At 68.8% G+C, this 55,233-nt stretch carries 52 protein-coding genes, 3 tRNA genes and 1 other RNA gene (1 of these 56 only partly in view); 12 read left to right on the forward strand and 44 right to left on the reverse strand.

The window, feature by feature from the left end:
* Window positions 1–106: 106 nt before the first annotated feature.
* Both aroC and prmB read right to left on the reverse strand, forming a co-directional pair.
* Entirely contained in the window at window positions 107–1,192 is a 1,086-nt protein-coding gene (gene aroC, locus HPA02_RS06350; protein ID WP_146802250.1) for a chorismate synthase, read from the reverse strand.
* A 21-nt stretch (window positions 1,193–1,213) separates the two neighbouring features.
* Entirely contained in the window at window positions 1,214–2,167 is a 954-nt protein-coding gene (gene prmB / locus HPA02_RS06355) for a 50S ribosomal protein L3 N(5)-glutamine methyltransferase (protein ID WP_146802251.1), read from the reverse strand.
* A 123-nt stretch (window positions 2,168–2,290) separates the two neighbouring features.
* Here prmB and HPA02_RS06360 point away from each other — a divergent pair, with 123 nt between their 5' ends.
* Window positions 2,291–2,872, forward strand: coding sequence for a Smr/MutS family protein (locus HPA02_RS06360; protein WP_146802252.1), 582 nt, complete (start codon window positions 2,291–2,293; stop codon window positions 2,870–2,872).
* A 28-nt stretch (window positions 2,873–2,900) separates the two neighbouring features.
* Here the strand turns inward: HPA02_RS06360 and HPA02_RS06365 are convergent, their stop codons facing one another.
* The 3 genes from HPA02_RS06365 to HPA02_RS06375 form a co-directional block, all read right to left on the reverse strand.
* Entirely contained in the window at window positions 2,901–4,085 is a 1,185-nt protein-coding gene (locus HPA02_RS06365) for a patatin-like phospholipase family protein (protein ID WP_146802253.1), read from the reverse strand.
* Window positions 4,086–4,161: 76 nt separating this feature from the next.
* The gene (locus HPA02_RS06370) at window positions 4,162–5,061 is read right to left on the reverse strand and encodes an alpha/beta fold hydrolase (protein ID WP_146802254.1); all 900 of its coding nucleotides are present in this window, start codon (window positions 5,059–5,061) and stop codon (window positions 4,162–4,164) included.
* Window positions 5,037–5,867 (reverse strand): alpha/beta fold hydrolase, encoded by an 831-nt coding sequence (locus tag HPA02_RS06375; RefSeq protein WP_146802255.1) that lies wholly within the window; start codon window positions 5,865–5,867, stop codon window positions 5,037–5,039. Before HPA02_RS06375 ends, HPA02_RS06370 begins: the two co-directional genes overlap by 25 nt.
* A 213-nt stretch (window positions 5,868–6,080) precedes the next feature.
* On the opposite strand from HPA02_RS06375, the gene HPA02_RS06380 reads away from it, so the two are divergent.
* Complete coding sequence (locus HPA02_RS06380; RefSeq protein WP_146802256.1) at window positions 6,081–7,028, forward strand: AEC family transporter; 948 nt, start codon at window positions 6,081–6,083, stop codon at window positions 7,026–7,028.
* On the opposite strand, the gene HPA02_RS06385 is transcribed toward HPA02_RS06380, so the two are convergent.
* The 10 genes from HPA02_RS06385 to HPA02_RS06430 form a co-directional block, all read right to left on the reverse strand.
* Window positions 7,021–7,335, reverse strand: coding sequence for an antibiotic biosynthesis monooxygenase family protein (locus tag HPA02_RS06385; protein WP_146802257.1), 315 nt, complete (start codon window positions 7,333–7,335; stop codon window positions 7,021–7,023). The genes HPA02_RS06380 and HPA02_RS06385 overlap by 8 nt on opposite strands.
* A 58-nt stretch (window positions 7,336–7,393) precedes the next feature.
* Window positions 7,394–7,870, reverse strand: coding sequence for a phosphohistidine phosphatase SixA (gene sixA, locus HPA02_RS06390; RefSeq protein ID WP_146802258.1), 477 nt, complete (start codon window positions 7,868–7,870; stop codon window positions 7,394–7,396).
* Window positions 7,863–8,927 (reverse strand): NAD(P)H-dependent glycerol-3-phosphate dehydrogenase, encoded by a 1,065-nt coding sequence (locus tag HPA02_RS06395; RefSeq protein WP_146802259.1) that lies wholly within the window; start codon window positions 8,925–8,927, stop codon window positions 7,863–7,865. The genes sixA and HPA02_RS06395 overlap by 8 nt, the downstream gene beginning before the upstream one ends.
* Window positions 8,928–9,029: 102 nt before the next feature.
* Window positions 9,030–10,472, reverse strand: coding sequence for an NAD(P)(+) transhydrogenase (Re/Si-specific) subunit beta (locus HPA02_RS06400; protein WP_146802260.1), 1,443 nt, complete (start codon window positions 10,470–10,472; stop codon window positions 9,030–9,032).
* Between the two features lie 16 nt (window positions 10,473–10,488).
* The gene (locus HPA02_RS06405; RefSeq protein ID WP_146802261.1) at window positions 10,489–12,060 is read right to left on the reverse strand and encodes a Re/Si-specific NAD(P)(+) transhydrogenase subunit alpha; all 1,572 of its coding nucleotides are present in this window, start codon (window positions 12,058–12,060) and stop codon (window positions 10,489–10,491) included.
* Window positions 12,061–12,417: 357 nt separating this feature from the next.
* Window positions 12,418–13,008: a cysteine hydrolase family protein gene (locus HPA02_RS06410; protein WP_186809942.1), complete on the reverse strand. Its 591-nt coding sequence runs from the start codon at window positions 13,006–13,008 to the stop codon at window positions 12,418–12,420.
* A 321-nt stretch (window positions 13,009–13,329) separates the two neighbouring features.
* Window positions 13,330–15,234: a molecular chaperone HtpG gene (gene htpG / locus HPA02_RS06415; RefSeq protein WP_146802263.1), complete on the reverse strand. Its 1,905-nt coding sequence runs from the start codon at window positions 15,232–15,234 to the stop codon at window positions 13,330–13,332.
* Window positions 15,235–15,337: 103 nt separating this feature from the next.
* Window positions 15,338–15,790 (reverse strand): PaaI family thioesterase, encoded by a 453-nt coding sequence (locus HPA02_RS06420; protein ID WP_146802264.1) that lies wholly within the window; start codon window positions 15,788–15,790, stop codon window positions 15,338–15,340.
* Window positions 15,787–16,284 (reverse strand): PaaI family thioesterase, encoded by a 498-nt coding sequence (locus tag HPA02_RS06425; protein ID WP_146802265.1) that lies wholly within the window; start codon window positions 16,282–16,284, stop codon window positions 15,787–15,789. The genes HPA02_RS06420 and HPA02_RS06425 overlap by 4 nt, the downstream gene beginning before the upstream one ends.
* 93 nt (window positions 16,285–16,377) lie before the next feature.
* Window positions 16,378–16,683: a DUF1232 domain-containing protein gene (locus tag HPA02_RS06430; protein WP_146802266.1), complete on the reverse strand. Its 306-nt coding sequence runs from the start codon at window positions 16,681–16,683 to the stop codon at window positions 16,378–16,380.
* Window positions 16,684–16,845: 162 nt separating this feature from the next.
* Here HPA02_RS06430 and HPA02_RS06435 point away from each other — a divergent pair, with 162 nt between their 5' ends.
* Entirely contained in the window at window positions 16,846–18,816 is a 1,971-nt protein-coding gene (locus tag HPA02_RS06435) for a transglycosylase SLT domain-containing protein (RefSeq protein WP_146802267.1), read from the forward strand.
* 320 nt (window positions 18,817–19,136) lie between these two features.
* Here HPA02_RS06435 and HPA02_RS06440 read toward each other — a convergent pair whose 3' ends face one another.
* Together HPA02_RS06440 and HPA02_RS06445 are read right to left on the reverse strand one after the other, a co-directional pair.
* The gene (locus HPA02_RS06440; protein WP_146802268.1) at window positions 19,137–19,781 is read right to left on the reverse strand and encodes a LysE family translocator; all 645 of its coding nucleotides are present in this window, start codon (window positions 19,779–19,781) and stop codon (window positions 19,137–19,139) included.
* Window positions 19,782–19,784: 3 nt separating this feature from the next.
* On the reverse strand, window positions 19,785–20,624 hold the full coding sequence (locus tag HPA02_RS06445) for an isopenicillin N synthase family dioxygenase (protein ID WP_146802269.1): 840 nt from the start codon (window positions 20,622–20,624) through the stop codon (window positions 19,785–19,787).
* Window positions 20,625–20,865: 241 nt separating this feature from the next.
* Between HPA02_RS06445 and HPA02_RS06450 the strand changes: the two genes are divergently transcribed.
* The gene (locus tag HPA02_RS06450; protein ID WP_146802270.1) at window positions 20,866–21,072 is read left to right on the forward strand and encodes a cold-shock protein; all 207 of its coding nucleotides are present in this window, start codon (window positions 20,866–20,868) and stop codon (window positions 21,070–21,072) included.
* Window positions 21,073–21,176: 104 nt separating this feature from the next.
* Here the strand turns inward: HPA02_RS06450 and HPA02_RS06455 are convergent, their stop codons facing one another.
* From HPA02_RS06455 to HPA02_RS06470, 4 genes are all read right to left on the reverse strand, one after another.
* Complete coding sequence (locus HPA02_RS06455; protein WP_146802271.1) at window positions 21,177–21,734, reverse strand: hypothetical protein; 558 nt, start codon at window positions 21,732–21,734, stop codon at window positions 21,177–21,179.
* Window positions 21,735–21,840: 106 nt separating this feature from the next.
* Complete coding sequence (locus HPA02_RS06460) at window positions 21,841–22,536, reverse strand: MgtC/SapB family protein (protein WP_146802272.1); 696 nt, start codon at window positions 22,534–22,536, stop codon at window positions 21,841–21,843.
* 136 nt (window positions 22,537–22,672) lie between these two features.
* Window positions 22,673–25,309, reverse strand: coding sequence for an aminopeptidase N (pepN, locus tag HPA02_RS06465; RefSeq protein ID WP_146802273.1), 2,637 nt, complete (start codon window positions 25,307–25,309; stop codon window positions 22,673–22,675).
* Between the two features lie 221 nt (window positions 25,310–25,530).
* The gene (locus HPA02_RS06470; RefSeq protein ID WP_146802274.1) at window positions 25,531–25,968 is read right to left on the reverse strand and encodes a YbaN family protein; all 438 of its coding nucleotides are present in this window, start codon (window positions 25,966–25,968) and stop codon (window positions 25,531–25,533) included.
* Window positions 25,969–26,116: 148 nt separating this feature from the next.
* On the opposite strand from HPA02_RS06470, the gene HPA02_RS06475 reads away from it, so the two are divergent.
* The 6 genes from HPA02_RS06475 (at window position 26,117) to HPA02_RS06495 (ending at window position 31,222) form a co-directional block, all read left to right on the forward strand.
* Entirely contained in the window at window positions 26,117–27,076 is a 960-nt protein-coding gene (locus tag HPA02_RS06475) for a metal ABC transporter solute-binding protein, Zn/Mn family (RefSeq protein WP_146802275.1), read from the forward strand.
* Window positions 27,073–27,858, forward strand: a complete 786-nt coding sequence (locus tag HPA02_RS06480; protein WP_146802276.1) for a metal ABC transporter ATP-binding protein — start codon at window positions 27,073–27,075, stop codon at window positions 27,856–27,858. The genes HPA02_RS06475 and HPA02_RS06480 overlap by 4 nt, the downstream gene beginning before the upstream one ends.
* 45 nt (window positions 27,859–27,903) lie before the next feature.
* Window positions 27,904–28,071, forward strand: coding sequence for a hypothetical protein (locus HPA02_RS18205; protein WP_186809943.1), 168 nt, complete (start codon window positions 27,904–27,906; stop codon window positions 28,069–28,071).
* A complete protein-coding gene (locus HPA02_RS06485; RefSeq protein ID WP_146802277.1) occupies window positions 28,040–29,248 on the forward strand; it encodes a metal ABC transporter permease in 1,209 nt (402 codons plus the stop codon). Before HPA02_RS18205 ends, HPA02_RS06485 begins: the two co-directional genes overlap by 32 nt.
* Before the next feature lie 141 nt (window positions 29,249–29,389).
* Window positions 29,390–30,310 (forward strand): metal ABC transporter permease, encoded by a 921-nt coding sequence (locus tag HPA02_RS06490; RefSeq protein ID WP_146802278.1) that lies wholly within the window; start codon window positions 29,390–29,392, stop codon window positions 30,308–30,310.
* 105 nt (window positions 30,311–30,415) lie between these two features.
* A complete protein-coding gene (locus HPA02_RS06495) occupies window positions 30,416–31,222 on the forward strand; it encodes a DODA-type extradiol aromatic ring-opening family dioxygenase (RefSeq protein WP_146802279.1) in 807 nt (268 codons plus the stop codon).
* 37 nt (window positions 31,223–31,259) lie between these two features.
* On the opposite strand, the gene HPA02_RS06500 is transcribed toward HPA02_RS06495, so the two are convergent.
* The 3 genes from HPA02_RS06500 to HPA02_RS06510 all read right to left on the reverse strand — a co-directional run bounded on the left by HPA02_RS06500 (window position 31,260) and on the right by HPA02_RS06510 (window position 32,917).
* The gene (locus HPA02_RS06500) at window positions 31,260–31,787 is read right to left on the reverse strand and encodes an Hsp20/alpha crystallin family protein (protein ID WP_146802280.1); all 528 of its coding nucleotides are present in this window, start codon (window positions 31,785–31,787) and stop codon (window positions 31,260–31,262) included.
* A gap of 122 nt (window positions 31,788–31,909) precedes the next feature.
* On the reverse strand, window positions 31,910–32,395 hold the full coding sequence (locus HPA02_RS06505) for a YajQ family cyclic di-GMP-binding protein (protein WP_146802281.1): 486 nt from the start codon (window positions 32,393–32,395) through the stop codon (window positions 31,910–31,912).
* A gap of 30 nt (window positions 32,396–32,425) precedes the next feature.
* The gene (locus HPA02_RS06510; protein ID WP_146802282.1) at window positions 32,426–32,917 is read right to left on the reverse strand and encodes a GNAT family N-acetyltransferase; all 492 of its coding nucleotides are present in this window, start codon (window positions 32,915–32,917) and stop codon (window positions 32,426–32,428) included.
* Between the two features lie 157 nt (window positions 32,918–33,074).
* Here HPA02_RS06510 and HPA02_RS06515 point away from each other — a divergent pair, with 157 nt between their 5' ends.
* Window positions 33,075–34,559, forward strand: a complete 1,485-nt coding sequence (locus tag HPA02_RS06515) for a RimK family ATP-grasp domain-containing protein (RefSeq protein ID WP_146802283.1) — start codon at window positions 33,075–33,077, stop codon at window positions 34,557–34,559.
* Between the two features lie 52 nt (window positions 34,560–34,611).
* Here the strand turns inward: HPA02_RS06515 and HPA02_RS06520 are convergent.
* The 20 genes from HPA02_RS06520 to rsmI form a co-directional block, all read right to left on the reverse strand.
* A tRNA-Asn gene (locus HPA02_RS06520) sits at window positions 34,612–34,687 on the reverse strand.
* Window positions 34,688–34,720: 33 nt separating this feature from the next.
* Window positions 34,721–34,796, reverse strand: a tRNA-Asn gene (locus tag HPA02_RS06525).
* Between the two features lie 31 nt (window positions 34,797–34,827).
* Window positions 34,828–34,903 (reverse strand) — tRNA-Asn (locus HPA02_RS06530).
* Between the two features lie 125 nt (window positions 34,904–35,028).
* Complete coding sequence (lpxC, locus tag HPA02_RS06535; protein ID WP_146802284.1) at window positions 35,029–35,940, reverse strand: UDP-3-O-acyl-N-acetylglucosamine deacetylase; 912 nt, start codon at window positions 35,938–35,940, stop codon at window positions 35,029–35,031.
* Window positions 35,941–36,052: 112 nt separating this feature from the next.
* Window positions 36,053–37,225, reverse strand: coding sequence for a cell division protein FtsZ (gene ftsZ / locus HPA02_RS06540; RefSeq protein ID WP_146802285.1), 1,173 nt, complete (start codon window positions 37,223–37,225; stop codon window positions 36,053–36,055).
* Window positions 37,226–37,257: 32 nt separating this feature from the next.
* Window positions 37,258–38,547, reverse strand: coding sequence for a cell division protein FtsA (gene ftsA / locus HPA02_RS06545; protein ID WP_146802286.1), 1,290 nt, complete (start codon window positions 38,545–38,547; stop codon window positions 37,258–37,260).
* 186 nt (window positions 38,548–38,733) lie between these two features.
* A complete protein-coding gene (locus HPA02_RS06550; protein ID WP_146802287.1) occupies window positions 38,734–39,456 on the reverse strand; it encodes a cell division protein FtsQ/DivIB in 723 nt (240 codons plus the stop codon).
* 12 nt (window positions 39,457–39,468) lie between these two features.
* The gene (locus HPA02_RS06555) at window positions 39,469–40,395 is read right to left on the reverse strand and encodes a D-alanine--D-alanine ligase (protein WP_146802288.1); all 927 of its coding nucleotides are present in this window, start codon (window positions 40,393–40,395) and stop codon (window positions 39,469–39,471) included.
* Window positions 40,392–41,804, reverse strand: a complete 1,413-nt coding sequence (gene murC, locus HPA02_RS06560) for a UDP-N-acetylmuramate--L-alanine ligase (RefSeq protein ID WP_146802351.1) — start codon at window positions 41,802–41,804, stop codon at window positions 40,392–40,394. The genes HPA02_RS06555 and murC overlap by 4 nt, the downstream gene beginning before the upstream one ends.
* 28 nt (window positions 41,805–41,832) lie before the next feature.
* Window positions 41,833–42,891 (reverse strand): undecaprenyldiphospho-muramoylpentapeptide beta-N-acetylglucosaminyltransferase, encoded by a 1,059-nt coding sequence (gene murG, locus HPA02_RS06565; RefSeq protein WP_244945874.1) that lies wholly within the window; start codon window positions 42,889–42,891, stop codon window positions 41,833–41,835.
* A 102-nt stretch (window positions 42,892–42,993) separates the two neighbouring features.
* On the reverse strand, window positions 42,994–44,202 hold the full coding sequence (ftsW, locus tag HPA02_RS06570; RefSeq protein ID WP_146802290.1) for a putative lipid II flippase FtsW: 1,209 nt from the start codon (window positions 44,200–44,202) through the stop codon (window positions 42,994–42,996).
* A complete protein-coding gene (gene murD, locus HPA02_RS06575) occupies window positions 44,199–45,587 on the reverse strand; it encodes a UDP-N-acetylmuramoyl-L-alanine--D-glutamate ligase (RefSeq protein ID WP_146802291.1) in 1,389 nt (462 codons plus the stop codon). Before murD ends, ftsW begins: the two co-directional genes overlap by 4 nt.
* 31 nt (window positions 45,588–45,618) lie before the next feature.
* Window positions 45,619–46,701 carry a phospho-N-acetylmuramoyl-pentapeptide-transferase gene (gene mraY / locus HPA02_RS06580; RefSeq protein ID WP_146802292.1) on the reverse strand — a complete coding sequence of 361 codons (1,083 nt, stop codon included), beginning with the start codon at window positions 46,699–46,701 and terminating at the stop codon, window positions 45,619–45,621.
* Window positions 46,702–46,706: 5 nt separating this feature from the next.
* Entirely contained in the window at window positions 46,707–48,098 is a 1,392-nt protein-coding gene (locus tag HPA02_RS06585; protein ID WP_146802293.1) for a UDP-N-acetylmuramoyl-tripeptide--D-alanyl-D-alanine ligase, read from the reverse strand.
* Window positions 48,095–49,594 (reverse strand): UDP-N-acetylmuramoyl-L-alanyl-D-glutamate--2,6-diaminopimelate ligase, encoded by a 1,500-nt coding sequence (locus HPA02_RS06590; RefSeq protein ID WP_146802294.1) that lies wholly within the window; start codon window positions 49,592–49,594, stop codon window positions 48,095–48,097. Before HPA02_RS06590 ends, HPA02_RS06585 begins: the two co-directional genes overlap by 4 nt.
* 26 nt (window positions 49,595–49,620) lie before the next feature.
* The gene (locus HPA02_RS06595; protein ID WP_146802295.1) at window positions 49,621–51,327 is read right to left on the reverse strand and encodes a peptidoglycan D,D-transpeptidase FtsI family protein; all 1,707 of its coding nucleotides are present in this window, start codon (window positions 51,325–51,327) and stop codon (window positions 49,621–49,623) included.
* The gene (gene ftsL, locus HPA02_RS06600) at window positions 51,324–51,638 is read right to left on the reverse strand and encodes a cell division protein FtsL (RefSeq protein ID WP_146802296.1); all 315 of its coding nucleotides are present in this window, start codon (window positions 51,636–51,638) and stop codon (window positions 51,324–51,326) included. Before ftsL ends, HPA02_RS06595 begins: the two co-directional genes overlap by 4 nt.
* Before the next feature lie 6 nt (window positions 51,639–51,644).
* On the reverse strand, window positions 51,645–52,595 hold the full coding sequence (gene rsmH, locus HPA02_RS06605; RefSeq protein ID WP_146802297.1) for a 16S rRNA (cytosine(1402)-N(4))-methyltransferase RsmH: 951 nt from the start codon (window positions 52,593–52,595) through the stop codon (window positions 51,645–51,647).
* 52 nt (window positions 52,596–52,647) lie between these two features.
* Window positions 52,648–53,002, reverse strand: an RNA gene (gene rnpB, locus HPA02_RS06610) — RNase P RNA component class A.
* 232 nt (window positions 53,003–53,234) lie between these two features.
* Window positions 53,235–54,089: a 16S rRNA (cytidine(1402)-2'-O)-methyltransferase gene (rsmI, locus tag HPA02_RS06615; protein WP_146802298.1), complete on the reverse strand. Its 855-nt coding sequence runs from the start codon at window positions 54,087–54,089 to the stop codon at window positions 53,235–53,237.
* Window positions 54,090–54,135: 46 nt separating this feature from the next.
* Between rsmI and HPA02_RS06620 the strand changes: the two genes are divergently transcribed.
* Window positions 54,136–55,233, forward strand: the 5' portion of a protein-coding gene (locus HPA02_RS06620) for a penicillin-binding protein activator (RefSeq protein ID WP_146802299.1). It continues 654 nt past the right edge of the window; 1,098 of the gene's 1,752 nt are visible here — the first part of the coding sequence; its start codon is at window positions 54,136–54,138; its stop codon lies off the right edge, out of view.

A 55,233-nucleotide genomic window follows, 5' to 3' on the forward strand; every position in this document is an offset into this window, starting at 1 on the left:
CCCTGGGCGCTCGACTTTTTCGTCCATGAAAAAGACGCTCCGCTCCATCCTGCCCCCAGCGCCCCTTGCCCATTCGCACCTCTCCCCTTGATGAGAAAGGTGGGGGTTAACGCAGCACCGGAGTCTCGACGCGGACCTCGGCATTCTGGGCGCGATGGCGCAGCAGGTGATCCATCAGGGTCAGCGCCATCATCGCCTCGGCGATGGGGGTGGCGCGAATGCCCACGCAGGGGTCGTGGCGGCCCTTGGTGACCACCTCTACCGGGTCGCCGTGGACATCGATGGAGCGCCCCGGGGTGGTGATGCTGGAGGTCGGCTTCAGCGCCAGATGGGCAATCAGCGGCTGCCCCGAGGAGATACCGCCCAGCACGCCGCCGGCATGGTTGGAGAGGAAGCCCTCCGGGGTCATCTCGTCGCGGTGCTCGCTGCCCCGCTGACTGACCGCGGCGAAGCCGTCGCCGATCTCCACCCCCTTGACCGCATTGATGCTCATCAGGCCGTGGGCCAGCTCCGCATCCAGGCGATCGAAGACCGGCTCGCCGAGCCCCGGCGGCAGTCCCTCGGCGACCACGCTGATCTTCGCCCCCACCGAGTCCTGGTCGCGGCGCAGTTGATCCATATAGGCCTCGAGCTCGGGTACCCGCTCCGGGTCGGGGCAGAAGAAGGCATTCTCCGCCACCGCCTCCCAGCTCTTGAAGTCGATGGTGATGGGGCCGAGCTGGCTCATGTAGCCGCGCACGCTGATGCCCTGGGCGGCCAGGTACTGCTTGGCGATGGCCCCGGCGGCCACCCGCATGGCGGTCTCCCGAGCGCTGGAGCGACCGCCGCCGCGGTAGTCGCGGCGACCGTACTTGTGGTGGTAGCTGTAGTCGGCGTGGGCCGGGCGGAACTGGTCCTTGATATTGGAGTAGTCCTTGGAACGCTGATCGGTATTCTCGATCAGCAGGCCGATCGAGGTGCCGGTGGTGACGCCCTCGAAGACCCCGGAGAGGATCCTCACCCGGTCGGGCTCGCGACGCTGGGTGGTGTGCCGCGAGGTGCCCGGGCGGCGGCGGTCCAGGTCGCGCTGCAGGTCCGCCTCGCTCAGTGGCAGCCCCGGCGGGCAGCCGTCGACGATGGCGCCCAGCGCCGGGCCATGGCTCTCGCCGAAGGTGGTCACGGTGAACAGCTTACCGAAGGTATTGCCGGACATGGGCTCTCCTCGCGATGACGGTCAGGCGAAGGACGCCGCATGGGCGTCGAGTTGTTGGGCGGTAAGGGCGAAGACCCCGTGGCCTCCGCGCTCGAATTCGAGCCACAGGAAGGGCACCTCGGGGAAGGCCGCCTCCAGGTGCCGATCGGAGTTGCCCACCTCGACGATCAACACCCCCTCGTCGCTGAGATGAGCGCGGGCCTCGCGCAGGATGCGTCGCACGATATCCAGGCCATCCGCGCCAGCGCCCAGGGCCAGGGCCGGCTCGTGGCGGAACTCGGCGGGCATGCTGGCCAGGTCCCGGGCATCCACATAGGGCGGATTGGAGACGATCAGGTCATAGCGGCAGCCGACCAGGTGGGCGAAGAGGTCGGACTCCACCGCGCGCACCCGGTCCCCCACGTCGTGGCGGCTGATGTTCTGGCGGGCCACCGCCAGGGCCTCGGCGCTGATATCCGCCAGGTCCACCTCGCTGGTGGGCAGATGCAGGGCGGTGGCGATGCCGATGCAGCCGGAGCCGGTGCACAGGTCGAGCACCCGGGCCGGGGGCAGGTCGCCGAACCAGGCGGCGAAGCCATCCTCGATCAGTTCGGCGATCGGCGAACGGGGAATCAGCACCCGCTCGTCCACGTCGAAGGGGTAGCCGGCGAAGAAGGCCTCGCCGAGCAGGTAGGGCAAGGGGCGCCGGTCGCCGATGCGCGAGCGCACCAGGGCCACGATGCGCGCCCGCTCCATGGGCAGCAGGCGCGCCTCGAGCACCGCCGGATCCACGTCCCAAGGCAGATGCAGGGCGCCCAGGGTCAGCGCCACCGCCTCGTCCCAGGGCGAGGCGGTGCCATGGCCGAAATGCAGGCCATGGGCATGAAACTCGCTGGCGGCCCAGCGCAGGCAGTCGCGCAGGCTGACCAGCCCCTCGGTGAGGGCCTCGTCGGAGAGGCTCAGGGTGGAATGGGCGGCGGGGCGTTGAGCGGCCACACGGACTCCTGTCTCGGCGAAATCGGTTGGGCGGAAGATTGTACCCGCAGCGCCGTCCGGTTCACAGTCACTGCCGAGTCGCTATACTGGGCGCCTGGTCAGCCATCCCCAACGAGAGTCCCCATGAGTCGACGCCAGGGTGAACCGCCCGAGGAGGAGATCTCCCTATTCCGCCAGGCCCTGGAAGAGGCCGGCGTGCGCCGCCTGCAAGCCAACCGGGCCGACCCCGGTCGCCCCCGGCGCCAGGCCGAGAGCCTCGCCGAGCGCCGCGCCGCAGCCACCGCCGCCGATCCCAGTCAGGCCACCAGCCGCACCTCCGACGGCCGAGTGGAGCCGGTGCGCCCCTCGGAGTACCTCGATTTCGCCCTCCCCGACCTGCCCTACCGCACCCAGGCCCAGCTCAAGCGCGGGCGCATCAGTTGGGAGGCGGGCCTCGATCTGCACGGCTACACCCTGGAGGAGGCGCGCCGCGAGCTGGAGAGCTTCCTCCACGACGCCCTGGCCCGGCGCAGCCGCTGCGTACTGGTGGTCCACGGCAAGGCCCGCAGCCAGAACGCCCTGGAGGACTACCCGGTGATCAAGAGTCATGTGAATGCCTGGTTGCGGGAGTGGCCCAGCGTACTGGCCTTCTGCTCCGCCATCGAAGCGGACGGCGGCACCGGGGCGGTGTATATCCTGTTGCGGCGCCGCGGCGAGGCGCTCTAGGTCTCAAGCCCAAGCGCCGGGACAAGACCTAGGAAGAGGCCATCCCCCGGTTCTCTCCAGAGGGGGCGTCCCGCGAGGCCTCCCCCGCCTCGGCGTCGGACGCCTCGGGCCCCGCGTCTTCCTGGCCGCTCGTCGGGACCGCGTCGGCTATTGGCGCGTCTCCCGCCACTCCTCCCGCCACCATGGGCGCCGCCTCGCCGGTCGGGGCGATGGTGGCCACCTTGGGCCCCACATGCACCGCCATCTGTATGCCTTCCGGGGCGGTCTCGTAGCTGTCCAGGGCCTGGTCGGCCAGGTGGCGGCCCAGGCGAATCAGCGCCTCGGCGCGATGAAACTCGTGAGCGCCGCAGACGGTCTTGGGAATCTCGATCAGCACGTCCGGCGGGTAGCCCGCCACCTTGTACTTGGCCAGCGTCGCCTGGGTGATATCGAAGGAGGCCAGGACCATCTCCAGGCGCCCCCAGGCACGCTGTCGGGCGGCCTTGGGCCCGCCGTTGTCGCTCTCGTCCTCGGTGGAGGAAAACCAGCGCTGGGTGCGTCGGCGCACCTCCTCGAACCAGCCGGCGATCCTTCCCTCGTCGTCGCGGGCGGCCTCCTCGGCGGCCTCCTCCGGGGGCAACAGGCCCTCCAGGCTCACCGGATGAGGGCTGTGGGCGGTGACGTTGACCGCCATCACCAGATCGGCCTGGGCGGAAATGGTGGGCATGATCGGCAGCGGGTTGAGCAGGCCGCCATCCACCAGCACCTGCTCGCCGAGATGCACCGGCGTGATCACCCCGGGCACGGCGATGGAGGCGCGAATCGCCTGCAGCAAGGGGCCGGACTGGAACCACACCTCCCGCTGGCGCACCAGGTCGGTGGCCACCGTGGTGACCGGCATCGCCAGGTCCTCGATCAGGGTCTCGCCGATCAGGCTCTCCAGCTTGGCCATCACCTTGTTGGCGCGCATGGCCCCCATGGGGCTCCAGCTCACGTCCACCAGGCGCAGCACATCCATGTAGTCGAGCTTGCCCACCCAATCGCGGTAGGCATCCAGCTGGCCGGCGGCATAGACCCCGGCGACCAGGGCCCCCATGGAGCAGCCCGACAGGGCCACGATCTCGTAGCCGCGCGCCTCCAGGGCCTCGATCACGCCGATATGCGCATAGCCCCGCGCCCCGCCGCTGCCCAACACCAGGGCCACTCGCTTCCCGGTGCTCGTCGCCTCGCTCATGGTGCCTCCTCAACGTTCTGCGCCCCGCCGCTGCCCAGCACCAGGGCCACACGTTTTCCCGAACCTACCGCCTCGCTCATGGTGCCTCCTGAACTCGCTGTGATTCGTCTGGTGTCGCCCACCAGGCCAGGATCGCCGTGGCCACCGCGGCCACCGCATCCGGCTCCAGGTGCAGGTGGTGCCCGCCGGGTAGCACTCGCCGCTCGAGGCCTCGCAGCGCCTGGCGGGCCTGCTCGGCATGGGCGCGCCGGCCGAGGATCCCCGCCTCGCCCTCCACCAGCAGGGTCGGCGCCTCGATACTGTTAAGCATGGCGCGGCTCTGCTCCGGAGACAATCGCACCAAGGAAGGACGCAACAGGCGCCCATCGGTGCGCAGCCGCACCCGGCCGTCCGCGGTAGGCTCCAGGTTACGCGCCACCAGGGGCTCGGCGGTCGCGGCATCGATGGGGGTCACGCCCCCCGCCACCCGGGCCGCCAGGGCGGTGGCCGCATCCGGATAGCGCGGCGATGGCGACGAGGGGCGGCGATGGCCGAGCAGGCCCTTGCGGAGCTGCTGGGCGGCCTCCTCCGCCGGGGTGGTGAGGCTGCCGATGCCATCGATCAGCATCAAGCGCTCGACCCGCTCCGGCACCGCCGCGGCCATCAGGCAGGCCACCCCGGCGCCCATCGAGTGGCCCAGCAGCGGCGCCGCCGCCAGACCCAGCTCGTCCAGGGCATCGAGCACCGCATGGCAGTTGTCCCAGAGCGCATAGTCGGTGCCCTCGGGACGCGGTGCCGACACCCCGTGGCCGGGCAGGTCCAAAGCCACCAGGCGGATATGACGCGCCGCCACCAACCGAGGCGCCAGCCGCGAGAAGCTGGCGGCGTTATCCAGCCAGCCGTGCAAGGCCAGCCAGGTGGGCGCCTCGGGATCGCCCCAGGCCAGGGCCGCCAGGCGGCCACCGGCCAGGGTCAGGGATTGGGGCTCGTCGCGCATCGCGGCGTCTCCTCTAGCAGTTCCGGCAGGGTGGATAGCAGCGCCCGTCGGGTCTCGTCCGGATGCTCCATGGGGAACATATGGGTGCCGGGCACGGCGGTCACCCGTATGCCGTGGCGGCGCAGGCGTCGGCGCCGCCGCGGGGTGATCAGGTCGGAGTCGCGACCATAGAGCATGGCCAGGGGCACCCCGAGGCGGCGCGGCAATCGGCTCAGGTGATCCGGCAAATGGCGAAAGATCTCCGTCTCGATCTCGGGGTCGAAGGCGAGCCGCGCCCGGCCGTCGTCGAGCAGATGGGTGGCGCCCTCCACATAGTCGCGCAGCGCCGCGTCGGTGAAACGCGAGAACAGTGGACGCCGCCGCAGGGCGCGATGCATGGCCTCGCGCCCGGGCCACTCGGCGCGCCGCCCCCGGGTGCGCCCGGCCGGGGTCAGGCGATCCATCATCCCCAACCGCTTGGCGGCCTTCATCACCCAGGCATCGACGCCAAGCATCAGCGGCGAGTCGAGCACCACCACGCAGCGGAAGCGCTCCGGGGCCGCCTCGGCGGCCATGGCCATCAGCACCCCACCCATGGAGTGCCCCACGCCGATCACCGGCGACTCCCGGGCGGCCAGCCGCTCCAGCAGCTCGTCGCGCAGCGCCAGCCAGTTGGGGCCCACCGGGTAGTCCGGGTGGTGGCCCAAGCGATCGAGGGCCTCGACGCGAAAGTGCGCCTCCAGCGGCGCCAGCAGGCTACGATAGCTGGCCCCGGTGAAGCCGTTGGCATGGGCGAAGAGCAGGGTGTCGCGGGCAGGAAGCGGCATAACATGGGTGTCCCAACGTGGCGATAGCAGACTAACGGGTTTACCATCGGATGAATAGGCGACGCGCCTTGATCAAACACTTGTTCTAACCCATTTGACGCCGATCCGCCAGGGAGCCCCCGTGACTCGACCCCGCGATACCCGCCTGCGTAACCGCCTGTTCTTCGCCACCGTGCTCGCCGCCGTCGTCATCGGCCTGTGGTTGGCGCGCTGATGGAGCTCGGCGCCCTCTTCTTCCAGACCCTCGAGATCACCCTGCCGGTCTTCGCCATGGTCTTTATCGGTATCGCCCTGAAGCGGCTGGGCTGGATCGATCAGGGGTTTATCAATACCGCCTCGACGCTGGTGTTCAAGGCGACCCTACCGACCCTGATCTTCCTGAGCATCATTCGTGCCGACCTGGATGCCACTTTCAATCCCGCCCTGCTCGGGTATTTCGCCCTGGCGACCCTGGTTAGCTTCGTCCTGATCTGGGGCTGGGCGGCCCTGCGGGTGCCTCGGGCCGAGCGCGGCAGCTATATCCAGGGCGCCTTTCGCGGCAACTGCGGCATCGTCGGCCTGGCACTGGCCGCCGGCATGTACGGCGACTATGGCCTCTCGGCGGGGGGGCTGCTGCTGGGGGTGGTGATTCTCAGCTACAACAGCCTCTCGGTGGTGGCGCTGGCCACTTACCAGAGTGGGCCGCGCACCGATTGGCGGAGCATCTTCGCCAGCATCGTCAAGAATCCGCTGATCCTCGGGGTGGTGGCGGCGCTCCCCGTCGCCCTGCTCGAGCTGCGCCTGCCCGGCTGGCTGATGACCTCGGGGGACTACTTCGCCTCGCTCTCGCTGCCCCTGGCGCTGATCTGCGTGGGGGCCACCCTGTCACTCGGCGCCCTCCTCGACTCCGGGCGCCTGGCCACCGGCGCCAGCCTGACCAAGATGGTGACCCTGCCGGCGCTGGCCACCGGCGGCGCCTGGCTAGCGGGCTTTCAGGGACGCGAGCTGGGGGTACTCTTCCTGTTCTTCGCCAGTCCCACGGCGGCGGCGGCCTTCGTGATGGCCAAGGCAATGGGCGGTAATGCGGTGCTCACGGCCAATATCATTGCCCTGACCACATTGATGGCCAGTATCACCATCACCCTGGGCGCCTTTGGCCTAAGGGCCGTGGGCCTTATCTAGGCCCCTCACTGCGGATAATCACCTCGAACTGCTCCAGGCCCCCGCCCTCGGCGGTGGCTTCCGCGGGCAGCGGGTTGGCGTGGGCGCGCTTGAAGTCGCCACTGCCCACCCAGGCGCGGAAGGCCGCCTGGCTCTCCCACTCGGTCTCCACCACATAGGGGGCCTGGTTGCCCAGGGGGCGCAGCACCCGCATGGCGATAAAGCCGGGCTGCTGGTCGATCTCGCCGGCACGGCGCCGGAAGCGTTCCTCGAACTCCGCCTCGAAGCCGGGATTCACGAAGACGCGGTTATTGACGATAAAGCTCATGGGATCTCCTTGGGGGTCGCGGCCGGGGCGGCGCTACTCCGACCGGCCAGTGCTGCGATCAAACGGCCAGATCGGCGGGGGTCACGAAGCCGCGCAGCCGGGCGCAGCCCGCCGCCCAGGCCTCTGCCTCGAGTTCCGCCAGACCGGCGGTGGGGAAACCCAGGCCCACGCCGCCGGGGCCCTCCACCAGCAGGCCGGTGAGGGCACCGACCAACGGCATATGACTGACCAGCACCAGGGGCCGCTCCTCGGCCTGGAACAGCAGCCAGTCGGCCACCGCCCGGGGATCGTCGTCCGGGGTGATACCGTCATGGGTCTCGAGGGCGACGCCCAGCGCCGCGGCGATCGGCTCGGCGCTCTGCCGGGCACGGCGATAGGGGCTGGCCACCAGCCGACAGGGGCCGATCCCGCGAGCCTTGAGCCACTCCGCCATGGCGGCCACCTCACGCCGGCCCCGGGGGGTCAGCTCACGGGCGCTGTCCGGGCTACCGGGCCCCGCCTCGCCGTGGCGCATGATCCATAGTCGCTCACTCATGGCCGGGCTCCAGGCGACGGGCCTGCTGGACGTCCTCCCGGGAGAGGATGAATTCCACATCGCTGCTCTGCTCGCCCTGCATCAGCATCCTGGCCATCTGGCGCGCCGGCACGCCCTCGAAGAGCACCTGATAGAGCCCCTCGGCCAGCGGCATATAGACGCCGTCCTCGCGGGCCTTGTCGCGCACCAAGCGCACGGTGTTGACCCCTTCGGCCACCTGGCCGAGGGCCGCCACCGCCTCGTCGAGCCCCTTGCCCTGGCCTAGCGCCTGGCCGACCCGATAGTTGCGCGACAGGGTTGAGGAGCAGGTAACGATCAAATCGCCCACCCCGGCCAGGCCCAGGAAGGTCATGGGGTTGGCGCCCTGATCCACGGCGAAGCGGCTCATCTCGGCCAGGGCCCGGGTCATCAGCATGCTGCGGGTGTTCTCGCCCATGCCCAGCGCCGCCGCCATGCCGGCGGCGATGGCGTAGATGTTCTTCAGCGCCCCGCCCAGTTCGACCCCATAGCGGTCGTTGCTGGCGTAGACCCGGAAGTAGTCGCAGCCGAGCGCAGTCTGCACCCGGGCCCGGGTCAGCGGATCGTCGCTGGCGATCACCGTGGCGGTCAGCTGCTTGTCGGCCACCTCGGAGGCCAGGTTGGGGCCGGAGAGCACACCGATATGGGCGAAGCCGGTCTCCTCCTCGAGGATCTGGCTCATCAGCTTGAAGCCCTCTTCCTGGATGCCCTTGGTGGTGCTGACCAGGATCTGCTCGGCATGCAGGTGGGGACGCGCCTGGCGCACCACCTCGCGGAAGGCCTTGGAAGGGATCGCCACCAGCACCAGCTCGGCGCCCGCCAGCACCTCGGCCATATCCCCCGAGGCGACCACCGCCGGATTGATGGCGTAGTCGGGCAGGTAGCGTCCGTTGCGATGCTCGGCATTGATCTGGGCGACCAGCGCCGGATCGCGCAGCCACTGGCGCACTCGGGCGCCGTTATCCGCGGCGATACTGGCCAGGGCAGTGCCGAAGCTACCGCCACCGAGTACCGCGACCGTCATCTGTTCCTCTGCCATAAGGGGCCCCGCAAGACTGAGTGAGGTCTCGATTGTAGCGAAAAAGACGCCCGAACCGGCAGCCGGTTCGGGCGTCTTCATGCTCTGGTCACCAGATGACGATCAGTCGATCAGCGACAGCAGGCTGTCGATGCTCTCCCGAGCATCACCGTAGAACATCCGGGTGTTGTCCTTGAAGAACAGCGGGTTCTCGATGCCGGAGTAGCCGGTGCCCTGGCCGCGCTTGCTGACGAACACCTGCTTCGCCTTCCACACCTCCAGCACCGGCATGCCGGCGATGGGGCTGTTGGGATCCTCCTGGGCGGCCGGGTTGACGATGTCGTTGGAGCCGATGACGATCACCGCGTCGGTGGAGGCGAAGTCGTCATTGATCTCGTCCATCTCCATGACGATGTCGTAGGGCACCTTGGCCTCGGCCAGCAGCACGTTCATATGCCCCGGCAGGCGCCCGGCCACCGGGTGAATGGCGAAGCGCACCTCCTTGCCGGCGGCGCGCAGCTTGCGCACCAGCTCGCTGACCGCGTTCTGGGCCTGGGCCACCGCCATGCCGTAGCCCGGCACAATGATCACGCTGTCGGCGTCGTTGAGGGCGCTGGCCACGCCCGCGGCATCGGTGGCCACCTGCTCGCCCTCGATCTCCGCCGCCGGCCCCTGGGTACCGCCGAAGCCGCCCAGGATGACGCTGACGAAGTTGCGGTTCATCGCCTTGCACATGATGTAGGAGAGGATGGCACCACTCGAGCCCACCAGGGCGCCGGTGACGATCAAGAGGTCATTGGAGAGGGTGAAGCCGATGGCCGCCGCCGCCCAGCCGGAATAGCTGTTGAGCATGGAGACCACCACCGGCATATCGGCCCCGCCGATACCCATGATCAGGTGCCAACCGATAAAGAACGACAGCGCCGCCAGCACCAGCAGGGTCCAGAAGCCGGCGCCGCTCAGGTAGGCCACCGCCAGCACCAGGCACAGCGCCACGGCGCCGGCATTCAGGGCATGCCCGCCGGGCAGCTTCTTGGGCTTGCCGTCGACCTTGCCGGCCAGCTTGCCGAAGGCGATCACCGAGCCGGTGAAGGTCACCGCGCCGATGAAGATGGCGAAGACCACCTCGACCTGCAGGAAGGTCAGCTCGGCAGGGGTCTTGGTGGCCACCAGACCGGCGAAGGCCGAGAAGGCCTCGGTGGACTCCCCGGCGGCCTGGGCGGCCAGTACCCGGCGACGCTCCAGGTCGGCGCCCCAGGCGACGAAGACCGCCGCCAGGCCGACGAAGGAGTGCAGCGCCGCTACCAGTTGGGGCATCTCGGTCATGCCCACCCGCTTGGCCACCACCACGCCGATGGCGCCGCCGATGACGATCATCGGGATCATCAGCCAGTAGTGGCCGATGCCCGGGCCGAAGGCGGTGAAGAACACCGCCAGGGCCATGCCGACAATGCCATACCACACCGCCCGCTTGGCCTTCTCCTGGTTGCTCAAGCCCCCCAGGGAGAGGATGAACAACACACTCGCCGCGATCGAGGCGGCAGATACGAATCCTTGACTCAACATCTCTTCTCTCCGCGCCTCAGGATTTCTGGAACATGGCCAGCATGCGACGGGTGACCTGGAAGCCACCGACGATATTGATGCTGGCGATCAACACCGAGATGGCCGCCATAAAGACCACCAAGCCATTCCCCGAGCCGATCTGCAGCACGGCACCGAGGATGATGATCCCCGAGATGGCATTGGTCACCGCCATCAGCGGCGTATGCAGCGAATGGCTGACGTTCCAGATCACCTGGAAGCCCACGAAGCAAGCCAGCACGAAGACGATAAAGTGCTGCATAAAGGAGGCCGGGGCGATCTGCGCCAGCAGCAGCATCAGCGCACCACCGGCGGCCAGCAGGCCCACCTGACGCTTGGTCTGGGTCTTGAACTCGGCGTGCTCCGCGGCGCGTTTCTCCTCCGCGGTCGGCGCCTTCTCCTTGGGCTTGGGCTTGGCCGCGGCGATCGCCTTGACCTTGGGCGGCGGCGGCGGGAAGGTGATCTCGCCCTGGTAGGTGACGGTGGCGCCACGAATGACGTCGTCCTCCATATCATGAACGATCGCCCCGTCTTTCTCGGGGGTCAGATCGGTCAGCATATGGCGGATATTGGTGGCGTAGAGCAGCGAGGCCTGGGTGGCCATGCGCGACGGGAAGTCGGTGTAGCCCACCACGATCACGCCGTTGTCGCTGACGATGCGCTCGTCCGCCACGGTCAGGTCGCAGTTACCGCCTTTCTCGGCGGCCAGGTCGACGATCACCGAGCCCGGCTTCATGGCCTTGACCATGTCCTCGAGCCACAGCTTGGGGGCCGGTTGCCCGGGGATCAGCGCCGTGGTGATGACGATATCCACCTCGGCGGCCTGTTCGCGGAACAGCGCCAGCTGCTTCTCGCGGAACTCGGGGCTGGAGGGCTTGGCGTAGCCGCCGCTCTCGGCGCCGTCGGCACTCTCGTCGAAATCCAGGAACAGGAACTCGGCGCCCATGGACTCGATCTGCTCGGCCACTTCCGGGCGCACGTCGAAGGCGCGCACCACGGCGCCCAGGCTGGTGGCGGTGCCGATGGCGGCGAGGCCGGCGACGCCGGCGCCGATCACCAGCACCTTGGCCGGCGGCACCTTGCCGGCGGCGGTCACCTGGCCGGTGAAGAAGCGCCCGAACTGATTGCCCGCCTCGATCACCGCGCGATAACCGGCGATATTGGCGGTGGACGACAGGGCGTCCATCTTCTGGGCGCGGGAGATCCGCGGCACCATGTCCATGGCGAGCACGTTGGCGCCCTTGGCCTTGCAGGCCTCCAGCAGCGCCTCGTTCTGGGCCGGCCAGAAGAAGCTGATCAGGGTCTGGCCCGCGCGCAGATACTCGGTCTCGGCCTCGCTGGGCTCGCGCACCTTGATCACCACCTCGGCCTCGCGCCACAGCGCCGCGGCGTTTTCCACCACGCCGACGCCGGCCTCGCGATAGGCGGCATCATCGAAGCCGGCGGCGGCGCCGGCGCCGCTCTCGACCAGACACTCATGGCCCAGCTTCTGCAATTGCTGGGCGCTCTCCGGGGTCAGCGCGACCCGCGCCTCACCGCGGGCGCTCTCCTTGGGGGCACCGATCTTCATGCCTGTCCTCCTTGTGCCTGATCGCAGCGACTCTCGTCTCGCCGGTCGGGTCGGGCGTCACCGCGCCCGATCTCCATCAACGGATGCATGGGCAGTTGCTCCTCGTATCCAGTGGCATCGCTCACAGGCGATGCGTAATGAGGGTTATAAGGGGAATCCCCTCTAGTCTCCTTAGTCCAAAAAGGCAAAAGCAAGTCTTTTGTGAAAACTTTGATTTATATAAAACGCTTATCCCGACCATAACCCTGGGCTTATCGTTAAAATAACGACAAGCCATTGTTTAATTGGAGTTTCACGCCAGCCATCAAGCCATGTATCGGCTTATGGGCGCCATAATGAAAGGGTTATTCCTGGACGTTAAAAATATTGAACTACCTCATGGGTCGAGGCGATGGTGGCGTAACGCCCGGACAACAGCGCCAGGCTCGCCCGGTGCAGTGCCTCGCCGGACCAGGCACGACCGGCGGCATCCTCCAGGGAAAAGCAGGCGCAGGCATCCGCCACCACGCTCAGCGAAAAGCCCAGGCAGGCGCCATGACGCACCGTGGTGCTCACCGCATGGCCGGTGGTGACGCCGGCCACCACCAGGTGCCCCACCCCATGACGGCGCAGCCAGGCCTCCAGGTCGGTATCGACGAAGGCGCTGTCCATATGCTTGGTAAGCACCCGTTCGCCCTGGGCGGGGGTGACACAGTCCTTGAATTCGGCGCCGGGTTGCCCGGCGCGACGCCGGGACCCCGGCGAGCGCGAGAAGTGCCGCACATGGACGATATGGCCATTGCCGCCCCGCCAGCAGGCCAGCAGTTCGGCGAGATTGGCTTCCAGGTCGGGGTTGCTGGGTTCCCCCCAGCCATCGATGGCCCGCTGCATATCGATGATCACCAAGGCCGTGCTCTCGTCGCGGGCATCACAGAGACGCAGGCTGGTCGTTCCATAGCGCGGAGTCATGGCATCCCTCTCGGCAGGGCCGCGGCGGCGGCATTCCCTCAGCATAGGTGCCAAGCGCCGCGACTGCCGAGCCGCCCTCACACGCACGCCATGCGTCCGCGATCATGGTTCGCCCCATCACGCAAACACCCCGCTACTGGAATAACAGGGGGTGTCGTGAGAACCACGCCTCACGCCTAATGTGGAGCCCTGAACGCAAACACCCCGCCACTGGGATAACAGGAGGTGTCGTGCGAACCACGCCTCACGCCTAATGTGGAGCCCTGAACGCAAACACCCCGCCGGAGCGGGGTGTCGTCGAGTCGGCCTTGGTGGAAAGGCTTAGGCGGTGAGCAGCGTATTGAGGCGCTTGACGTAGGCGGCGGGATCCTCGAGCTGACCGCCCTCGGCGATGATCGCCTGGTCGAAGAGGATATGCGCCAGGTCACCGAAGGCCTCGCCCTCGGCGCCTTCCAGGCGAGCCACCAGCGGATGCTCGGGGTTGAGCTCGAGGATCGGCTTGACCTCGGGCAGCGTCTGGCCGGCGGCCTCCATGATGCGACGCATCTGGAAGCCCATCTCGTGCTCCGGCAGCACCACACAGGCCGGCGAGTCGGTCAGGCGATGGGTCACCTTGACCTCCTGCACCGCCTCGCCCAGGGCCTCCTGGACCCGCTTGACCAGGGCCTCCTTGGCCTTGGCGGTCTCCTCCTGGGCCTGCTTCTCCTCCTCGTTCTCCACCTCGCCCAGGTCGAGCTCGCCCTTGGCCACGTCGACGAAGTTCTTGCCCTCGAACTCGCTGAGGTGGCTCATCAGCCACTCGTCGATGCGGTCGGAGAGCAGCAGCACCTCGATGCCCTTCTTGCGGAAGATCTCCAGGTGCGGGCTGGACTTGGCCGCCTTGAAGCTGTCGGCGACGATGTAGTAGATCTTCTCCTGGCCTTCCTTCATGCGTGACACATAGTCGGCCAGGGACTGGTCCTGGGTGGCGCTGTCGGTGTGGGTAGTGGCGAAGCGCAGCAGGCCGGCGATCTTCTCGCGGTTGGCGAAGTCCTCCGCGGGGCCCTCCTTGAGCACCGTGCCGAAGGTGTTCCAGAAGGTCTGGTAGGCCTCGGCGTCCTTGGCCAGCTTCTTGAGCATGTCCAGGCCGCGCTTGGTCAGGGCGGACTTGATCTTGTCGACCTGGGGATCCTGCTGCAGCAGCTCCCGGGAGACGTTCAGGGAGAGGTCCTTGGTGTCCACCACGCCCTTGATGAAGCGCAGGTAGAGGGGCAGGAACTGCTCGGCGTCGTCCATGATAAAGACGCGCTGTACATAGAGCTTGACGCCCCGGACGCCATCGCGCTCGTAGAGGTCGAAGGGCGCGCGGCCCGGTACGTAGAGCAGGCTGGTGTACTCCAGCTTGCCTTCGACCTTGTTGTGGCTCCAGGTCAGCGGATCCGAGAAGTCGTGGGCCACGTGCTTGTAGAAGGCCTGGTACTCGTCGTCGCTGATCTCGCCCTTGGGGCGCGCCCAGAGGGCGGTGGCCTCGTTGACGGTCTCCCAGGTGGTGACCTCGCTGCCCTCGATCTCGTTACCGTCGTCGTCCTTGGCGGTCTCCACCTTGGGCAGGCGCACCGGCACCTCGATATGGTCGGAGTACTTGCGCACCAGGCTCCTCAGGCGGAAGTCGTCGGCGAACTCCTGGGCATCGCCCTTGAGGTGCAGGACGATCTCGGTGCCATGGGCCTCGCGTTCGATGTCGGCGACGCTGAACTCGCCCTCGCCCTGGGAGCGCCACTCGACGCCGGAGGCCTGGTCGCTGCCCGCCTTGCGGGTACGCACCGTCACCTCGTCGGCGACGATGAAACCGGAGTAGAAACCGACCCCGAACTGCCCGATCAGCTTGGCGTCCTTCTGCTGTTCGCCGGAGAGCTGCTGGAGGAACTCGGCGGTGCCGGAACGGGCGATGGTGCCCAGGTTCTGGATCACCTCGTCACGGCTCATGCCGATGCCGTTGTCGCGCACGGTGACGGTGCCGGCCTCGGCGTCGTGCTCAATCTCGATGCGCAGCTCGCTGTCACCCTCATAGAGGGCGTCGTTGTCCAGCGCCGCATAGCGCAGCTTGTCGCAGGCATCGGCGCCGTTGGAGATCAGCTCACGCAGGAAGATCTCCCGATTGGAGTAGAGGGAGTGGATCATCAGCTTGAGCAGCTGCTTGACCTCGGTCTGGAAGCCCAGGGTTTCTTCGTGGGTGGCAGTGGACATCGACAGGGTCCTCGTTACATCACGGAATGAGTGGCGCGGCGCGCCGAAGAATCACGGTGCAGATTCATATGGGGCCCGCCGCGCGCTTTTCAAGTCTCCGCGCTTAGCCCTCGGGCGAGACCAGCAGGGCATGCAGCCGTGCCCGGGCCACCGGCCGGGCCTCGTCTTCCTGCCAGGCGACCACCGACACATTGGCCAGGCGGCGTCCCTCCCGGGTGATCTCGCAGCGCGCCAGGGTCGGCACCACCCGGGCGCTGCGCAGGTAGTCGATGGCGAAGTCGATCAACTTGGGCAGCCGCGGGCTCTCCCCCACCCGCATCAGCTCCAGCAGGCCCGCCGTCTCCATGAAGGCCGCCACCACCCCGCCATGCAGGGCCGGCAGCAGGGGGTTGCCGATATTCTCCGGCTTGGGCGCCAGCCGATAGAGGGGCGCGAAGCCGCTACCGACCGGCTCGATCCCGAGTCGCCGGGCATAGGGGATGGCATCCAGCCAGGCGGCGATATCGCCATGGGCGTGGGTCTCGGCCAGCCAGGCCTGTCGGGGGTCGTGGGTCATGGCGTCGGCTCCGGATCGGCGAACAGGGCCTCGGCGAAGCCCGGTGGGGTATTGCGGGCCCCGAGGCGGGCGAAGTTGCCGATGCCTCGGGCCAGCGGCCGCTCCGGGGTCTGCCAGATCAACCCCTCGGTAAAGGCCACCGCCTCGCTCAGGCGCACCACCCAGGCCTCCCCCCAGAGGTCTTGCCCGGCCACCCCGGGACGAAAGTGATCGACCCGCAGGTCCAGGGTCGGGCACACCTCCGGGGCCGGCAGCTCCCGCAGCACCGCCGAGCCGCACAGGGTATCGAGCAGCATGGTCAGCACCCCGCCATGCACCAGGCCGCGCCGCGCATCGCCCAACAGGTCCGCCTGCCAGGGCAGGCGCATGCGCAGGCGCGGCGAGACCGCCGTCACCTCCAGGCCCAGCGCCCGGGCATGGGGCACCGCCCCCACGAAACGGGTCATGGCCAGGCGCCATTGCGCCTCGCTTCTCTCCTCGATGGCGTGTCCCATCCGCTCTCCTCAATGAGCAAGCAAACAAGCGTTTAACCTACTCCCGGAAGGCGAACCATGCAATCGGCTCCGGGCGGCTCTCGGGGCCACGCTTCAGGGCGCTGCCCGGCGCTCCCGCCAGCGCCGATACGCGGCGAGCTCCGGCTCGATCCGCGCCATCAGCCAGGCGACGATGACCAGATCATCGACCAGCCCCAGGACCAGCAGGAGATCGGGGATCAGGTCGAAGGGCAGCAGCAGATAGCCCAGGGCCAGGCCACCCAGCACCAGCGCCCGCCAGGGGACCGGGCGGTAGCGGCCGCGCAACACGTCCCAACACAGCCGGCCCCAGTGCAGTGGCGCCATGCCCAGGCGCTTGAGCCGGGCCAGGCGCGAGAGGCGCCGAATCGATCGGGTCATGGAGGACTCCTCAAAGGTCGTTTCGGGGCTTGGAGCCGGCGGCGGCCGAGGAGTTTCCTCGCCCGGTGACCTGTCGCCCTGAGACGACACTACTCAGCGGCCGGCGGATCGGCCAGGATAAGGGCATCGCGACGCCCAGGAACCCGTCTCAGGAAACTCACCATGGCTACTCGACCCGCCCTTGCTCCGCGTTTCGGCCGCCTCAAGCGCCGCTTCGCCACCCTGGCCACCGCCACCGCCCTCGGCCTGCTGCTGTCCCCCGCCCAGGCCGACGACCGAGCCCTGCGCGAGGCCCTCGACGCGGCCCGTCAGCAGCAGTGGAGTCGCATCGACGCGGCCGCCATCGACGGCCATGTGCTGGAAGGCTATGTGGAATATCATCGCTTGAAGGCGCGGCTTCCGGCGGCCGAGCCCGCCGAGGTGCTGGCCTTTATCGAGCGCCATCAGGACTCTCCCCTCGCCGGCTGGATGCGCAACCAGGCGATTGGCCAGTACGGGGAGGCCGGGTTGCCGGGGCGCCTGCTGGCGGTCAGCGCCGGGGCGCCGGAGGGGACCGAGCGGCAGTGCTACTACTACGCCGCCCTGCTCGACCGCGACCCCGAGGAGGCGACCCGTGGCGGCCTGACCCTGTGGCACGCGGGGCGCTCGCAACCCGACGCCTGCGACCCGCTCTTCTCGGCGCTGCGCGCCCAGGGCGTGATCGGCGACGGCGAAACCTGGGAGCGCCTGATGCTCGCCTGGAAGGCCGGCGAGAGCGGCCTGGCGGGGTATCTCGGCCGCCAGTTGGGCGGCGACTGGCAACCGGCCCTGGATGCGTACGAGCGGGTGCGTGGCGACTATGCCGCCATCGCCGACGTCGCCCCGCGGCTCGGCGACCACCCGGCCACACCGGGCCTGGTCAGCGCCGCCATGCATGGCCTGACCCGTGCCGACACCGCCACGGCCCTCGATACCTGGCAGCGCCTGGCGCCGCGGCTGACGCTGGGCGACGAGCGTCGCCAGGGCATCGAGCGCGACCTGGCCTTCTACTCCCTGGTCCGCGAGATCCCCGCCAACCGCGCCTGGGTGGACGCGACCCTGCCGCGGCTGGCCACCGGCGACCTACTGGAGCTGCGGGTGCGGGTGGCCCTGGGCGAGCAAGACTGGCGTGGCGTACGCGACTGGATCGCGCTGATGCCCGACGACACCCGTGGCGACAGCCGCTGGCAATACTGGCAAGGCCGCGCCCTGGCACAGCTGGGCGACCCGCAGGGGGCACAGGCCGCCTACGCGCGTGCCGCCGAGGGACGCAGCTTCTTCGCCTTCGCCGCCGCCGATCGCCTCGATCGCCCCTATGCGCTGAGCGAGGAACGCCACCACTACAGCGAGGCGCAGCGCCGCGAAGTCGCGCAATGGCCGGTGGTACGCCGCACCGAGGCGCTGCGCCGCATCGGTGAACCGGGACTGGCCAACAGCGAGTGGCTGGGCGCCGTGGCAAGCGCCGACGGCGAGACCGCGCGGCGGCTGGCCGACTATGCGGCGAGCCAAGGCTGGCACGCCGAGCTGGTCCAGACCACCATCGCCGGACGGATGTGGGACGCCCTAGCGTGGCGCTTCCCCGCCGCCTACCGGGACAGCTTCCGGCGCTGGGGCGCGGATGCCGGCGTCGATGCCTATTTGCTGATGGCCATCGCCCGCCGCGAGAGCGCCTACAATCCCCAGGCCCTCTCCCCCGCCGGCGCCCGGGGGCTGATGCAACTGATGCCAGGCACCGCCACCCTGGTCAGCCGCCGGTTGGGCATCGCCGACCCGGGCCCCTATGGCGTGCTGGAGCCGGAGCTCAATATCCGCCTGGGTAGCGCCTATATCGGCGAGATGCTCGAGCGCTACCGCGGCAATCGCCTGGCGGCGGCCGCGGCTTATAATGCCGGTCCCGGCCGGGTCGACCGCTGGCTGCGCGACGCACCGCGGGAGTTCGACCTCTTCGTGGAGAGCATCCCCTTTCGCGAGACCCGCGCCTATGTGCAGGCGATCATGACCTACCGGGTCATCTTCGAGAGCCTGGCCAATGGCGGCGAGAGCCGCGGTATCGCCCTGCTCAGCGCCAGCGAGGCCAACGGTCGCTACGATACCTCGCTACTGGCCCGACAGTAGCTCGCCCCACGGGAGGGCATCGCCCCTCCCTATAGCGCCAGCGAGGCCAACGGTCGCTACGACACCTCGCTACTGGCCCGGCAGTAGCTCGCCCCACGGGAGGGCATCGCCCCTCCCTATGGCGCCAGCGAGGCCAACGGTCGCTACGACACCTCGCTGCTGGCCCGGCAGTAACTCGCCCAACGGGAGGGCATCGCCCCTCCCTATGGCGCCAGCGAGGCCAACGGTCGCTACGACACCTCGCTGCTGGCCCGGCAGTAGCAAAAAATCAAGGGGGCGCCTTGTGGCGCCTCCTTGATTTTCTTTCCCCCCACACTTGCTCAGGGGCGCTGGCTAAGCGCCAGCTTGATGCCGAAGGCCACCATCACCGCCCCGGTCACCCCATCCAGGCCGCTGGCCACCCAGCGCCTGGCCAGCCAGCGGCCGGCGCTCCCCACCATCAGGACGATGCCGATCTGCCAGAGATTGGCGATCACGAAGTGCACCCCGGCCAAAAACAGCGACTTGACCAGGGCCGGGTCCCCGGGGGCGATAAACTGCGGCAGGAAGGCCATATAGAAGATCACCGTCTTGGGGTTAAGCACGTTGGAGAGAAAGCCTTCCCGCAACGGCTGCCAGGCCGGCACCGCCTGAGCTCGGGTCGCGCCGATACCGGGCAGCGGCAGCGGGCGACCGCGCCGGGCGCTCCGCAGGCTCTGCACCCCCAGCCAGATCAGGTAGGCGGCACCGGCCAGCTTGAGCAGCGAGAAGGCCCAGGCCGACTGCAACAGGATCAGCGAGATCCCCAGCGCCGAGACGGCGGCATGCACGAAGAGGCCACTGCAGATCGCCAGGCTGGTCAAGATGCCATCGCGGACGCCACCACGGCTGGCGTTACGGATCACCAGCAGGGTATCGACCCCGGGGCTCAGGGTCAGCAGGGTGATGGCCACCAGGAAGGGCCAGAACTGATCGTCGATCCACATGACTCAGAGTACCCCCAGTTCGCGCAGCCGCTCCTTGAGGTAGCTGTCGGCGGTATGCCGCTCGGAGAGCACCACCTCGGGGCGCGGGTGCAGAAACAGCGGCAGCGACAGCCGTGACTGTTCCCGAGCCGGCCCGCGGGGATTGACCACCCGATGGGTGGTCGAGGGGAAATAGCCGCGGGAGGCCTCCTCGAGCATGTCTCCCACATTGATCACCAACTGGCCCGGGTCGCAGGGCACCGCCAGCCACTCCCCTTCTCGGCTGCGTACCTCCAGGCCCGGTTCGTTGGCCGCCGGCAGCACCGTGATCAGATTGATGTCCTCGTGGGCCGCGGCGCGCACCGCCCCGGGCACCTCATCGCCACGCAACGGCGGGTAGTGCAGCACCCGCAGCAGGGTCTGCTGGCTGCCCTCGATCATCCGCGACAGGGGCTCCCGGTAGTGGACGGCGATCTCCGCCGGCGTCTCCGCCTCGATCCAGCCCAGCAGGGTCGCCGCCAGGGCCTCGGCGCGGCGGTAGTAGTCGAGGATCTCGTCGCGCAGCGACGGGGGAATCCGCCCCCAGGGGTAGACGTGGTAGTACTCCTTGAGATCCTTGACGCTCTGCCCCTTGGCGGTCTCGGAGACCTCCGGGGGAAAATAGCCATCCTGATGACGAGGATCATAGCGCCAGGCCTCGGCATCGCCACCGGCGAAGAAGGCCAGCCAGTGACGATAGATGGAGGTCAGCAGCGACGGCGGCAGCGGGTGATGACGCAGCACCGCGAAACCGGTCTCGCGCAGCGAGGCGACGAAACGTTGACGGGCGTCATCCTGGGTAAAATCGACGTTCTGGACGCGCATGGGTTTTCCATCTACAGTGATTTCGGGGCATTCGTGCGGGGTGCCGAGTCCCTATCTTGACGCAACCCCGCTGCTGATGCACCATCGATTGCGTTGGTTTGCAAGATGAAAGTCGTCAGTTGTTGATCGATCCTTCGAGACTCCCAGTGCGCCTTCTTCTTCGCGTCAGCCACGCACTACGGGGTGGAGTTCCCTAGGAAGCCACCCCAGCAACATTATTTCGCTAGTAAGGAATTCGACGATGGCAACTGGCACTGTCAAGTGGTTCAACGACACCAAAGGCTACGGCTTCATCTCTCCGGATGACGGTGGCGATGACCTCTTTGCCCACTTCTCCGAAATCCAGGCCGATGGCTTCAAGACCCTGCAAGATGGTCAGAAGGTCTCCTTCGACGTCACCCAGGGCAAGAAGGGCCTCCAGGCCTCCAACATCCGCGTCGAAGGCTAAGCCGAGACTCGGACGCCAGTTGTCGTCCCCCGCGGTACGCAAATGGCACTAACAGAAAGGTCCGCCTCGGCGGACCTTTCTGCGTTCTGGCAAGCCGCAAAGCCTCAGGGTGCCGCCGGCTCGGACGATGACTCGGACGACTCCAGCACATCATCGAGCAGCTCCTGGGTATCGCTGCCCGGGGCCTGACGCTCGGCCTCCTGGAACTGCTCGTCGATCTGCCGCTGGGCCTCCTCGAAGCGCCGCTCGGTCTCCTCCAGGAACTCGTCGATCTCGGCATCGGTGGTCTCACCGGGCATGGCCTCCTGGCTCTCCAGGGTCTCCTGCGAGGCGGACTCGGGGGCCTCGGCCGGACGACTCTCCTCCTCACCGGCCTCCGGGGCCGTCGGCTCCTCTTCGGTCGCGGTTACCTCTTCGGTCGCGGTTACCTCTTCGGTCGCGGTTGCCTCTTCGGCCGCGGTTGCCTCTTCGGTCGCGGTTGCCTCTTCGGTCACGGTTTCCTCCTCGATCACCGTTTCCTGAGAGGCCGTGGAGGTCGCCGGCGCCTCTTCCATCACCGCCGGGGCCTCCGTGTCCTGGGTCGAGGTCTCGGCCTCCTCACCGTTGCCGCAGCCGACCAGCAACAGGGCCGCGGCCAGGGGAATCCAGGGTTTTACGCTCATAGGGGGTCTCCAGCTTGTCGATGGCGATTCAGTCGCGAGTATCCTATTCCAGCAAAGGCCGATACACCAAGCAAGTCGGCCGGCGATAGTCCGGCAGCCGGATGGCCTATTCGGCCAGGGGGGCCAGGCGAAATTCCAGCAGGCCGGTCTCGTCGCGCAGCCGCTCCACCAGGCGCCCCAGGTTCTGGCGATCATGGGTCTGTAATGTCATATGGTATTCGAAGACGCTGCCCCGCTGAGTCAGGCGGTAGCTCAGCGCCTTGATGCGAAAGCCCTGGTCGCGAATCAACCGGCGCACCTCGGCCTCTCCCGGCGTCGCCTCCACCGGGAAGGCCAGCATATGATCGGCGAAATGCTGTCCCGGCATACGCGCCTCCACCCAGCGAAACAGCGACAGGGTCATCAGGGTGATCAGGGTCACGCTGACCGCGGGAAACAGGAAGCCGATGCCGTAGAGGATGCCGAGCGCCGCGGTCATCCAGATCGAGGCGGCGGTGGTCAGGCCGCGCACCGTCAGCCCCTCCTTGAAGATCACTCCGGCGCCGAGGAAGCCGATACCGGTCATGATGCCCTGGGCCATGCGCGTCGGATCGGTGGTAATGGTCGTGGCGGGCAAGAGACCATTGACCCAATTTCCCTGATGGGTGGTGACGATCATCAACAGCGCCGAGGCCAGGCACACCAGGGCATGGGTGCGAAAGCCGGCGGGGCGGCCATGATAGCTGCGCTCCAGGCCAATCAGGCTGCCCGCCAGCCAGGCCGCCGCCAGATAGACCAGAATCATCACCTGCTCATGGGTCATCGCTATCCCTCCCTTGGTCCCTGGCTCCTTCCATCATGACAAGGAGTCGACGAACCTGCCTCAACGCTGGCAGGAACGCAACGAACGAGGGCCACCCCCTGGGGAGTGGCCCTCGTCGCACGACCGGCGGTCCGAATCAGGCCAGGGCCTTCTCCACCACCTCGTAGACATTGGGCGAGAGCGCCTCGCCACGAATGCGCTCCAGTTCCCCCTTCATCAGCGCCTGGCGGGTCTCGTCGAAACGCGCCCAGCGGGTCAGCGGGGTGATGATCCGCGCGGCGATCTCCGGATTGAGGCGATTGAGCTCGATCACCACGTCGGCCAGGAGCTTGTAGCCCTCGCCATCGAGGCGGTGGAAGTTGACCCGGTTCTGGCCGGCGAAGGCGCCGATCAGAGCGCGGACCTTGTTGGGGTTCTTCAGCGAGAAGGCCGGGTGCTGCATCAGGAACTTGACCCGCTCCAGCGCGTCTTCCTGGGGCCGGGTGACCTGGATGGTGAACCACTGATCCATCACCAGGGGGTCGTGGGCCCACTGCTCGCCGAAGGCCTTGAGGGCGGGCTCGGCCAGGTCGCCGCGCGAGCTGTGAGTGAGCAGGGTCAGGGCGGTACGCACATCGGTCATGTTGTGGCCGGCCTCGAACTGCCGCCGGGCTCGCTCGATGGCCCCCTCGTCCTCGATGCTCATCAGGTAGGAGAGCGCCACGTTCTTGAGGCTACGGCGGGCGATCTGCTCCGGCTCCGGGGCATAGGGGGCATCGCTGAGGTTGGCCTCATAAATCGCCAGGAACTCCTCACGCAACGCCAGCGCCAGGCCCTGCTTGACGAAGGTGCGGGCGGCATGAATGGCGTCCACGTCGACCACCGGCTGCTGCTCGGCGATATAGGCCTCGGAGGGCAGGGTCAGCATCTCGGCGAGCACCGCCTTGTCGTCGCTCTCCTCGCTGAGCAGGGTGCGGAAGGCCTCGATCACCCGCGAGTCCATGACCTTCTCGACGCCGTTGCGGTGGGCGGCGATCAGATCATCCAGGGCCAGCATGGCCAGGCGCTGGCCGGCATCCCAGCGGTTGAAGCCGTCGGAGTCGTTGGCCAACAGGAAGGCCAGGTCCTCGCGGCCATAGGGGAAGCGCAGCTTCACCGGCGCCGAGAAGCCACGCAGCAACGACGGCACCGGCGCCTCGGCGACGTCGGTGAAGACGAAATGCTGCTCCTCTTCGCGCAGGTGCAGCACGGCATCGGTGCCCAGCGCCTCGCCGTCCAGGGTCAGCGGCAGGTCGCGGCCGCTCTTGGTGCCCACCAGGCCCAGGCGCACCGGGATATGCAGCGGCTGCTTGTCCGGCTGGTCCGGGGTGGCCGGGGTGCGCTGGCGCAGGGTCAGGTGATACTCCCCCTTGGCATAGTCGTAGTGGCCGTTGGCATCGATCTCCGGGGTCCCGGCCTGGGCGTACCAGCGCATGAACTGGGAGAGGTCCTGGCCCGAGACCTCGGCCATGCAGCCGACGAAGTCCTCGATGGTCACCGCCTGACCGTCGAAGCGCGCGAAATAGAGATCGCTGCCGCGGCGGAAAGTCTCCCAGCCCAGCAGGTTGCGCAGCATGCGCACCACCTCGGCGCCCTTCTCGTAGATGGTCAGGGTGTAGAAGTTGCCGATCTCGATATAGTGATCCGGGCGCACCGGGTGGGCGGTGGGGCCGGCATCCTCGGCGAACTGGGCGGTGCGGAAGAAGGAGACGTCCTCGATGCGCTTGACCGGCGCCGAGTTGGTATCGGCGCTGAAGCACTGGTCACGGAACACCGTGAAGCCCTCCTTCAGGGAGAGCTGGAACCAGTCGCGGCAGGTGACCCGGTTGCCGGACCAGTTATGGAAATACTCGTGGGCGACGATGCCCTCGACCCGCTGGAAGGCGGCGTCGGTGGCGGTCTGGGGATGGGTCAGCACCGCCGCCGAGTTGAAGATATTGAGGCCCTTGTTCTCCATGGCCCCCATATTGAAATCGTTGACCGCGACGATCATAAAGAGGTCCAGGTCGTACTCGCGACCATAGGTCTCCTCGTCCCAGCGCATGGCACGCTTCAGCGAGGCCATGGCGTGGTCGGTCTTGCCCAGGTTCTCTTCCTCGACCCAGATCTGCAGGGTCACCTCTCGGCCGCTGGCGGTGGTGAAGCGATCCTCGACCTTCTCCAGGTCGCCGGCCACCAGGGCGAAGAGATAGCTGGGCTTGGGATGGGGGTCTTCCCAGGTGACGAAGTGGCGGCCATTCGGCAGCTCGCCGCGCTCTACCGGGTTGCCGCCCGCCAGCAGCACCGGCTCCCGCTCGGCATCGCCGATCAGGGTGGTGGTGAAGGTGGCCATCACGTCGGGGCGATCCGGGTAGAAGGTGATGCGCCGGAAACCCTCGGCCTCGCACTGGGTGCAGAACATGCTGCCAGAGCGATAGAGCCCCTCCAGGGCGGTATTGGCGGCGGGGTCGATCACCACCTCGGTCTCCAGGGCGAAGCGCTCCGGCACCCGGTGCACGGTCAGGCCGGTGTCGCCCTGGGTGTACTCATCCGGATTGAGCGCCTGACCGTCGATGGCGATGCGCTCCAGCCGCAGGCCCTCGCCGTCCAGCTCCAGGGGCAGCGCTTCCTCGCCCCGCGCCGGGTTGCGCTCCAGCTGCAGCCGGGCGCTGACCTTGGTGGCCGAGGGGGCCAGGTCGAACTTCAGCTCGGTATGGGTCACGCGGTAGGCGGGGGGCTGGTAGTCGTGCAGGTAGGTCGGCTGGGGGTCTGACATCGAGTCTGGCTCCTGTTCGCGAATTGGTCCCATTGTACGGCCCCGGGGACGGAAGACTCAAAGGCTGCTCGAGCAACGACAGGATCAGCCGCTGGCACACTTATTGGGAGCCCGGGGCTAACCTGGGGACAGGTCGTCGCGCGGCGGTGTTCCTGCCCCCAGCGCCCCTCAGAGAGTCAAGCCTCGATAACGCCGAACTAGGCGTTAATCAACGAACCGGACTAACGCTCCAGGGGCGAGCGCGAGGCGATCCCGCGCAGCGGGCAGCGCCCCATGCCCGGCTCGGGGCGGGTATGGATCCACACCCCCAGCAGCAGCAGGCCGCCGATGATCATCACCTTGAGCCACAGCAGGCCCAGGGTGAAGAGCAGCACCAGGATGGAGACACCCAGCATCAGCACGGCGAGGCGCTTGGCCGGACGGGGGATGGCCCGCTCCCGCTCCCAGGCCACCACCGGTGGGCCGAAGCGCGGATGCTCGCGGATCCAGCCGGCGAAGCGAGGCGAGCCCCGGGAGGCCGCCCATACCGCCAGCAGCAGGAAGCAGGTGGTGGGCATCAGCGGCACGAAGACGCCGATCATGCCCAGGGCGAAGCTGATCCAGGCCACGATCAGGTAACCGGGGCGCAGCCAGCCACTCACTTCCGGGTCGTCTCGCATCGCCGCCCTCCTTCGGTCGCCCGCCTTACCTAGTTAAGCCTAGCCGGCCACGGCGTTGAAATGGGTTTTTTCCATCATAGGGCTAGGCTAATCCAATAGCGGGACCCTGTCGCGGTCTCCGACGTTTCCTCCCAGCCAGGAGCCGAGCATGCGTGCGACCCGATACCTCCGCGTCCTGCTACTCGTCGGCCTACTGCTGCCTTTCGCCGGCCAGGCCGATACACGCCTACACCTGGTGGCCACCACCGGCATGATCGGTGATGTGGTGGCGATCATCGGCGGCGACCGGGTCGACGTGGAGACCCTGATGGGTCCCGGGGTCGACCCCCACCTCTACCGCCAGACGCGCCGCGATATCGTCGCCCTGACCCGCGCCGATGCGGTCTTCTGGCATGGCCTGGCCCTGGAGCTGCAGCTCGAGGAGTTCCTCGACCGCCTGAGTGGGCACGCCCCGGTCTATGCCGTGGGCGAGGCGGTGCCGATGGAGGCGCGCCTGCCGGCCGGCGACTTCGCCGGCCAGTTCGATCCCCATGTGTGGATGGACCCGGGCCGCTGGCGCCACGTGGTGGAGGCGATCCGCGATGCCCTGAGCGAGCTTCACCCCGCCGGGCGGGACGCCTTCGCCGCGCGTACCGATGCCTACCTGGCCGAGCTCGCGGCCCTGGACGCCTATGCCTTAGAAGTGCTGGGCAGCCTGCCCGAGAGACGGCGCCTGCTGGTCACCGCCCATGACGCCTTCGGCTACCTGGGCGAGGCCTATGACCTGGAGGTGGTGGGCATCCAGGGCATCTCCACCGAAAGCGAGGCGGGACTGGCGCGCATCGAGTCGCTGGTCCGCCTGCTGGTGGAGCGCCGCGTCCCGGCGATCTTCGTCGAATCCTCGGTGGCCGAGCGCAATGTGCGTGCGCTGGTGGAGGGGGCCGAAGCCCGAGGCCGAACGGTGGTCATCGGCGGTACCCTCTTCTCCGATGCCATGGGGGCGCCGGGCAGCTACGAGGGTACCTATCTGGGCATGCTCGATCATAACCTGACCACCATCGCCCGAGCCCTGGGCGGCCAGGCTCCCCCCCGGGGACGCCTGGGTCGCCTCGCGGAGGCGCACCCATGAACGAGCCATTCGACCCGACCGCTAGCCCGCTGGCCATCCAGGGGCTGACGGTCAGCTATGGCGAACGCCTGGCCCTGCTGGGCGTCGACTTCGTGACGCCGCCCGGTCGACTGAGCGCCATCGTCGGTCCCAACGGCGCTGGCAAGTCGACGCTACTCAAGGCAGCCCTGGGCATCCAGCCCCGGGTCGCCGGCGAGCTGCTGGCTTATGGGCGCCCCTTGCCGCGACCGCCCCGCCATATCGCCTACGTGCCCCAGCGCTCGAGCATCGACTGGGACTTCCCCGCCACCGCCCTGGACGTCGTGCTGATGGGCCTCTATGGGCGACTGCGCTGGTGGCAACCCACCCGGCGCCGCCATCGCCACTGGGCCCGCGAGTGCCTGGCCAGGGTCGGCATGGAGGCCTTCGCCGAGACCCAGATCGGCCGCCTCTCCGGTGGCCAGCAACAGCGGATCTTCCTGGCCCGCGCCCTGGCCCAACAGGCCGAACTGCTGCTCCTCGACGAGCCCTTCGCCGGCGTCGATGCGGCTACCGAGCGCGCCATCATCGAGCTCTTTCGCACCTTCCGAACCCAGGGTGGCAGCGTGCTCTGCGTCCATCACGACCTGGCCACGGTACGCGACTATTTCGATCACCTGCTGCTGCTCGACGTGGAGATGGTCGCCGCCGGCCCGGTGGCCGAGACCTTTACCGCCACCAACCTTCAGCAGACCTATGGGGGCCGACTGACGGCGGCCCAACTGGCGCGGCTGCTGCCGGCGACGGAGGCGTTCCGGCCATGATGGACGCCTGGCCATCATGAGCGCCTTGCACCACGGAGGAAGCGTATGGACGCCTGGCTCGCCACCCTGACCCTTAGTGCGGGCTACAACACCCGGCTGGTCATGCCCCCCGAGAGAGCCGCCCTGCTCTCGTCGCCCAAGGCCCTGGCCATCGTGGGTGCCTTCACCGCGGAGGAAGCGTATGGATGCCTGGCTCGCCGCCCTAACCCTTAGCGCGGGCTACAACACCCGGCTGGTCACCCTCGGCGCCTTGCTCCTGGGGGCGGCGGCGGGCATGGTGGGCAGCCATGTATTGCTGCGCCAGCGCGCGCTGATCAGCGATGCGGTCAGCCACGCCACCCTGCCGGGGCTGGCGGCGGCCTTTATCCTGATCGCCCTGGTACAGGGCGACGGCCGCTGGTTGCCGGGGCTCTTGCTGGGGGCGGCGGCCAGCGCCGCCCTGGGGCTGGCCGCCGTCCAGGCCATGAGTCGGCATACGCGGCTGGGCGAGGATAGCGCCATCGGCGCGGTGCTCTCGGTCTTCTTCGGGCTTGGGGTGGTGCTACTCACGGTGATCCAGGCCATGCCGGTCGCCGGCCAGGCCGGGCTCTCCGGCTACCTGGTGGGTGCCACCGCCGGCATGCTGGCCAGCGAGGCCTACCTGCTAGGGGCCATGGCCCTGGGCCTGCTGGTGGCCCTGGTAATCCTGCGCCGCCCCCTGCTGCTGCTCTGCTTCGATCCCGAGCATGCCTGGACCCAGGGGGTCGATCTCCGGCGCACCGACACCTGGCTGCTAGGCCTGCTGCTGGCGGTCACCGTGGTGGGGCTGCGCGTCACCGGCCTGATCCTGATCGTGGCCCTGACCATCATACCGCCGGTCACCGCCCGCTTCTGGACCGACCGCCCCCATACGCTGGTGATCATCGCCGCCGGCGCCGGCGCCCTGGCCGGTTACCTGGGGGTGACCCTCTCCAGCGTGCACCCGCGCCTGCCCAGCGGCGCCCTGGTGGTACTGGCCGCCTTCACCCTCTTCCTGGTCTCGCTGCTGATCGCGCCCCGGCGCGGCCTGCTGGCCCACCTGATCGACCGCTACCGCTTCGTGCGCCGGGTGCACTGCCGCCAGGGCCTGCTGGCCCTGGCCCGCAATGAAGCGATCTTCGATCCCACCACCCTGCGGATCCTGCGCCGCCTCGGGCATATCCGGCGGGATGGCCTGGCCACCGCCCAAGGACGCGCCGCGGCCCGGGATGCCCACCACGAGGAACGCCTATGGATGCACTATCGCCACGCCTACCCCGAGGAGGCGGCACAGCTCGGGGCACGCCGGCTCGAGCCCATCTCCCGGCTGTTACCCCCCGACCTGATCGATGAGCTGGAGCGCCGGCTACCACTGGAGAGCGGCGAAAAGTGAGTTCCTGGAGGCCATCGATGAGTGAGTTCCTGATGCTAAGCCTGGTGCCCCTGATCGAAAGTGCCGGCCCTGCCCGACAAGGCCCTATACAAGGCCCTATACAAGGCCCTATACAAGGCCCTATGTCACCGGAGGCCGTCGATGAGTGAGTTTCTGATGCTAAGCCTGGTGCCCTTGCTGGTCGCCGGGCTGTGCAGCCTGAGCTGTGCCCTGCTGGGCAACTTCCTGGTGCTGCGCCGCCAGGCGCTGATCGGCGACGCCATTAGCCATGTCGCCCTGCCCGGCATCGTCGCCAGCTTCCTGCTCACCGGCACCCTGGCGGCTCCCGCCATGCTAGTGGGGGCCGGCGCCGCGGCTCTGATCACCCTGGCGCTGATCGAACTGATCCGCCGCCTGGGCCGGGTGGAATCGAATGCCGCCATGGGCGTGGCCTTTACCACCCTCTTCGCCCTGGGGGTGCTGATGCTGGAGTGGAGCGGCGCCAGCGGCGTCCACCTGGACGTGGAGCACGCCCTCTATGGCAACCTGGAAAGCCTGGTGTGGTTCGAGGGTACCCGGCCGGCGGCGCTCTGGGACCCTCAGGCGCTGGCAGGGCTGCCGCCGCAACTCACCCGGGTGGCCTGGGTCGCCCTGCTGGTGGGGCTCTTCATGATGCTGGCCTGGCGGCCCCTGGTGCTGGGCAGCTTCGATGCCGCCTTCGCCGCCAGCCAGGGCGCCCGTCCCGGGCCGACCCAGCTACTGCTGGTGGTGATGGTGGCGGTGGCCGCCATCGCCGCCTTCGAGGCGGTGGGCTCGATCCTGGTAATCGCCATGTTTATCTGCCCGCCAGCGGCGGCACGGCTGATGACCGATCGCCTGAGCCACCAGCTGGCCTGGAGCCAGGCCTTCGCCCTGGCCAGCGCCGTGCTGGGGGTGGTGCTGGCCGGCCACGGCCCCGGCTGGCTGGGCATCGATGCGGGCCTTAGCGCCGCCGGCATGATCAGCGTGGTGGCCGGGCTGATCCTGTTGCTGGCCTGTCGCTTCGGCCCCCGCCGCCATCGCGCCGCGCCCCCTCCGGGATGACGCCGGCGGGACTCTTGCCGGGCAAGAAAGAGTCCATTCAGGCCTGCCCCCTTGGCGATAGATGCCGGCGGCGTATGCTGGAGGCATCTCAAGGAGGTTCCCCCTATGCGTCCCGTACTCTATCTCTCCCATGGCTCCCCGGACCTGGTGCTGCGCCAGCACCCCGCCCGGGACTTCCTCACCGAGCTGGGGCGGCGCCTGCCGGCCCCGCGTGGCGCCCTGGTGATCTCGGCCCATTATGAGAGCTCGGAGATTCGCCTGGGCAGCGACCCGAGGCCGGAGACGCTCCACGACTTCTACGGTTTCCCCGAGGCCCTCTATCGCCTGCGCTACCCCGCCCCGGGGCTGCCCGAGGCGGCCAACTGCCTGGCCGAACGCCTCCATGCCCGGGGCCTCGCGGCCCGCCTCGAGCCGAACCGGCCCCTCGACCATGGCGTCTGGTCGCCGCTCTCCCTGGTCTGGCCCGAGGCCCGGGTGCCGCTGCTGCCGGTCAGCGTGCCCATGGCGGCCGACCGCGACGAGCTGTGCCGCTTCGCCAGGACCCTGGGGGAGTTCGCCGAGGCCGAGGGACTCTGGTTGATCGGTTCCGGGGCCGCCACCCATAACCTGGGCGATCGCAAGCCCTTCGACGCCGCCCCGGATGCCTGGGCTCGGGCGTTCCATGACTGGGTTCGCGACCGTGCCGCCGAGGGCGACCCGGAGGCGCTACTGGCCTGGGCCGAGCGGGCCCCCGCCGGACGCCATGCTCACCCCACCCCGGAGCACCTACTGCCGCTGCTGATCTGCGCCGCCGCCCTGGAGGGCCAGCCCATGAACGCCCTCCACGAGAGCTTCACCTTCGGCAACCTGAGCATGCTGATGCTGGCAAGCCAGCCCCTCGCCGAGGCCTGGGAGGCGGAGCGCCCGGCCTGAACGCAGCGGGCCCGCCGAATGGCGGGCCCGTGAGGCATCACTGGATGGGAATCTGCCGACGCCGGGAGGGGCGGCTGCCGTCCCGGGGGACGGTGATGGTCAGCACCCCCTTGGCGAAGCTCGCCTGGATCGCCTCCGCCTTGGCATCCTCGGGAAGATCCAGCACCCGACAGAAGCTGCCATAGCGACGCTCCACCCGGCGATAGCGATCCTCCTCCTCGACCTGCTCCTGGCGCTTCTCGCCTTCGATGATCAGGCGTCCCTCGTCCAGGGTCAGCTTGATATCCTTCTCGTCGACCCCGGGTACCTCGATGGAGATGCGGTAGGCCGCGTCGCCCTCGCTGATATCGATGCTGGGACGCAGCAGAGTCGGCATCTCGGTGAGGCCGGACCCCAGGGAGGGCAGGCCGACGCGGGCGAGGGTCTCATCCATCCAGCGATCCAACTCCTGATGCAGCTGCATCGCCGGCGGCAACGGGCGCTCGGGTGCCGAGGAAGCCGCCGGTGATTCGTGATTGGCCTCGCTCTTGAACCAGTTCCAGGGGGACAATTTCTGCAGATTCATACCTCACCTCCTCGTCCCTGCCGGGACCACGGGCTGAAGGATCTGCCTTGCGGCGTCTCAAGAATTGGTGGCGGCCGGCCACTTTTCAAGCCTCGACGACGCCTTCCCTGACCTGGATCAGCTCAGTCGCGGAAGTTGTTGTACTGCAGGGCCAGCTCCGGTCCCTGCTCGCCCTTGAGCAGGGCGATGACGGCTTGCAGGTCGTCGCGTTTCTTGCCGATGACGCGAACCTTGTCGCCCTGGATCTGCGCCTGCACCTTGAGCTTGGACTCCTTGATCAGCTTGACGACCTGCTTGCACTCGACCGCCTCCAGGCCCTGCTTGAGCTTGACCTCCTGACGCGCCTTGACGCCGCCCAGTTGGGGCTCTTGGGGATCCATACAGCGGGCATCGATGCCCCGGGCGATCAAGCGGTTGCGCAAGACGTCGAGCATCTGCTGCAGCTGAAAATCCGCCTCGGCCTCGATATGCACCACCTCCCCCTCGAGGCGGAAGCTGGCATCGACGCCGCGGAAATCGAAGCGGGTCTGGATCTCGCGGTTGGCCTGATCCACCGCGTTGGTGGCCTCGTGGCCGTCGAATTCGGAAACGATATCGAAGGAAGGCATGGACAACTCCTGACAATGAATGCGGCGATTCTAGCTCAGGCTCACCCGCCTTTCATCCGTCGCCGAGTCCTCGTCGGCCAGCGTCTTGCTCATCTGCCAGGCGGCACAGCCATCGACGTAGTAGTCGTCCAACCAGCGGGTCAGGCGAAAGCCCCGACGCCGGTAGAGGGCCAGGGCCGCCCGGTTGTCGGCGCGCACCTCCAGGCTCAGGTGTTCGCAGCCCCGCTCCCGGGCCTCCCTCTCTAGGCGCTCCAGCAGACGCCCCCCCAGGCCACCACCGCGGGCCTCCGGGGCGACGCAGAAGGAGTAGAGGCGGGCACGCCGGCTATTGCGGCGCAGTAGCAGGGTGCCGTAGCCGAGCAGGCTCTCGCCGTCCACCAGCAGCCAGGTAACGGCATTGGCCGGCCCCAGCAGGTGCGCCAGCTGGCGACGGCTGAAACGGTCGCCGACGAAGCAGCGCTCCTCGAGGGCATGGAGGGCGGCCAGATCCTCGATCCGACCGGGCCGCAACTGGGCTTGCATCACTAGGTCCTCGACCAAGGTTTGGGGTTATTGTGCAATGCAGCCGAGACGCTGTCATCGCCCGTGATGATGAAATAAATCAATTATCACGCCTGCCTTTCAGGCGGCATGCTGCGCCCATGGCCGCCACCCCGGTGACCCGACACGAGGCCCTTCCATGCCCGCCCTGCGTATCGTCGTCGACAGGCTCAGTGACTGGACTCCCTACTACCCCAGCGACGACCTGATCGATGTCGCCACCTATCTCGCCCAGTCACCACAGGAAGAGGAGGCGGGCGTCACTCGCGTCATCAACCTGTGTACCGACCTGGAGTACCTGGGACGCGGCTACTACGTCTCTTTGCTGGCCCAGGCTCGCGGGCAACGGGTGCTGCCGTCGGTGGAGACCCTTAACCAGCTGGCGCGCAAGTCACTGGTCGACCTGGAGCTGGAAGGACTGGAGCCGCTGCTGGAAAGCCTGGCTCGCCAGGGCGCCCTGGCCGGCGAGACCCTGACCCTCAGGGTGATGTTCGGCGAGTGCGAGGTCCCCGCCCTGGCACGGCTGGCCCGGCGACTCTTCGAGCGCCTGCCCTGCCCGCTGCTCGAGGCTCAGATGAGCCATCGCCAGGGCCGCTGGCGACTGGCGCGGTTGCGCCCCCTGCGCCTGAGCGCCCTCGATGGCGACGAGCAGGACCGCTTCGCCGCCGCCCTCAACCGCCACTCGCGGCGCATCTGGCGCACGCCCCGGGCGCGTCGCCGCTACCGCTTCGACCTAGCCATGCTGGTCGATCCCCAGGAGGCGATGCCGCCCAGCAACCGCGGCGCCCTGAAGCGTTTTATCCGCGCCGGGCGACGCCTCGGCGTGGATGTCTCGCTGATCACCCACCGCGACCGGGGGCGCCTGGCGGAATTCGACGCCCTCTTTATTCGCGAGACCACCGCCCTGGATCACCCCAGCTACCGCCTGGCACGCCGCGCCGAGCACGAAGGCCTGGTGGTGATCGACGACAGCCGCTCCATCCTACGCTGCACCAACAAGGTCTATCTGCATGCCCTGCTGCAGGCCAAGGGCATTCCCGCCCCGCGCGGCCACCTGCTACAGCGCCATGAGCGCCAGCGGCTGACCGAGCTGGCGGCGACCCTCGACTACCCCCGGGTCCTCAAGGTGCCGGACGGCGCCTTCTCCCGGGGCATCGTCAAGATCGACGGTCCCGAGACGCTACTACGGGAGGCGACCCGACTCTTCGAGAGCTCGGCCCTGCTGCTGTTGCAGGAGTGGCTACCCACCGACTTCGACTGGCGCATCGGCATCCTCGACGGCCAGCCGCTGTTCGCCAGCCGCTACTATATGGCCCGGGGCCACTGGCAGATCTATGATCACTCCTCGACCAAGGTCCGCAGCGGCGGCTTCTCGACCCATGCCATCGAGGAGGTGCCCGAGGCGGTGGTACGCACGGCGCTCAAGGCCACACGACTGATCGGTGACGGTCTCTATGGGGTCGACCTCAAGCAGGTCGGCGAGCGGGTGGTGGTGATCGAGATCAATGACAATCCCAATATCGATGCCGGTATCGAGGATCGCGTGCTGGGGGAGCGTCTCTACGAGCGGATCATGGCCGTCTTCGTGGCGCGCATGGAGCGTCACCGTCGACAGCTACGCTAGGCGAGCGCCTTAATGCCAAAAAGTCAGGAAGAGAAACGGGAGTCGGCGCGCTTGGCTCCCCGAGCAGGACTCGAACCTGCGACCCAATGATTAACAGTCATTTGCTCTACCAACTGAGCTATCGGGGAACATGCGCCTAGCAAGATCTCAGACCGGAGGTTTGGCTCCTCGAGCAGGACTCGAACCTGCGACCCAGTGATTAACAGTCACTTGCTCTACCAACTGAGCTATCGAGGATCGACCTGAGCTGTGTTCGTCGCGCTGCGGTTGGCTCCCCGAGCAGGACTCGAACCTGCGACCCAATGATTAACAGTCATTTGCTCTACCAACTGAGCTATCGGGGAACAGCGTCGAACACGGGGCGTAGTATAAGGATTATTGCTTCCGGGTCAAGGGGTAAGGCGCGCTTTCACCATCCGAAACCAAAACCGCCGCCCGATGGGCGGCGGTCGTCCTGGCGGCGCGACTCTCAGGCCATGGCCGGGGAGGCGTAGGAGATGGGCGCCTGGGCGCTCTCCTCCTCGAAGGTGACGATCTCGAAGGCCTCCGGGGTCTCCATCAGCACCCGGCACAGCTGATTGTTCAGGGCATGTCCGGACTTCACGCCGCGGAACTCGCCGATCAGGCTGTAGCCCAGCTGGTAGAGGTCACCGATGGCGTCCAGCACCTTGTGCTTGACGAACTCGTCCTCGTAGCGCAGGCCATCCTCGTTCATGATGCGGTAGTCGTCCACCACGATGGCATTGTCGAGGCTGCCGCCGAGGGCCAGGTTGTGGGAGCGCAGGTACTCCAAGTCACGCATAAAGCCGAAGGTCCGCGCCCGGGAGACCTCTTTGACGAAGGAGGTGGTGGAGAAGTCCACCACGGCGCGCTGGTCGCGCAGCTCCATCACCGGGTGATCGAAGTCGATGGCGAAGGAGACCTTGAAGCCGTTATAGGGCAGGAAGGCGGCTTCCTTATCGTCCTCGCGCACCACCAGCTCGCGCTTGATGCGGATAAACTTCTTGGCGGCCTCCTGCTCCTCGATGCCAGCGGACTGGATCAGGAACACGAAGGGACCGGCGCTGCCATCCATGATCGGCACCTCGGGGGCGCTGACCTCGACGATGGCATTGTCGATACCCAGGCCGGCGAAGGCGGACATCAGGTGCTCGACGGTGGCCACCTTGACGCCATCCTGGGACAGGGCGGTGCACAGGGTGGTGTCGGTGACGTTGGCCGCACGAGCGGGGATCTCCACCACCGGATCGAGGTCGGTGCGCACGAAGACGATACCGCTATTGACCGGTGCCGGCCGCAGCGTCAGGTAGACCTTCTCGCCGGAGTGCAGGCCGACGCCGGTGGCGCGAATGGTGTTGCTGAGAGTGCGTTGTCGGATCATGGGTAACCGCCAGGCATAAAGCATATTATCAAACGGTGTTCACTATAGCAGCGAACACCCGTTTTACCAAAAAATATCTCGCCCGGTCGCGCTATACCCGTTATAGCCGGAGTCAATCGGCCTGACGCCGCAGGAAGGCCGGGATATCCAGGTAATCGTCCAGCTCCTGGGAGCGTCGCTTCTCGGTGCGCGCCTTGGACGCCGCCTCCTGCTCCGCCTTGGCGGCCTGCTGACGAGCCACGGCGGGCTGCTGCTGCAGCTTGCGATAATCCGGGGAGGGCTCGTTGCGACTCACGGCGGCATCGCGCTGGACCGGCTTCTGGGCGCGACCGTCGAGGCCGGCGGCGACCACGGTGACGCGCAGCTCGTCGGACATCTCCATGTCGATGGAGGTCCCCACCACGATGGTGGCGTCTTGGGAAGCAAACTCCTGGACGGTGGCACCCACGTCGTTGAACTCGCCGATGGAGAGGTCGGGGCCGGCGGTGATATTGACCAGGATGCCGCGGGCACCATGCAGGTCGATATCCTCCAGCAGCGGGCTGCGAATCGCCTTCTCGGCGGCTTCCCGGGCGCGGTTTTCACCGGTGGCGCCGCCGGTACCCATCATCGCCATGCCCATCTCGGACATCACGGTGCGCACGTCGGCGAAGTCGACGTTGATGATGCCGGGGCTGGTGATCAGCTCGGCGATCCCTTGCACGGCCCCCAGTAGGACGTCATTGGCGGCGCTGAAGGCGGTCAGCAGGCTGGCATTCTTGCCCAGCACCGAGAGCAGCTTCTCGTTGGGGATGGTGATCAGGGAGTCGACGTGCTCGGAGAGCTCCTTCATGCCCTCCTCGGCGGCGCGCATGCGCTTGGGCCCCTCGAAGGGGAAGGGCCGGGTCACCACCGCCACGGTGAGGATGCCCAGCTCCTTGGCCACCTGGGCCACCACGGGGGCGCCACCGGTGCCGGTGCCGCCGCCCATGCCGGCGGTGATAAACACCATGTCGGCCCCGCTGAGCAATTCGGCGATGCGCTCGCGATCCTCCATGGCGGCCTGGCGCCCCACCTCTGGGTTGGCACCGGCCCCGAGGCCCTTGGTGATCTCGCCACCCAGTTGCAGAACGGTCTTGGCGGCGACCCGCTTCAGGGCCTGGGCATCGGTATTGGCGCAGATAAACTCCACGCCCTCGATGCTGCTCTCCACCATATGGTTGACGGCATTGCCACCGCCGCCGCCCACGCCGATCACCTTGATGACCGCGCTGCTTGAGGGCGCGTTATCTACCAACTCGAACATAAGCCCCGTCTCCTGGACCGCTCGCGGCCCTGTCAGAAATTTCCTTTGAACCAGCTCTTCAGCTTATTGAATGCCAGCATGCCATCCTTGAGCCCACCACCAGAGGCGACCTCGCGCCTCGGCTGAGCCGGAACGGTGCGTCCCTCCCCCTGACGGCCATGCTCCTGCCGGGCTTCACGCATTCCGTAATGTAGCAAACCCACTCCGGTGGAATAAATCGGGTTGCGCACCACATCGGCGAGGCCACGCACCTTCTGCGGACAGGCGATGCGTACCGGCATATGGAAGATCTCCTCCGCCAGCTCCACCACCCCTTCCATGCGCGAGGTCCCGCCGGTCAGGACCACCCCGGCGGCGACCAGGTCCTCGAAGCCGCTGCGCCGCAGCTCATCGCGAACCAGGGTAAAGAGCTCCTCGTAGCGCGGCTCCACCACCTCCGCCAGCGCCTGGCGGGAAAGGTCCCGGGCCGGCCGGTCGCCGACGCTGGGCACCTTGATCATCTCGTCCCCGGAGGCCAGCTGGGTCAAGGCACAGGCATACTTGACCTTGATCTCTTCGGCATGCTGGGTCGGGGTACGCAGGGCCATGGCGATATCATTGGTGACCTGGTCGCCGGCGATGGGAATCACCGCGGTATGGCGAATGGCACCCTCGGTAAAGACGGCGATATCGGTGGTACCGCCGCCGATATCCACCATGCAGACGCCCAGTTCCCGCTCGTCCTCGGTGAGCACCGCCAGGCTAGAGGCGAGCTGCTCGAGGATCACCGCATCCACCTCGAGGCCGCAACGGCGCACGCACTTCTCGATGTTCTGTACCGCATTGAGTGCCGCCGTGACCAGATGCACCCGGGCCTCCAGACGCACCCCGGACATGCCCAGCGGCTCGCGAATGCCCTCCTGGGTATCGATGGCGAACTCCTGGGGCAGCACATGCAGCACCCGCTGCCCCTCGGAGATGGCCCGCGCCCGGGCCGAATCGATCACCCGGTCGATATCCGAGAGGGTCACCTCGCGCTCCTTGATGGCGACCACCCCGTCGGAATTCATGGAGCTGATATGGCTACCCGCCACGCCCACATAAACGGAGTGGATATCGCAGCCGGCCATCAGCTCGGCCTCCTCGACGGCGCGCTGAATCGACTGAACGGTGGACTCGATATTGATCACCACTCCCTTCTTCATGCCATGGGAGGGGTGGGAACCGATACCGGCGATTTCGATGCCGCCATCGTCGGTGGGTTGCCCCACGATCGCCACGACCTTGGATGTTCCGATATCCAGCCCGACTACCATATTGGAGGCATTGGGTTGTCCTGCCATAGGTCGTGATCACTCCTAGATTCTCGTCGGGGCACGATGCCGTTTAAAACGGCCAATAAAGACTTGGCACCAATTATAGGAACAAGTGCGCACCCCGCACCAGCCTAACCGGAAAGCACAGGCCAGAATACGGAGAATTATCGTGAAAAGAAACTCCTCTGGCCCGGGAAATACTCGTTGTTTTACTCAGCTATTCGCCGGGACTTCCAGGCCCTCGGTATCACTTTCGCCATGCCAGGCCACGGCGATGCCGTTGGGATAACGCAGGTCGACATAGCGAATATGCTCGGCCAGAGGCGCCAGCTCCCGCTCCCAGGCGGCGGCGAAACGGGCCAGGCGCGCCGGGCGGTCATTGCGCCCCAGCATCACCCAGAGGCCATGGTCGAGCTGCAAGCGCCAGGCGCCACGCTCCTCCAGGCGCAACTGGGTGACCTCCACACCGAGCCCCGCCAGTTGCGCCTGCAGGCGGCGATAATAGGCCAGCACCTCCGGGCCACTGCCGGGCGGGCCGGCCAGGTCCGGCAGGCCCCCGGGCCGCCCTTCGCCATCGAAGTCGAAGGGCTCGCCGCCCGCGTCGAGCAGGAAGTCATCATGCCAGCGGGCCACCGGGCGCTGCTCGTCGAGGGAGAAGATTAGGCCATCCGGCCACTGGCGGCCGAGCCGCACTTCCGCCAGCCACCCCAGCTCCCGGGCACGACGCCGCAGTTCGCCGAGATCCACCGACAGCCAGCTCTCTCCGGCCACCAGCGGCGCCAGCCGATCGCGCAGGTAGGCGGGGCTGACATGCTGCAACTGCCCCTCGATCACCACCCGGGTGATGGGGCGATCCAGCCACAGCCAAAGCGCCCGCCCGCCGGCCACCAGCAGCACCAGCAACAACAACAGGCCGAACAGGGATCCTCGCCGCATGCGCATGGTCGCCTAAGGTGCCTCGGCGGTCGCCAGGATCGCCAGCACCAGGGCATCGAAATCGATGCCGGCATGGGCCGCGGCCTGGGGCACCAGGCTGTGATCGGTCATCCCAGGCACCGTATTGACTTCCAGTAGCCAGAAGCGCCCCTGGCCATCGCGCATCACGTCGATACGCCCCCAGCCGCGGCAGCCGATGGCCGTGAAAGCGTCGCGACACAGCGCCCCGAGCTCGGCTTCCTCCGTCGGGCTCAGGCCGCAGGGCAGATGATACCGGGTGTCGTTGGAGACGTACTTGGCCTCGTAGTCATAGAAGCCGCTGGGCACCTCGACACGAATCGCCGGCAGCACCCGGTCGCCGAGCAGCGAGACGGTATACTCCTCGCCGCGAATAAAGCGCTCGGCCATCACCTGGGCATCGAAGCGCGCCGCCTCGTGATAGGCGGCGGCCAGGGACTCGGCGTCCTCGACGATGGTGATACCGAGTGTGGAACCCTCGTGAACCGGCTTGACGATCAGCGGCAGGCCGAGGCGAGCGCAGACCGCCTCCCAGTCCGCCCCCGCGTGAAGCAGCAGGCTCTCCGGGGTGGGCAGATCCAGGGCCTGCCACACCTGCTTGGTGCGCTGCTTGTCCATGCCGAGCGCCGAAGCCAACACGCCGCTGCCGGTGTAGGGAATCTTCAGCAGCTCCAGGGCCCCCTGCAGAGTACCGTCTTCGCCGCCACGCCCATGCAGGGCGATAAAGACCCGATCCGGGGCCAAATTCTCCAGCCCTACCAGCCCCCCTTCGGCGGGATCATAGCCGCGGGCATCCACGCCGCTGCGGCGCAGGGCCTCGAGGACCGCCTTGCCGCTGACCAGGGAGACCTCCCGCTCGGCGGAGTCGCCGCCATAGAGCACCACCACGCGACCATAGTCGCCCTGCTGCGCCTGTGTCATAGGCTCACCTCGTCCAGCTGCAATCGGGCCTCAGCCAGGCGCTGGGCGATTCCGCCCACGTCACCGGCCCCCTGGGTGATCAGAATATCGCCGGGGCGCAGCACCCGCGCCAGCAGCGCCGGCAGCTCCGCCTTGTCGGCCACGAAGAGCGGATCGACCGCGCCACGCTGGCGGATCGACCCGGCCAGGGTCTTGCCCTCGGCCCCGGGGATCGGCGCCTCGCCGGCGCCGTAGACGTCCAGCAGCAGCAGGGTATCGACCCCGGAGAGGACCCGTACGAAGTCCTCGTAGAGATCCCGGGTACGGGTATAGCGATGGGGCTGATAGAGCATCACCAGGCGCCGTTCGGGCCAGCCGGCACGCACCGCCCGGATCACCATCTCCACCTCCCGGGGATGGTGGCCGTAGTCGTCCACCAGCATCACCTCGCCCCCCCCTTCCGGGGCGGCGAAGTCGCCCTGTACCTGGAAGCGCCGCCCAACCCCGGCGAAGCCGGCCAGGCCGCTCACGATGGCCTGGTCGTCGACCCCGGCGTCGCTGGCCACGGCGATGGCCGCCAGGGCATTGAGGGCATTGTGCTCGCCGGGCATGGCCAGGCGCACCGCCAGCGGCGCCAGGCCATCCGGGCGCAGGGCGGTGAAACGGATCTCGCCGGCCTCCTGGACGAAGTCGACGATACGGTAGTCGGCGTCCTCGCTGAAGCCATAGGTGACGAACTGGCGATGCAGCCGCTCGCGCAGCTCGCGCACATTGGCGTCATCGATGCACAGCACCGCCAGCCCGTAGAAGGGCAGGTTGTGGAGAAACTCCACGAAGGTGGTCTTCAGCCGCTCGAAGTCCCCGCCATAGGTGCTCATATGGTCGGCATCGATATTGGTGACGATGGAGACCATGGGCTGCAGGTGCAGGAAGGAGGCGTCGGACTCGTCCGCCTCCGCCACCAGGTAGTCGCCCTCCCCCAGCCGCGCATTGGTGCCGGCGCTGGTCAGCTTGCCGCCGATCACGAAGGTGGGGTCGAGCCCGCCCTCGCCGAGCAGGGTGGCGGTCAGGCTGGTGGTGGTCGTCTTGCCATGGGTACCGGCCACGGCGATGCCGTGACGGAAGCGCATCAGCTCGGCGAGCATCTCGGCGCGGCGCACCACCGGCACCCGGTGCGCCTGGGCCCAGGCGATCTCCGGGTTGCTGGCATCGATGGCGGTGGAGACCACCACCACGTCGGCGCCGGCCACATGGGCCTCGGCGTGGCCGATGGCCACCGGGATGCCGCAGTCGCGTAGGTGGGCGACCACCGTGGAGTCTCGGATATCCGAGCCACTGACCCGGTAACCCTGATTGGCCAGCACCTCGGCGATGCCGCACATGCCGGCGCCGCCGATACCGACGAAATGGATGCGGCGAATACGACGCATGCCCAGGCCGAGGCCCGGGCGGGGGGTGTTATTGCTCAAAACCTATCTCCATGCAGCCAGCCACCAGGCGATCGACGGCGTCCAGTTGGGCCTGGGCCCGGGCGCGGCTCGCCATGCTGGCTAGGGTAAGGGGATCCAAGAGGGCCGTGAGACGCTCGGCGAGATGCTCCGCGGTCAACTGCGCCTGGGGCGCGAGTTCCGCCGCCCCGGCCTCGACCAGGGCCCGGGCATTGGCGGTCTGGTGGTCGTCCACGGCGTGGGGAAAAGGCACGAAGAGCGCCGGCTTGGCGGCGGCGGCCAGCTCGCTGACGGTCAGGGCGCCGGCCCGGCACACCACCAGGTCGGCCCAGTCGTAGGCCGTGGCCATGTCATCGATAAAGTCGCTCACCTCGGCCTCGACGCCGGCCGCGGCGTAGGCGGCCCGGGTGGCCTGCTGCTTGTCGCGACCGGCCTGATGACGCACCTCGGGACGATGCGCTTCGGGCAGTCGCGCCAGGGCCGGGGGCAGGGTCTGGTTGAGGGCCTGGGCGCCCAGGGAGCCGCCCACCACCAACAGGCGCAGGCGCCGCCCGGCCATCGCCTCGGCGTCGCGAGGCAGCTCCCCCAGGGCGGCGATGGACTCGCGCACCGGATTGCCGACCCGCTCGGCGCGTCCCGCCGGGAAGGCCTCGGGGAAGGCCGCATAGACCCGCCGCGCCAGCCGCGCCAGGGCCTTGTTGGTCAACCCGGCCACGGCGTTCTGCTCGTGAATCACCAGGGGACGACGCGTCAGCCAGGCGGCCAGGCCGCCGGGGCCGCTGGCGAAGCCGCCGAGGCCCACCACCAGCTGGGGGTCGACCTCGGCGATCACCCGCCGGGCCTGCCAGACGGCACGCAGCAGCCTGAGCGGGGCCAGCAGCCAGCCGGCCAGGCCGTTGCCGCGCAGGCCGGCGACCTGGATGCGGTGCAGGGGGATCCCCGCCTCGGGCACCAGGCGGTTCTCGATCCCCCGGGGGCTGCCCAGCCAGGCCACCTCGATGCCCCGGGCCGCCAGGCCCCGGGCCAGGGAGAGGGCGGGAATCACATGGCCGCCGGTGCCGCCGGCCATGATCAGCACGCGGCGCTGGTTATCACTCACTACAGACTCCTCTTGCACGGCTCGCCGAATCCCGGGGGGCGCAGGCGCCGACCGGGGCATCGGCGCGGGTAATCACGGGGAGACACTCCCGGTGCGTTTGGCCGCGGCCCGGGACCCGGACCGCGCCGGGCGCAGGCGCCGCTGGAAACGCCGCGTCTCGAAATCGGCGCGCCAGACCAGGGCCACCATGGCGCCACACACCAGCAGGCTCGAGCCGCCATAACTGAGCAGCGGCAGGGTCAGCCCCTTGGTGGGCAGCATGCCGCTGCTGACGGCGATATTGATAAAGGCCTGGGCGCCGATCACGAAGGCGATACCGTAACTCAGATAGGCGGCGAAGGGCAGCCGCGCCAGCTCCGCCCGGCGCCCCACCAGCAGGGCCCGCACCGTCAGCAGCAGGAAGAGGCCAATCACCGTCAGCGCCCCCAGCAAGCCGAGTTCCTCGGCGAGCACGGCGAAGACGAAGTCGGTATGCGCCTCGGGCAGGTAGAAGAGCTTCTGGACGCTATTGCCGAGCCCCAGCCCCAGCCAGTGGCCGCGGCCGAAGGCAATCAGCGACTGGGTGAGCTGGTAGCCGCTGGCGAACTGGTCCGCCCAGGGGTCGGCGAAGCTGGTCAGGCGCGCCACCCGGTACGGCTCGGCCACCGCCAGGTAGGCCCCGGCCAGGCCCACCAGCACCAACAGCAGACCGAAGCGCCACAGCGGCGCGCCGGCCATCAGCAGCATGCCCATCATGCAACCGCCGATCACCACCACGGCGCCATAGTCGGGCTCGAGGATCAGCAGCCCCGCCGCCACCAGCATGATCACCAGGGGCCGCAGGAAGGCGCCCCACTCCCGGCGCACCTGGGGCAGGAAGCGCTCCAGGTAGCCCGCCAGGTAGATGATCAGGCACAGCTTGGCCACCTCGGAGGCCTGCAGGTTAAGGGGGAACCCGGGCAGGGCGATCCAGCGCCGACTGCCGTTGACCTCGCGGCCGATCAGCAGCACCAGCACCAGCAGGCCCAGCCCCACCACCAGCAGCAAGGGGCCATTGGCGCGCCACCAGGCCAGGGGCACGCAGGCCACTCCGGCCGATACCCCCAGGGTCAGCAGCACGAAGGCGCCATGGCGCAGGCTGAAATAGTAGGGATTGCCGGTCAGGCTGGAGGCCACCCCGGTGGAGGCGGAGGTGACCATCACCCAACCGATCAGCAGCAGCGACAGCGCCGCCACCAGCAGCCAGGGATCGAAGGCCCGCGCCTCGCCCGGGGTCGCCGGAACCCGCCGCCGCGGGCTCATGAGGTGGCCTCCCGGTGCGCCAGGACCCAGCGCCGGAAGGCCTCGCCACGGACCTGGTAGTTGGCGAATTGATCGAGGCTGGCGCAGGCCGGCGAAAGCAACACGCAGTCTCCCGGCGCGGCGATGGCCGCCGCCCGCGCCAGGGCGTCCTCCAGGCCCGCCACCCGGGTCACCGGAAGATGCGCGGAGAGCGCCGCCTCGAGGCGCGCGGCATCGGCGCCGAAGAGGATCGCCTCGCGGCCATGCCGCGCCAGGGGGGCGGCCAGGGGAGCGAAGTCGGCGCCCTTGCCGACGCCGCCGGCGAGCAGGATCAGGCGCCCGCTCAGCGTCGGGCCGAGCCCGGCGATGGCGGCCAGGGTCGCCCCCACATTGGTGCCCTTGGAGTCGTTGATCCAGGCCACCCCGCCCCACTCCGCCACCAGCTCGCCGCGATGGGGCAGGCCGCGGAAGGCGCGCAGGGCGGTCAGCATGGCATCCATGGGCAGGCCCAAGCGGCTGCCCATGGCCAGGGCCGCCAGGGCATTGGCCTGGTTATGGCGGCCGCGCAGGCCCAGCTCGGCGCAGGGCAGCAGGGGCTCGGCGCCATGCATCAGCCAGTCGCCCGCGCCGCGGCCAGTGTCGTGACGGGCGATGCCCCAGTCGTCGCCCTCGGGAACCCCGGTGGTAAAGCGCGACAGGTGCGGCGGCGGCGTCTCGGGCCAGGTGGCGAGGTCCTCGGCATTGATCACCGCATGGGCGGCGCCGCGGAAGATGCGCTGCTTGGCGGCGCGATAGCCGACCAGGTCGCCGTGGCGATCCAGGTGATCCTCGCAGAGATTGAGGAAGGCCGCCGTCTCGGCGCCGAGCCACGGCGTGGTCTCGAGCTGGAAGCTGGAGAGCTCCAGCACGAAGAGCTCGGCGTCGGGCCGGTCGTGGAGCAGGTCCAGGGCCGGGGTGCCCAGGTTACCGCCCACCGCCACCCGGCGCCCGGCGGCGCGGGCCATCTCGCCCAGCAGGGTGGTCACGGTGGACTTGGCATTGGAGCCGGTGATGGCGGCGATGGGCGCCCGGGCCTCGGCCACGAAGAGGGCGATCTCCCCCACCAGGCAGGGCTCGCCGGTGACCGGGTCGCGGCGTTCGGCGAGCCCCTCCAGGCCCGGGGTGGCGGGATCGATCCCGGGACTCAGCACCCCCCGGGCCACCCGGGAGAGGTCCAGGTCGGTGAGCGGCCCGCAATGCACCGGCACCCCCGGATGGGCGGCGCGAAAGTCGTCCAGCCCCGGCGGTGCGGCGCGGGTATCGGCCATCATGAAGGGCACGCCGCGGCGGCTCAGATGGCGGGCGATGGCGCGGCCGGAGATGCCCAGCCCCACCACCAGCGTGGTTCCCGGCGCCACTTCGATCATGCACGACTCCTCGGCATCTCGCGCTCTGCTGTTATCGAATCTTCAGGGTCGCCAGGCCCAGCAGCACCAGCACCACGGTGATGATCCAGAAGCGCACGATGACCCGCGGCTCCGGCCAGCCCTTGAGCTCGAAGTGGTGATGCAGGGGCGCCATGCGGAAGATGCGCCGCCCGGTGAGCTTGTAGGACCCCACCTGGAGGATCACCGAGACGGTCTCCATGACGAAAACGCCACCCATGATAAAGAGCACGATCTCCTGGCGCACGATCACCGCCACCACGCCCAGGGCCGCGCCCAGGGCCAGGGCCCCGACGTCGCCCATGAAGACCTGGGCCGGGTAGGTGTTGAACCACAGGAAACCGAGGCCGGCGCCGGCGATGGTGGCACAGAAGACCGCCAGCTCCCCGGAACCGGGAATCATCGGAATCTGCAGGTACTCGGCGAACACCGTGTTACCGCTGGCGTAGGCGAACACCGCCAGGCCCATGGCCACCATCACGGTAGGCATGATCGCCAGGCCGTCGAGGCCATCGGTGAGGTTGACCGCGTTGGAGCTGCCGACGATCACCAGGTAGGTGAGGACGACATAGAAGAGCCCCAGGGACAGCACCACGTCCTTGAACAGCGGCACGATCAGGCTGGTCTCGACGGGGCTGGCGGCGGTGACATAGAGCACCACGGCGGCGGTCAGGCCGATCAGCGACTGCCAGAAGTACTTCCAGCGCGCCGGCAGGCCGCGGGGGTTCTTCTCCACCACCTTGCGGTAGTCGTCGACCCAGCCGATCGCGCCGAAGCCCAGGGTCACCGCCAGCACGATCCACACATAGTGGTTGCCGAGATCGGCCCACAGCAGGGTGCTGATGGCGATGGCCATCAGGATCATGGCCCCGCCCATGGTGGGGGTGCCGGCCTTCGAGAGGTGGGACTGGGGGCCGTCGTCGCGCACCGCCTGCCCGATCTGGCGCTCCACCAGGCGGCGGATCATCCAGGGTCCCAGCCACAGGCACAGCAGCAGCGCCGTCAGGGTCCCCAGGATCATCCGCAGGGTCAGATAGTTGAAGACATTGAAGGCGCTGAACAGCGGCGCCAGAAGATCAGCCAGATATAGCAGCATGTGTCCTATTCACCTTGATGCCTCGCCGTGAGCGCCTTGACCAGGCGCTCCATGCCGGCACTGCGCGATCCCTTCACCAGCACGCTGGCTCCCGGCGGCAGATGGGTTTGGGCATGGCGCGCCAGCGCCTGCCAGTCGTCGAAATGCTCGCCCCCGGTACCGAAGGCCTCGGCCGCCGGACGCGCCGCCTCGCCCAGGGTCAGCAGGCGCTGGATGCCCAGGGCCCGGGCGTGGCGCCCGACCCGGGCATGCAGCGCGGCCGAGGCCTCGCCCAGCTCGCCCATGGCCCCCAGCAGGCACCAGTGCGGGCCGGGCAGCTCGGCGAGCAGCCCCAGCGCCGCCTCCACCGCCCCGGGATTGGCGTTGTAGCTGTCATCGAGCAGCCGACTGCCGCGGATCCCCGCCAGCGGCGTCAGGCGCCCCGCCAGGGGTTGGGCCGCCGTCAGACGCGCCAGCAGCGTCGCCTCGTCGAGCCCCAGGGCCAGGGCCGCCGCCGCCGCGGCCAGGGCATTGGCCACGTTATGGCGGCCCAGCAGGGCCAGTTGCACCCGCCCCAGCTCGCGGCCGTCGTGGACCAGCGTGAAAGCATAGCGCCCGAGGGCATCGCAGACCAGGGCCCGTGCCTGCAGGCGGGCCGGCGACTCGCCCTCCCCCACCACGGCGAAGTCGAGGACCTCTCGGGGTCGGGCCAGGGCCCGCCACACCGGAAAGAAGCGGTCGTCGCGGTTGAGCACCGCCACCCCGTCGGCGGGCAGGGCGGCGAGGATCTCGCCCTTGGCCTGGGCGATCTGGCCGAGGCCGCCGAACTCCCCCACGTGGGCGCCGGTGACGTTGGTGATCACTGCCACCCGGGGCGCGGCCAGGGCCGCGGTCCAGGCGATCTCGCCGAGGTGATTGGCGCCCAGCTCGACCACCGCTCGGCGGTGCGCCGGGGTCAGCTCGAGCAGGGTCAGGGGGGCGCCGAAGTCGTTGTTGAGGTTACCCCGGGTGGCCAGGGTGTCGGACCCCAGCAGGGTCGCCAGCAGCTCCTTGACGCTGGTCTTGCCGCTGTTGCCGGTGATCGCCACCAGGGGCCCACCCCAGGTCTGGCGCCGGGCCTGGCCGAGCAGTCCCAGGGCCAGGCGAGTATCGGCCACAGCCAACTGTGGCAGGGGATCGTCCACGTCCCGGGAAACCACCGCCGCCACGGCCCCGGCCTCGCGCACCTGGACCAGGAAGTCGTGGGCGTCGAAACGCTCGCCGACCAGGGCCACGAAGAGGTCCCCCGGGGCCAGGCGACGGCTGTCGGTGACGATGCGCGCCACCGGGGTGTCGGGGGCCGCCACGCCTTCGACACCCAGCGCCTGCGCCACCTCGCCCAGGGTCGCCAGGCCGCAGTCCGGAAGTACGTCGCTCATGGGCGTGCCTCCAGGGCCGCCTCGGCGACCTCGCGATCGCAGAAGGGATGACGGACGCCGGCGATCTCCTGATAGGTCTCGTGACCCTTGCCGGCCAGCAAAATCACGTCTTCGGGGGCGGCCTGGGCGATCACCCAGGCGATGGCCTGGGCGCGCCCGGCCAGCTCATGAACGCGCTCGGCGGGGAAGTCGTCGAGGCCTTGGCGGATCGCGGCGCGGATCGCCGCCGGCGCCTCGCCGCGGGGGTTATCGTCGGTGATCACCAGCCGATCGGCCCGGGCCGCGGCGGCGGCGCCCATCAGGGCGCGCTTGCCGGGGTCGCGATCGCCGCCGCAGCCGAACAGGCACCACAGGCGGCCCTGATCGCCCAGGTGGTCGCCCAGGGCCTGCAGGGCATTGTCCAGGGCGTCCGGGGTATGGGCATAATCCACCACCACCCCGGGGCGGCCCGGGCGGCGCAGCAGTTGCATGCGCCCGGGCACCGGCGCCAGCTGGCCGGCCGCTTCGCTCAGGGCGCTCAGCGGCTCACCCAGGCCGTAGAGCAGCGCCATGGCCTGCAGGACGTTATCGAGATTGAAGCGCCCCATCAGCGGCAGCTCCAGGGCGAACTCCCCCTCGGGGCCCGCCACCAGGGCGCGCTGTCCCCGGGGATGGGGCTGCCAGTCGAGCACCCGCAGGGTGGTGGCCTCGTCGCGCCCGGTGGCCAGCACCCGCACCGCGCCCTGCTTGGGCACCCCGGCCAGCATCAGCCGCGCCAGGGGGTCGTCGGCGTTGACCACCGCCAACGCCAGCTCGGGGCGCCGGAACAGCCGTGCCTTGGCGGCCGCGTAGGCGGCCATGCTGCCGTGGTAGTCGAGGTGATCGCGGCTCAGGTTGGTAAAGGCCGCGGCCGTCACCCGGGTGTCCTGGAGACGGTCCTGCGCCAGGGCATGGGAGGAGACCTCCATCGCCACGCGCTGCGCCCCCGCCGCGACCAGCTCGCCGAGCTGCGCCTGCAGGGCCAGGGGCCCGGGAGTGGTCTGGCCGGCGTCGTGCAGGGCCCCGGGGCGGCCGTAGCCGAGGGTGCCGATCATCCCGCAGGGGGTACCCAGCGCCTCGCTGAGCAGGGCCACATAGTGGGTCACCGAGCTCTTGCCGTTGGTGCCGGTGACGCCGATCAGGGGCAGCTCGGCGGGGACCCCGAACAGCACCCGTCCCAGCTCGCCCTGCCGCGCCTTGAGGCCCGGCAGCGACACCACCCGGGGATCCTCGGGGGGCGTCATATCGGCGCCGGCCTCGGGCTGATGGCAGAGCACCAGGGCGGCTCCGGCGGCCAGCGCCGCCGGGATATGCTCGCGGCCGTCGCGCTGCACCCCGGGCAGGGCGACGAAGACATCGCCCGCGGTCAGGGCCCGGCTATCCAGGACCAGGCGGCAGGGCCCGGGGGCCAGGCTCAGGGGGCACTCGGGCCAGAGGCGCGCCAGGCACGCCGTCAGGTGCTGACTCTCCACCTGCATAGTCTCTCCTCGTCGTGGTGCGGGGCTCATGGCTCGGCGTCCGGGGGCACGTCCAGCAGCCGCAGGGCGTTGCCGGTCACCCGGGAGAAGACCGGCGCGGCCACCGCGCCGCCATAGAAGTCACCGGCGCTGGGCTGATCGATCATCACCACGGTGACGATGCGCGGATCGGAGATCGGCGCCACCCCGGCGAAGACGCTGCGGTAGGCGTTCTCCCGATAGCCGTCGGCGCCGGTCTTGCGCACCGTGCCGGTCTTGCCGCCGACGCGATAGCCCTCCACCTGGGCGCGACGCCCGCCGGAATAGGCGCCCACCGACGACTCCAGCAGCTCCAGCAGGGTATCGGCGACCTCGGGGTCGATGGCCGGCTCGCCGACGGGGGGCTCATCCAGGCGCAGCAGCGAAGGCGGCAGACGCACGCCGTCGTTGGCGATGGCGGTATAGGCGCTGGCCAGCTGCAGAGCGGAGGTCGAGAGGCCATAGCCATAGGCCAGCGCCGCCCGCTCGCTGCGCGACCAGCGCACCGGCGCCGGCAGGCGTCCGGTGGCCTCGCCGGGGAAGCCGGTCTCGGGGCTCTGCCCGAGCCCCAGGCGGCGATACTGGTCGGCGATGGCGTCGGGCTCGAGCTCCAGGGCCAGCCGCGACATGCCGATATTGGAGGACTTCTCGAGGATACCGGAGAGGTCCAGCTCGCCGTAGTTACGGATATCGCGGATGGTGAAGCGGTCGATGCGCATCCAGCCGGGGGAGGTATCCACCACGGTATCCCGGGTCACCTCGCCGCTGGAGAGTATCGCCGCCATGGCCAGGGGCTTCATCACCGAGCCCGGCTCGAAGACATCGACGATGGCCTGGTTGCGCAGCCCCCGGGGGTCGAGGCCGGCGCGATTGTTGGGGTTATAGGAGGGCTGATTGGCCATCGCCAGCACCTCGCCGGTGCGGGCGTCGAGCATCACCAGCACGCCCCCTTGCGCCTCGTGCTCGGTCACCGCCGCCTTGAGTTCGCGGTAGGCCATGTACTGCAGGCGCTGATCGATCGACAGCGCCAGGGTGCCGCCGGGGCGCTGCTCGCGCAGCAACGCCAGGTCGCGCACCAGGCGCCCGCGGCGATCCTTGAGCACACGACGCTGCCCCGGAGTGCCGGTCAGGTAGCCGTTGAAGGCCAGTTCCACCCCTTCCTGCCCCTGGTCATCGACATCGGTGACGCCGACCAATTGCGCGGCCACCTCGCCGGCGGGATAGTAGCGTTTGTATTCGTCGCGGCCATAGACCCCGGGCACCTCCAGGTCGAGGATGCGCTGGGCCTCGGCCGGGGTCACCTGACGGCGCAGGTACATGAACTCACGACTGGCGTAGCGCTCGAGGCGCTCGTCCAGGGCATCGGGCTCCCAGCCCAGGGCGCGGGCCAGGCCGAGGCGCTGGATGGGGTCCTCGGGCAGCTCCTGGGGGTTGGCCCAGAGGCTGACCACCGGGGTCGAGATGGCCAGGGGCTCACCGTGCCGGTCGGTGATCATGCCGCGGTGGGCGGGAATGGGCTCCACCCGCAGGGTGCGGGCATCGCCCTGATTCTGCAGGAAGTGGCGGTCGATGACCTGGAGGTAGACCACGCGACCGGCCAGCAGCGCCATGGCCAGCAACACCAGCCCCAGCACCAGCAGGAAGCGCCCGCCGTCCAGGGGCTGGGACTGGGCGCGACGGCGCCGGCTGGCGGCATCCTGGGCGGCACCACTCATGGTCGGATCACCTCCGCTTCATGAACGTCCGGCAGGCGCATCTCCAGGCGCTCCACCGCCAGGCGTTCGATCCGCGCCGGCGACGACCAGGCGCTCTCCTCCAGCAGCAGCTGGCCCCATTCGGTCTGCAGCTGGTTATGCTCGCGCTCCAGGCGCTGCAGGCGGGCGTACTGCTCGCGGGTCAGGTGACTGGAGGCGATCACCGCCACGGCGCTAATCAGGGTGATCGCCATCAGAGCGGCCACCAACAGCAGGCCGGCACCGAGTTTCAGGCGCTTAAAGCGAGCCAGCGAGATTCGTCCCTGAAGCATGCCGCCCTACCTCAGCTTGCGCGCCACCCGCATCACCGCACTGCGGGCCCGGGGGTTCTCGGCCACCTCGGCGTCGCCGGGGCGCCGGGCCTTGCCCAGGGCCTCGAGGCGACGATTGAGCTGGTCCTCGCGCAGGGGGATGCCCCGCGGCAGGTGCGTATCGCCGCGGGCCTGGTCGCGGATAAAGCGCTTGACCCGGCGATCCTCCAGGGAGTGGAAGCTGATCACCACCAGGTGCCCGCCCGGCGCCAGGGCCTCCAGGGCCGCCTCAAGGGCCGCGTCGAGCTGCTCCAACTCGCCATTGACCTGGATACGCAGGGCCTGGAAGGCCCGGGTGGCGGGATGCTTGCCCTTCTCCCAGGCGGGATGGGCGGTCTTGATCACCTCGGCCAGGTCTTGGGTACGCGTGAAGGGCCGTTCGCCGCGACGGGCGACGATGGCCCGAGCCAGACGGCGGGCGTAGCGCTCCTCGCCATGGCTCTTGAAGACGCGGGCGATCTCGTCTTCCTTGACCCGCGCCAGCCACTCGGCGGCGCTTTCTCCCTGGGTCGGATCCATGCGCATGTCCAGGGGGCCGTCGCGAAGGAAGCTGAAGCCGCGCTCGGGATCATCCAGCTGCGGCGAGGAGACGCCGATATCGAGCAGGATGCCGGCGAGGCGACCGTGCAGGCCGTGGGCCTCGGCGAACTCGCCCAGGCGGGAGAACTCACCCGGCTGCATGGTGAAGCGAGGGTCCTCGATGCGCCCCGCCTCGGCGATCGCCTGGGGATCGCGATCCACGCCCAGCAGGCGCCCTTCCGGCGCCAGGCGCGCGAGGATCGCCCGCGAATGCCCGCCACGCCCGAAGGTTCCGTCCAGATAGGCCCCCCGCGGGTCGTGGACCAGGGCCTCGACGGCGCCGTCGAGCAGGACGCTGGCGTGCTGAAAGGAGGGCGCGTGGGTCTCGGTTGAGGACATGGAATTCCGCTATGGTGCCGAGCCACGGCGAACCGCGGCGGGGGAAGAAATGGGAGGGAGTCGGCCATTAAGCCGGGTTCTGTCGTGGACAGCCATTCATCTAGGGGACGCGTCGCCACGCCCCTCAAGCAACCTACCCGAACCCAACGCGGGCCACGCCAACGGGTTCCTATTTGGTCTTGCTCCGGGTGGGGTTTACCGTGCCACGCACTGTTACCAGGCGCGCGGTGCGCTCTTACCGCACCCTTTCACCCTTACCGGCTTCCCGAGGGAAGCTTAGGCGGTCTACTCTCTGCTGCACTAGCCGTCGGCTCGCGCCGCCCAGGCGTTACCTGGCACCCTGCCCTATGGAGCCCGGACTTTCCTCCCCCGACCCAAGGCCGGCGGCGACTGTCTTGGCCGACTCCCAAGCGGGCAAGGATACCAGCGCGCCGCCGCCCCCACAACCGGCCCCGCGCCGGGGCGGTGGCGCGGCAGTAAGTTATCACTTCGCCGCGCGATTTCGGCTACGCCTGGGCCCGAGGGCGCAACGGCCACCCGCCCCGGGGCGGCCACCGCCACCCTCTGCTTGATGCCCACCCGGCCCCGCGTCGGGGTGGCGACACGGCAGTAAGCCATCATTTCGCCGCGCGCTTTCGACTACGCCTGGGCGTCCTTGAGCGCCTGGGCCTGGGCATACCACTGCTTCTTGGCGCCCCCCAGCACCCGGGCGGCCACCGCCGCGCTCTGCTTGACGCCCACCCCCTCGGCCAGCAGCGCCGCCAGCAGCGCCTCCCCCTCGAGCGTCACCGCCTCGCCCTCCCGGGGCGGCGCCCCGGCCACCATCACCACGAACTCGCCGCGGGCCTGGTCCGGGTCCGCCGCCAGGGTCTCGAGCAGCGTCGCGGCCGAACCTTCGAGGAAGGTCTCGAAGGTCTTGGTCAGCTCCCGGGCCAGCACCAGATGGCGCTCGCCGAAACAGCTGGCGATATCCGCCAGGGTATCGCGGATACGGTGGGGCGACTCATAGAAGACCAGGGTCTCGTCGCGCGCCACCAGGGAGTCGAGACGCGCCCGCCGGGCACCGCCCTTGGCCGGCAGGAAGCCGCGGAACAGGAAACGGTCGGTGGGCAACCCCGCCGCGGAGAGCGCCGCCACCAGGGCGCAGGGACCCGGCACCGGCACCACCCGATGCCCCAGGCGCCGCAATTCGCGCACCAGCACGAAGCCGGGATCGCAGATCAGGGGGGTGCCGGCATCGCTGATCAGGGCCACGTCCTCGCCGGCCGTCAGGTGGGCGGCGATACGCGTGACCCGGCTCGCCTCGTTATGCTCGTGCAGCGACAGCAGGGGCCGCTCGATGCCCAGGTGGCGCAACAGGCGCCCGCTATGACGGGTATCCTCGGCGGCCACCAGGGCCGCCTCGGCGAGCACCCGGGCGGCCCGCGGCGAGAGGTCCTCGAGGTTACCAATCGGCGTGGCGACCACGTACAATGCGCCATAAGCTGAATCCATGGTTCGGCTTCCATTAGTTCAATGATCGGACAAGGAAAAGGGTTCTATGGACACGTCGCGACGCGGCTGGCTGATCGCCGCCCTCCTCGCTCTCCTACTGGCCGGCTGCGCGGCGCCGCCGGCGATGGTGGAGCGCTTCATCGAGCGGGAGCCCGGCGAGCTGCTCGCCCGAGCCGAACAGCAGGCCCCCGACGAGGCGGCCCGTTCTCGCCTCGAGGCAGCCGATATCCTAGCACGCCGCGGCGACGCGACCCAGGCACTGGACGTTGCCTCCCGCCTAGATGACCGGCGCCTGCCCCCCGAGGCACGGGTTCGCTGGGCCCTGCTGCTCTCCTCCCTGGGCATCCAGCTGGATGACCCCAACGGCGTCCTGCAGGCGGCCCAGGCCCTGGACGAGGACCTGCCCTTCGACCGCGAGCAGCGCCTCACCCTGCGCCAGCGCCAGGGCCAGGCCCTGGCCGACCTCGGCGAACACGCCGCCGCCGCCGAGGCACTGCTCGAGGTGCAGGCCGAGACCGACGATGCCGGACTCAATGACACCCTCTGGTCGCTGCTGGTGCGCCTCGACGAGCCTACCCTGGCGAGCCTCGGCGACGACTCCTTGCGCCGGGGCTGGCGGGAGCTGGTGGCCGTGCAGCGCGGCAGCGGCGGCGACATCGAGCGCCTCTTCGAGCGCCTGGATGCCTGGCGAGGCCGGCATGGCGGCCATCCGGCGGCACGCAGCCTGCCCGGCGACCTGATCGCCCTGCGCGACCTGCGCGGCCGCGAGGTGAGCCATCTCGCCGTACTGCTGCCGGAATCCGGCCCCCTGGCCAACCTGGCCCGGGAGATTCGCCGCGGCCTGGAGGTTCGCCAGCGGGAGGCGGAACAGCAGGGCATCCGCGTGCCCCGCCTGAGCTTCCTCGACAGCAGCCGCGGCGACCTGGACGCCCTCTATGCCGCCGCTACCATGGCCGGCGCCCAGGCGGTGATCGGCCCCCTGGACAAGGATCGGGTGACCCGGCTAGAGGGGCGCGACAGCGTCCCGCTGCCCACCCTGGCCCTGAACTATGGCAATAATGCCGAGAACCGCGCCGCCAACCTCTTCCAGTACGGCCTCTCCGCCGAGGACGAGGCACGCCAGGTGGCCCGCCGCGCCCATGGC

The sequence above is a fragment of the Bisbaumannia pacifica genome (assembly GCF_007989625.1).
Lineage (GTDB): Bacteria > Pseudomonadota > Gammaproteobacteria > Pseudomonadales > Halomonadaceae > Bisbaumannia > Bisbaumannia pacifica.

Bases quoted from the DNA above. Each gene is read 5' to 3' on its own strand.
- aroC (WP_146802250.1), bottom strand. From the start codon at position 1,192: ATGTCCGGCAATACCTTCGGTAAGCTGTTCACCGTGACCACCTTCGGC.
- HPA02_RS06360 (WP_146802252.1), top strand. From the start codon at position 2,291: ATGAGTCGACGCCAGGGTGAACCGCCCGAGGAGGAGATCTCCCTATTC.
- HPA02_RS06365 (WP_146802253.1), bottom strand. From the start codon at position 4,085: ATGAGCGAGGCGACGAGCACCGGGAAGCGAGTGGCCCTGGTGTTGGGC.
- HPA02_RS06370 (WP_146802254.1), bottom strand. From the start codon at position 5,061: ATGCGCGACGAGCCCCAATCCCTGACCCTGGCCGGTGGCCGCCTGGCG.
- HPA02_RS06375 (WP_146802255.1), bottom strand. From the start codon at position 5,867: ATGCCGCTTCCTGCCCGCGACACCCTGCTCTTCGCCCATGCCAACGGC.
- HPA02_RS06380 (WP_146802256.1), top strand. From the start codon at position 6,081: ATGGAGCTCGGCGCCCTCTTCTTCCAGACCCTCGAGATCACCCTGCCG.
- HPA02_RS06385 (WP_146802257.1), bottom strand. From the start codon at position 7,335: ATGAGCTTTATCGTCAATAACCGCGTCTTCGTGAATCCCGGCTTCGAG.
- sixA (WP_146802258.1), bottom strand. From the start codon at position 7,870: ATGAGTGAGCGACTATGGATCATGCGCCACGGCGAGGCGGGGCCCGGT.
- HPA02_RS06395 (WP_146802259.1), bottom strand. From the start codon at position 8,927: ATGGCAGAGGAACAGATGACGGTCGCGGTACTCGGTGGCGGTAGCTTC.
- HPA02_RS06400 (WP_146802260.1), bottom strand. From the start codon at position 10,472: ATGTTGAGTCAAGGATTCGTATCTGCCGCCTCGATCGCGGCGAGTGTG.
- HPA02_RS06405 (WP_146802261.1), bottom strand. From the start codon at position 12,060: ATGAAGATCGGTGCCCCCAAGGAGAGCGCCCGCGGTGAGGCGCGGGTC.
- HPA02_RS06410 (WP_186809942.1), bottom strand. From the start codon at position 13,008: ATGACTCCGCGCTATGGAACGACCAGCCTGCGTCTCTGTGATGCCCGC.
- htpG (WP_146802263.1), bottom strand. From the start codon at position 15,234: ATGTCCACTGCCACCCACGAAGAAACCCTGGGCTTCCAGACCGAGGTC.
- HPA02_RS06420 (WP_146802264.1), bottom strand. From the start codon at position 15,790: ATGACCCACGACCCCCGACAGGCCTGGCTGGCCGAGACCCACGCCCAT.
- HPA02_RS06425 (WP_146802265.1), bottom strand. From the start codon at position 16,284: ATGGGACACGCCATCGAGGAGAGAAGCGAGGCGCAATGGCGCCTGGCC.
- HPA02_RS06430 (WP_146802266.1), bottom strand. From the start codon at position 16,683: ATGACCCGATCGATTCGGCGCCTCTCGCGCCTGGCCCGGCTCAAGCGC.
- HPA02_RS06435 (WP_146802267.1), top strand. From the start codon at position 16,846: ATGGCTACTCGACCCGCCCTTGCTCCGCGTTTCGGCCGCCTCAAGCGC.
- HPA02_RS06440 (WP_146802268.1), bottom strand. From the start codon at position 19,781: ATGTGGATCGACGATCAGTTCTGGCCCTTCCTGGTGGCCATCACCCTG.
- HPA02_RS06445 (WP_146802269.1), bottom strand. From the start codon at position 20,624: ATGCGCGTCCAGAACGTCGATTTTACCCAGGATGACGCCCGTCAACGT.
- HPA02_RS06450 (WP_146802270.1), top strand. From the start codon at position 20,866: ATGGCAACTGGCACTGTCAAGTGGTTCAACGACACCAAAGGCTACGGC.
- HPA02_RS06455 (WP_146802271.1), bottom strand. From the start codon at position 21,734: ATGAGCGTAAAACCCTGGATTCCCCTGGCCGCGGCCCTGTTGCTGGTC.
- HPA02_RS06460 (WP_146802272.1), bottom strand. From the start codon at position 22,536: ATGACCCATGAGCAGGTGATGATTCTGGTCTATCTGGCGGCGGCCTGG.
- pepN (WP_146802273.1), bottom strand. From the start codon at position 25,309: ATGTCAGACCCCCAGCCGACCTACCTGCACGACTACCAGCCCCCCGCC.
- HPA02_RS06470 (WP_146802274.1), bottom strand. From the start codon at position 25,968: ATGCGAGACGACCCGGAAGTGAGTGGCTGGCTGCGCCCCGGTTACCTG.
- HPA02_RS06475 (WP_146802275.1), top strand. From the start codon at position 26,117: ATGCGTGCGACCCGATACCTCCGCGTCCTGCTACTCGTCGGCCTACTG.
- HPA02_RS06480 (WP_146802276.1), top strand. From the start codon at position 27,073: ATGAACGAGCCATTCGACCCGACCGCTAGCCCGCTGGCCATCCAGGGG.
- HPA02_RS18205 (WP_186809943.1), top strand. From the start codon at position 27,904: ATGGACGCCTGGCTCGCCACCCTGACCCTTAGTGCGGGCTACAACACC.
- HPA02_RS06485 (WP_146802277.1), top strand. From the start codon at position 28,040: ATGGATGCCTGGCTCGCCGCCCTAACCCTTAGCGCGGGCTACAACACC.
- HPA02_RS06490 (WP_146802278.1), top strand. From the start codon at position 29,390: ATGAGTGAGTTTCTGATGCTAAGCCTGGTGCCCTTGCTGGTCGCCGGG.
- HPA02_RS06495 (WP_146802279.1), top strand. From the start codon at position 30,416: ATGCGTCCCGTACTCTATCTCTCCCATGGCTCCCCGGACCTGGTGCTG.
- HPA02_RS06500 (WP_146802280.1), bottom strand. From the start codon at position 31,787: ATGAATCTGCAGAAATTGTCCCCCTGGAACTGGTTCAAGAGCGAGGCC.
- HPA02_RS06505 (WP_146802281.1), bottom strand. From the start codon at position 32,395: ATGCCTTCCTTCGATATCGTTTCCGAATTCGACGGCCACGAGGCCACC.
- HPA02_RS06510 (WP_146802282.1), bottom strand. From the start codon at position 32,917: ATGCAAGCCCAGTTGCGGCCCGGTCGGATCGAGGATCTGGCCGCCCTC.
- HPA02_RS06515 (WP_146802283.1), top strand. From the start codon at position 33,075: ATGCCCGCCCTGCGTATCGTCGTCGACAGGCTCAGTGACTGGACTCCC.
- lpxC (WP_146802284.1), bottom strand. From the start codon at position 35,940: ATGATCCGACAACGCACTCTCAGCAACACCATTCGCGCCACCGGCGTC.
- ftsZ (WP_146802285.1), bottom strand. From the start codon at position 37,225: ATGTTCGAGTTGGTAGATAACGCGCCCTCAAGCAGCGCGGTCATCAAG.
- ftsA (WP_146802286.1), bottom strand. From the start codon at position 38,547: ATGGCAGGACAACCCAATGCCTCCAATATGGTAGTCGGGCTGGATATC.
- HPA02_RS06550 (WP_146802287.1), bottom strand. From the start codon at position 39,456: ATGCGGCGAGGATCCCTGTTCGGCCTGTTGTTGTTGCTGGTGCTGCTG.
- HPA02_RS06555 (WP_146802288.1), bottom strand. From the start codon at position 40,395: ATGACACAGGCGCAGCAGGGCGACTATGGTCGCGTGGTGGTGCTCTAT.
- murC (WP_146802351.1), bottom strand. From the start codon at position 41,804: ATGCGTCGTATTCGCCGCATCCATTTCGTCGGTATCGGCGGCGCCGGC.
- murG (WP_244945874.1), bottom strand. From the start codon at position 42,891: ATGGCCGGCGGCACCGGCGGCCATGTGATTCCCGCCCTCTCCCTGGCC.
- ftsW (WP_146802290.1), bottom strand. From the start codon at position 44,202: ATGAGCCCGCGGCGGCGGGTTCCGGCGACCCCGGGCGAGGCGCGGGCC.
- murD (WP_146802291.1), bottom strand. From the start codon at position 45,587: ATGATCGAAGTGGCGCCGGGAACCACGCTGGTGGTGGGGCTGGGCATC.
- mraY (WP_146802292.1), bottom strand. From the start codon at position 46,701: ATGCTGCTATATCTGGCTGATCTTCTGGCGCCGCTGTTCAGCGCCTTC.
- HPA02_RS06585 (WP_146802293.1), bottom strand. From the start codon at position 48,098: ATGAGCGACGTACTTCCGGACTGCGGCCTGGCGACCCTGGGCGAGGTG.
- HPA02_RS06590 (WP_146802294.1), bottom strand. From the start codon at position 49,594: ATGCAGGTGGAGAGTCAGCACCTGACGGCGTGCCTGGCGCGCCTCTGG.
- HPA02_RS06595 (WP_146802295.1), bottom strand. From the start codon at position 51,327: ATGAGTGGTGCCGCCCAGGATGCCGCCAGCCGGCGCCGTCGCGCCCAG.
- ftsL (WP_146802296.1), bottom strand. From the start codon at position 51,638: ATGCTTCAGGGACGAATCTCGCTGGCTCGCTTTAAGCGCCTGAAACTC.
- rsmH (WP_146802297.1), bottom strand. From the start codon at position 52,595: ATGTCCTCAACCGAGACCCACGCGCCCTCCTTTCAGCACGCCAGCGTC.
- rsmI (WP_146802298.1), bottom strand. From the start codon at position 54,089: ATGGATTCAGCTTATGGCGCATTGTACGTGGTCGCCACGCCGATTGGT.